The organism is Streptomyces sp. NPDC001373, assembly GCF_042895815.1.
Classification (GTDB): domain Bacteria; phylum Actinomycetota; class Actinomycetes; order Streptomycetales; family Streptomycetaceae; genus Streptomyces.
In genome coordinates this window covers 1-56,060 of the sequence record NZ_JBIAWQ010000020.1, presented here as the reverse complement: position 1 = coordinate 56,060, position 56,060 = coordinate 1, and the positions used below count along the sequence as shown (strand labels likewise).

The following is a 56,060-nucleotide window of genomic DNA, read 5'->3' as shown; positions in this document are numbered from 1 at the left end:
AGTCGCCGTTGCCGTAGGACTCGCAGTTCTTGTAGAGCCCGTGGTCGCTGGCGAAGGTCAGGAAGCCGTACTCGTCGTTCCAGCGGGTCAGTACGTCGTCGATGGCGAAGCCGTCGGCCGCGAGCACGTACAGGGAGTTGAAGGTGGTGCGCTGCGCGGTGAAGTTGCGGAAGTAGACGCCGTCGGACTTGTCGGCTCGGATGGCGTTCAGCTTCTGGTACTTGGCGTCGATGACGACGTCCGTGCGGGCGGCCCCGGTCCCCTCGATCTGGAGGTCCTTCTTGCCGAGGATCGCGACGAGGTTCTGGTTGTGGCGGCACTGCTCCTGCTGCTCGTACGACAGGATCTGGTAGCCGAGCGCGGAGTTGGGGGCCTTGAGGTGCGCACACTCCCCCGCGGGCTTGGGGAGCGAGGGCTCCTCCTCGTAGAGGCCGGGGAGGATCGCGATGTTCATCCCGGGCCGGTCGACGGCGTCCACGGCCTCCTGGAGGTGGCGGTACCCGCTCGTCGCGCAGCGCTCGTAGAGGGTGAGGTTGCGCTGTCTGAGCTGTTCGGGGAAACCCGCGACGCGGCGTTCGAAGTCGGCCCGGTCGGTCTTGCAGACCAGCAGGTCGGGCTCGGCGGCGCGGTAGCGCGGTACGGATCCGGAGCCGTCGGGGAGGGCGACGGGGCGCTCCTCGTGCGCGCGGGCTGCGGGCGCGGCGGCGAGGAGGGACAGGAAAGCGAGGAGGGCGGCGAGGAGCGCCGCCGGCACGGCAGGGAACCTGCGGGTCCACGACATGCGCGAGAGAGTAGAGCAATGTTCATCTTTTCGGATCCCCCCGTGCGCGATCCCGGCGGGCGGTGACCGGATCGTTGCGCGGCGGCCCCCCCACGCCGCGCCCCACACGGCCGCGGCCGGCGCCGCACACCACCCCGCGCACGGCCGCGGCCCGCCCCCCGCACGACCCCGCACGCGACCGCCATCAGCCCCCGGCCTGCCCCTGGCCGGAAAGACGGCGTTGACGTGCGGCGCGCGGAATCCTACTGTCTACCACAGGATTCCTTCGACGGAGCGGGAGCAGCCCATGAGTGAGCAGGCCAGGAAGACGGCGCAGGCGCTGGAGTACCTCACCGGCTTCGGCAACGAGCACAGCTCGGAGGCCGTGCCCGGCGCCCTCCCGCACGGCCGCAACTCCCCCCAGCGCGCCCCCCTCGGCCTCTACGCCGAGCAGCTCAGCGGCAGCGCCTTCACCGAGCCGCGCCGCCACAACCGCCGCTCCTGGCTCTACCGCATCCGCCCCTCCGCCGCGCACCCGGCCTTCACCCGCGTCGACAACGGCGCCCTGCGCACCGGGCCCTTCACCGAGACCGTCGCCGACCCCAACCGGCTGCGCTGGAACCCGCTGCCCGACCCGGCCCCCGGCACCGACTTCCTGGCCGGCCTGTGGACCCTCGGCGGCAACGGCGACGCCACCCAGCGCACCGGCATGGCCGTCCACCTCTATTCCGCCAACGCCGACATGACCGACCGGGTGTTCAGCGACTCGGACGGCGAGCTGCTGATCGTCCCCGAGCGCGGCGGCCTGCTGCTGCGCACCGAGCTGGGCCTGTTGAGCGCCGGGCCCGGCGAGGTGGCGCTGATCCCGCGCGGCGTCCGCTTCCGCGTCGAGCTGCCGGACGGCGACGCCCGCGGCTACGTCTGTGAGAACTACGGCCGGCCCTTCGAACTTCCGGACCTGGGGCCGATCGGCGCCAACGGCCTGGCCGCCGCCCGCGACTTCCGGGCGCCGGTGGCCGCGTACGAGGACAGCGAGCGCCCGACCGAGGTGGTCAACAAGTTCTGCGGCAACCTCTGGGCCGCGACCTACGACCACTCCCCGCTCGACGTGGTCGCCTGGCACGGCACGCACGTCCCGTACGTCTACGACCTGCGGAAGTTCAACGTCATCGGGTCCATCAGCCACGACCACCCCGACCCGTCCATCTTCACGGTCCTGACCTCGCCCTCCGACACCCCGGGCCTGGCGGGCGTGGACTTCGTGGTGTTCGCCCCGCGCTGGCTGGTCGGCGAGGACACCTTCCGCCCGCCGTACTTCCACCGGAACGTGATGAGCGAGTACATGGGCCTGATCGAGGGGGCCTACGACGCCAAGGCCGAGGGCTTCGTCCCCGGCGGCGGCTCGCTGCACAACATGATGTCCGCGCACGGACCCGACCGGGAGACCTTCGACCGGGCCAGCGCCGCCGAACTCAAGCCGCAGAAGATCGACGACGGCCTGGCCTTCATGTTCGAGACCCGCTGGCCGATCACCGCCACCGCCCAGGCGGCCGGCGCGGACCACCTCCAGCGGGGATACGACGACGTCTGGGAGGGTCTGGAGCGCCACTTCCGCGCCTAGTATTCGCCCTGCCCCCGCACCGCTCCGCCAGCCGCCCCGACTGCGGAGCCAGCCCGTACGGAGAACCACCCGTGACCGCGTTCGCCCCCGACTCCCTGGTACTGAACCGGAAGCTGCCGCTCTGGTACCAGGTGTCACAGTCGCTGCGCGCCTCGATACTCGGCCGCACCCCGGACGCCTCGCTGCGCCTGCCGACCGAGGAACAGCTCGCCGAGCACTACGGGGTGAGCGTGCTGACGATGCGCCAGGCGCTCAAGGAGCTGGAGGGCGAGGGCCTCATCAGCCGGCACCGGCGGCGCGGCACCTTCATCGAGCCCGGCGCGCGCCGCAGCGCCCCGGTGCGGCTGCTCGGCTCGGTCGACGCGATCGTGGCCCAGCAGTCGGGTGAGCGGACGACGGTTCTCGGCCGTGGGCGGACGCCGGTGTCCGGGGAGCTGCTGGAGCACTTCCCGGACCTGGCGGAGGTGGTCACGTACCGCCGCCTGCGGCGCGACGGCCGGAGCGGGGAGCCCACGAACTGGGCGGAGAACGCGGTGCGCCCCGAGCTCGCCGAGGCGGTGGACCTCGCCGACCTGGAGCGCTGGCCGATGACCAAGGTGCTGCGCGACGTCGTCGGCGTGCGGATCAGCCGGATCACGGACACCGTCGAGGCCCGCCTCGCCGACCCCGAGACGGCCGAACTGCTCCAGGTGCCGCTGCTGAGCCCGATCCTGCACTACACGGGCGTGACGTACGGGGAGGACGGGCGGGTGGTCGACGTGGCCCGGATCCGCTACCGGGGCGACCGGTTCTCCTTCACGGTCACCGTCGACGCGCCCTGAGCACGGCCGCGCCGGCGCGCGCTACTTCCGCTGCTCGTTCTCCTCGGTGAGGCGCTCTCCCTCGGCCTGCGAGGGGGTGGTGCGCATCGTCTGGGGGTGGTGGCGCTGCGCCCTCTGCTTCTCGTCCATGTCCTCGTCGAGCCGCTCGCCCTCGGCCTGCGAGGGGGTCGAATACTCGTCGTACTGACTCATGGCCGCTTCCTCCATCGGTACGGATGCGTACGTACGTGACGGACGCGTACACAAGGAGCGTAACCCTTCGGCCAAGACACGGCCCGGCCCCGGCGGCCCGTCGCTACCATCGGCCGGGTGAGCGACGACGTACCGCTGCTGGACGATCTGATGCCCTGGTCCGTGAGCGGCCTGCGCCTGGGCCGCGCCTGGATCGCGGCCCCCGATCCGGCGACGCTGCGCGCCCGCTGGACGGCCCTGACCGGGGCCGAAGGGCCGGAGCGCGAGGCGCTGTTCCGCCCGAGCCGGATCCGTACGCCCGACGCCGGCGCGGCCGCCCTGCCGGGGCAGCGCTCGGCCACGGCCCGCTTCGCGGACGACCCCGGCCCCTTCCCGGACCCCGTACGGGTGCTCCGCGCACCCTTCGACGAACAATGGCTGCTGCCCGACCAGCGGCTGATCGACGCGGCCCGCCCCGAGCTGTGGCGGGTCCTGGACGGCCAGCAGCTGTTCCTGCTGGAGGCCCCCGGCCCGCTGGTCACCGCCCATCTCCCGGTCGGCCGGCTCGGCCGGATCCGCCCGCTGCACCGGCGCCCGGGCGGCGCCGAACCGAACCTCGCACCGGGCCTGCCGGCCCTGCTGGGCTCTCGCCACGGCGGCTGGGCCGCCCCGGAGGACGTGCTGTGCTGGATCCTCGCCGCCGGGCGCCCCGGGCCCCGGGGGTACGAGGTCCCGCTCCCCGCCGACCGCGGGCGCTGGCGGGCCGGGCTGGAACTGGGCCACCGGCTGCTCACCGTCCAGCTGCGCGGGGCGCGCGGCGGGGAGCCGCCCCGGCTGCCGGGCGGGCGCCGCCCGTACGTCCGGGCGGCGGTGACGGCCTGGCCGCGCGAGCTCGCCTACGACGCGGAGACCGAGACCCTGTCGGTCGGGGACGGGGCCGTCTCCCCCGTCCCGGCGGGGGCCTGGGAGTACGAGGCGCAGGGCGTGCGGGTGCTGGACTCCTGGTTCGCCGCCCGCAGCGCGCACCGGGACCCGGGGGTGCGGGGCCTGGAAGGATTCGGGCCGGCCGAGTGGCCGCAGGCCTGGACGTCGGAGCTGCTCGCGCTCGTGACGACCCTGGCGCTGCTGGCCGATCTGGCTCCGGAGCGGGCGGCGTTCACGCCCGGCCCGCTGCTCCCGGCCGCCGAGCTGGCGGCCGCCGGGGTGCTGCCGCCGCCGCGCTGGTCCCGCCGCCCGGCGTCGGTCCTGGACCACCAGGAGGAGGGCCCGGGAGGCCAGTTCGCCCTCCTCTGACCCCGCCCCCCGGGCCCCGGCACCGGCGCCTGCGCGGACGGGGCCTACGCCCCCCACGCCCCCAGCAGCCGGGACACCGCGCGGTCGAAGGCGACGGCCATGTCCAGGCCCGTTCCCGGGACCTGGTCGCCGGCGGTGAGGGCCGCCGTGAGGCGGGGGTACTCCCCCGTCGCCAGCCGGGAGCCGATCCAGGCCGCGCGGACGCCCTGTTCGGCGGCCTCGCTCCAGGGCAGTGAACGGGCCCGTTCCGCCATGGCCAGCTCCCCCGCCACGAAGGTGGCCACCGTGCCGTTGACCGCGGCGACCAGCTCCAGTTTCTCGCCCCCGGACACCTCCAGCGGCTCCAGGCAGGCCAGGCTGTGCTCCAGGTACCGCAGGGCGTGCGGGCTGAAGCCGTAGACCGGGCTCAGCAGACGGGGCAGCCAGGGGTGGCGGTGCATGAGGGCCCGGGTCTGGCGGGCCAGGGCGAGCAGGTCGGCGCGCCAGTCGCCGGTCGGCGGGGTGAACTCGTACTCGGCGCTGACGGCGTCGACCATCAGCTCGTACAGGTCCTCCTTGCGGGGGACGTAGTTGTACAGGGACATCGTCCCGGCCCCGATGCCGGCGGCCACGCGCCGCATGGAGACCCCCTCGACCCCCTCCGCGTCGGCGATCCGGACCGCCTCGGCCGCGATCGAGTCCCGGCTGTGCGCGGGCCTGGGCCCGCGGCCGGCCCGCTGCGGGCGGGCCCAGATCACTTCGGGTTCAGCGGGACGCCCGCCGGCTGCCATCGGTCACATCACCTCTTCGTCTCGCGACCCTCGACACCATCTTAGTTACGTACGGCGTACGGAGTGAGGTAGGGTGCGGCGCATGACGACTACGTACGCCGTACTTAGTGAAGGCCTCGAGAAGTCCTACGGCGAGGTCCGGGCCCTGAGCGGGCTGGACCTGGCCGTCCCGGAGGGCACCGTCTGCGGACTGCTGGGCCCCAACGGCGCGGGCAAGACCACCTCCGTGCGGATCCTCACCACGCTCACCCCGCCCACCGCCGGGCACGCCCGGGTCGCGGGCCACGACGTCGCCCGCGACCCGGCCGCCGTGCGCCGCCGCATCGGGGTCACCGGCCAGTACGCCTCCGTCGACGGGGACCTGACGGGCCGGGAGAACCTCCGGCTCTTCGCCCGCCTCGCCGGACTGCGCGGGCGCGCCGGGCGCGAGCGCGCCGACGGGCTGCTGGAGCGCTTCGGGCTCGCCGAGGCCGCCGACCGGGTCGCCTCGGCCTGGTCGGGCGGAATGCGCCGGCGCCTGGACCTGGCCGCCGGGCTGATCACCCGCCCCCGCGTGCTGTTCCTCGACGAGCCCACCACCGGCCTGGATCCGGCGGCCCGCGAGCAGATCTGGACGGCGGTGCGGGCCCTGGCCGACGAGGGCACCACCGTGCTGCTCACCACCCAGTACCTGGAGGAGGCCGACCGGCTCGCGGACGACATCGTGCTCGTCGACCGGGGGCGGGCCGTCGCCACCGGCACGCCCGCCGTCCTCAAGTCCCGGATCGGTGCCCGCGCCGAGGTCACCGTCGCCGGGCCGCCCGCCCTCGCCGGCGCGGCCGCGGTCCTCGACCGGCTCACCCGCGGCCGGCCCGCGCTCGACGAAGAGCGCCTGACCGTCGGCGTGACCGTCCTGGACCCCGCGCTCACCCTGCCCCGGATCATCCGCGAGCTCGACGCCGCCGGGATCCCGGTGACCGACGCGAGCCTGCGCCCGCCCACCCTCGACGAGGTGTTCCTGCGCCTGACCCGGATCCCCTCCGCCGCCCCCGCGGCCGACAAGGAGAACGCGGCATGACCACCCTGCTCCCGGACGGCGGCGCCGTCCTCGCCCGCCAGTTGCAGAAGGCCCGGCACGCCCCGGCCCTGCTGATCCTGACGCAGACCATTCCGGTGACGATGCTGCTGTTCTTCGGCTACGTCTTCGGCAGCGCGCTCGCCATGCCCGGCGCCGAGTACCGGGAGTTCCTCGTGCCCGGGCTGCTCGCCGCCACCGCCGCGAACGGCCTGATGACGGGGATGTTCACCGCCGCGCAGGACGCCCACCGCGGGGTGATGGACCGTTTCCGCACCCTGCCGATGAGCCGGAGCGCCGTCCCGCTGGGACAGACGGCCGCCGACCTGCTCACCACGGCGGTGTCGATGGTCCCCCTGATGCTGGTGGGACTGGCGATGGGCTGGCGGGTGGAGAACGGGCTGCCCGGCGCACTGGGGGCGCTCGGCGTCCTGCTGCTGTTCCGCTTCGCGTCCGCCTGGGCGGGCACGTACCTCGGGCTGGTGAGCCGCAGCGAGGAGGCCGCCGGCCAGCTGGGCAGCGCCACGTTCGTGCTGCCGATGCTGTCCAGCGCCTACCTGCCGACGGCGGGCCTGCCCGGCCGGCTGAGGACGGTCGCGGAGTGGAACCCGGTCAGCTCCGTCGCCACCGCCGTGCGGGCGCTGTGCGGGAACGCGGGCGGCACGGCCGCGCCGGGCGCGGCCTGGCCGGCGGCGCACCCCGTGGCGGGGGCGGTGCTGTGGTCGCTGCTGCTCCTGGCCGTGTTCGCGCCGCTCGCCACGCGCCGGTTCGCGCGCGGCCAGGGCTGAGCGCGCGTACGGGAGGGCCCTCGGGAAGTACGGGAGGCCGCCGCGGGAAGGGGGTGACAGACCCCGCCCCCACCCGGTAGGCAGGGGCCATGGCTACCGAACCCCTCCCCCTGGCCGGCCTCACCGTCGTCGCCGTCGAACAGGCCGTCTCCGCCCCCTTCGCCACCCGCCAGCTCGCCGATCTCGGAGCCAGGGTGATCAAGGTGGAGCGGCCCGACGGCGGCGACTTCGCGCGCGGCTACGACACCGCCGCCCGCGGTATGGCCTCGCACTTCGTCTGGGCCAACCGGGGCAAGGAGTCCCTCTGCCTGGACCTGAAGGACCCGCGCGGTCGGGAGGTGCTGCACGCCCTGCTGGAGGACGCCGACGTGTTCGTCCAGAACCTGGCGCAGGGGGCCGCCGCCCGCCTCGGGATCGACGCCGCCGCGCTCTGCGCCCGCTACCCGCGGCTGGTCGCCGTGGACATCTCCGGCTACGGCTGCGGGGGGCCGTACGCCCACAAGCGCGCCTACGACATGCTCGTGCAGTGCGAGGCGGGGCTGGTCTCGGTGACCGGGACACCCGAGCGGCCCGTGAAGGCGGGCATCCCGGCCGCCGACATCGCGGCCGCCATGTACGCGTTCTCCGGGGTGCTCGCGGCCCTGCTGCGGCGCGGGACCACCGGGCGCGGCGGGCCGGTGGAGATCTCGATGCTGGAGTCGCTCGCCGAGTGGATGGGGCATCCCCTGCACCACACGATGCACGGCGGGGAGCAGCCCGTACGGACAGGCCTGGCGCACGCCGTGATCGCGCCGTACGACGCCTACGCGACGGCGGACGGGGACCGGGTCCTGCTGTCGGTGCAGAACGACCGCGAGTGGCGGCGGCTCGCCCGCGAGGTACTGGAGCGGCCGGAGCTGGCGGAGGACCCGCGGTACGCGACCAACGCGGCCCGCACCCGGGGGCGGGAGGACACCGACGCGGTGGTGGCCGGGGTGCTGGGCAAGCTGCCGGCCGGGGAGGCCGTGGAGCGGCTGGAGGCGGCCGGGATCGCCTGCGCGCGGCTCAACTCGGTGGCGCAGCTGGCCGGTCACCCGCAGCTGGCCGCGCGGGACCGCTGGCGGGAGGTGGATTCACCGGCGGGCCCGCTGCGGGCGTTGCTGCCGCCGATCGGGCTGCCGGGGGGCGCGGAGGCGCGGATGGGAGCGGTGCCCGCGCTCGGCGAGCACACCGACGCCCTGTTGCGCGCCCTGGGGATGACGGAGGCGCGCATCGCGGAACTGCGCGGGGACGGTGTGGTCGCCTGAGGCCTGGGCACCGGGGGATCCGGCGCGGTGCGCGCCGGAGGACGCCGGGTGAAGGGGACGGGGCCGGGGCCGGGTGCAGCCGGACGGGCCGGCTGCGCTACGGGGACGGTCGCTGGGAACGGTTACGCGCGACGGCTGCCCAGGAGGGTGCGCCGCAGTCTGCGCAGCGGCGCGAACAGCGCGACGCGCGCGCTCCGGCTCCGCTGGACGTGGGTGTGGTCGCGCGAGGTGAGCTCGCGCATCAGCAGGGTCGCCTCGGCCACTTCGTGGCGCGGGGCGGCGGGTCCGCCCAGTACCGCGAGATGGCGGTCGAGGCGCGAGCTGACCGCGCTGCTCCCGCAGGTGATGGCAGGCACGCGGGGCGGCCTGCTGCGCATTGCTATCTGTTCCATGTCTCTCCCCACCCGTACGAGGGCACCCGGCCCGGGCAGGGTAACCCTATCGCCTGCGCAATGTCCTCGGGTATCCCGGTGGTGTGAATTACCCCTGTGAGTACGGGTAGTTGACGATTACTCAACGGAGTCGACCGTCACTCTCCGTGCGAAACGCGGCACTTGGGAACACGCTCCGTGAGGGCCGCAAGGAGTGCCGTCATGACGGGGGCCGCCGGAGGCCTGCTGCGCTAACTTGGAGTGATCACCCGGTGACACAGGGGGGAATCGCGTGCGTGCGAACGAAAGCGGGGAGTCCGGGCGTGTCATCGCCGGCCGGTACCGGCTGCTCGGCCCACTGGGCCGCGGCGGCATGGGCGTCGTGTGGCGCGCCCGGGACGAGGTGCTGGCCCGGGAGGTCGCGGTCAAGGAGGTCCGGGCGCCCGCCGGGCTGGACCCGGCCGAGGTCGCCCGGCTGTACCGGCGGCTCGAGCGGGAGGCCTGGGCCGCGGCCCGGGTCGCACACCGCGGGGTCGTGACGGTCTACGACGTGGCCACTGAGGAGGGCCGGCCCTGGATCGTGATGGAGCTGGTGCGCGGGCTCTCCCTCGCGGAGGTACTGGAGGGCGAGGGCCCGATGACCCCGCAGCGGACCGCGCACCTCGGCGAGCAGGTGCTCGCGGCGCTGCGCTCGGCGCACGGGGCGGGGGTGCTGCACCGGGACGTGAAGCCCGCCAACGTGCTGGTCGCCAATGACGGGCGGGTGGTGCTGAGCGACTTCGGGATCGCGAGCCTGTCGGGCTCCTCGCCGATCACGATGACCGGCGAGGTGGTCGGCTCCCCCGAGTACCTGTCCCCGGAAAGGGCGTTGGGGCGCGAGCCCGGCCCGGAGTCGGACCTGTGGTCGCTCGGGGTGATGCTGTACGCGGTCGTGGAGGGGGTCTCCCCCTTCCTGCGGGACAGCCCGGTGGCCACGCTGGAGGCCGTGGTGGAGGGGGAGTTGCCCCCGCCGCGGCGGGCCGGCCCGCTCGCGCCGGTACTGGAGGGTCTGCTGCGCAAGGACCCGGCCGCGCGACTGCCCGCGGCGGAGGCGGCCCGGATGCTGCGGATCGTCGGCGCGGGCGGCGCCGTCCGGGACCCGGGCGGGCCGGTGTGGGACCCCGGGGCGCCGACCGTGGTGGCGGCGCCGCGCGAGGGGGCGTACGAGGGGGCCGTGGCCCCCTCTGCTCCCGCTCCCGCCGCTGCCGCTCCCGCCCTCGCGCAGCCGTCGGGGCACGGCGGGGCCGGGGCGGTGCTGGCCGTCGGGGTGGTGGTGCTGCTGGGGGTACTGGTCCTGCTGGTGTGGCTGCTGGTGCGCGACACCGGGGGCGGCAGCGGTGCGGACGGGCCGGCCGGAAGTCCGGCGGCCCCGGAGCGGCCCTCGGCGTCCGCTCCGGCTTCCGCGTCCCCGTCGCCGCCCCCGCCGGAGACCACGGGGCCCGCGCAGAACGTCACTCTGTATGTGCACACCCTGCGCGCCGCCTATGCCGGGAGCTGCCCGCCGCCGGCGACGGGCGTGCCCGCGTTCACCGCCACCATCGAGGTGGCCGTGACGCCCGCCGTGGTGGAGTACCGCTGGGCCCGGCTCGACGGGTCGACGTCCGCGACGCCGTGGCAGAGCATCACATACGAGGCGGGCGGGGCGCGGACCCGTCAGATCAACCACGACGAGCCCGTGGGCCGGGCGGGCGAGAACGTGCAGGACGCGGTACGGCTGGAGGTGCGCGCCCCGCAGCTGAAGACCTCGGACTGGCTGGAGTTCTCCGTGGCCTGCGAGAAGGAGGCCCCGACGGGCGGGGCCTCCTCGCCCGCTCCCGCGAGCCCCTCGGGCCCCACCGCCGGGACGCCGGCGCCGGCCTCCGGGTCGGCGCCGGCGGGGAGCCCGGCGGCCGGCCCTCAGACCGCGCCGCTGAACACCGGGAGGTAGCCGCCGGACTGTCCGGTGGCGGTGGGGTGGTACGACTCGCCGATGTTGGTCCAGTTGACGCTGTGCAGCCACGCGTCCCCGGAGCAGATCTCGTGGCCGGTGAAGGCCCCGACGACCGAGGCGAAGGTGAACCCGTGGTCGGCGGCGCGCTTGGCGATGGCGGCGTTGAGGTAGTCGGACGCCCCGTTGATGGCGGAGCGCTCGCCCTCGGTGAGTCCGGCGATGCAGCTGCCGTTCAGCTTGTAGAACCGGGGATAGCCGAGCACGACCACCCTGGCGGAGGGCGCGCGGCCGCGGATGGCGTCGTAGACCTGGTCGAGCCGGCCGGGGAGGGTGGAGTCGACGTACGCCTTGGCCTGGTTGACGCGGTTGACACAGGTGGACTCGGACTGGAGGACACAGGTCGTCATGACGTCCGAGAACCCTGCGTCGTTGCCGCCGATGGTGATGCTGACCAGGTCGGTGCCAGAGTTGAGCGGGCCGAGCTGGCCGGAGAGGACGTCACCCGTCCGGGCACCCGAACAGGCGGTGAAGGAGAAGGTCTGCGGGGAGTGGGCGGCGGCCCACAGGGCCGGGTAGGCGCGGGTGGTGCGCTTGCAGTCGCCGCTGGCGCTGTCGTAGTTCCCGGCGCCGACGCCGGAGGAGTACGAGTCGCCGAGGGCGACGTAGCCGAAGTCGGCCTGGGCGGAGGCCTGTCCGGCGCCGAACAGGGCGGCGCCCGCGGCGAGTAGGAGGGAGGAGGTGAGGGCGGCGAGGCGCGACATTCTCATGCTCATGTGTGCGGCTCCTTGTGGGGGTTACTCCTCAGTCGTTGGTACAAGCAGCCGGGCATGGCCGGAAGTGTTCATGCCAAGAATTTTCGGGGCGGGGTTGGCGTCGGAATCTTCACGTCCGATGTGTTTGAAGGGGGAACCCGGCCACCCGATCCGGCGAAACACGGGTGCGGGAGCACAGTTCGTGCCGGATCATGGGCGCCATGCCAGCAGACCCGCATGACGCGCTGCCGATTCGCCTCCACGTGGACGACAGTGACTCGCCGTCGGACGTCGTCGACGCGCTCTTCCTCGGCCGGTTCGCGACCGGCGAGCAGCCGTACGCGCACAGCGTCACCCTCGAGCGGGTGAAGGCGGAGGCCACACTGCTGCCCCCGCGGGCCACCGTGCTCCGCTCGGCGCGCGACACCGACCGCAGCGCCACGCTCGCCGAGGGCGAGGGCTGGACGGTGCTGGTCTCCCGCTGGAGCCGGGGCGCCGACGTGACCGTCACCGCCGTCAGCGACGAACTCGCGCAGCGGGTGCTCGGCGAGGCCACGGACGGGGCCCAGGACGAGCCCGAACCGCAGCCGGACAACGTCACGATGGGCTTCTGGTACGTCTCCCCGCGCCGGGGTCCCTACCGGACGACCCGGCAGATCTCCGCCGGCACCTGGGCGGAGGTCCGGCCCAACTACACGGCGCCGGTGGCGGCGGCGATGGACCGCCTGATGAAGGTCACCCCGGACGACATCGCGGGACGGCTGCTGCTGCTGCACGGGCCGCCGGGGACCGGGAAGACCTCGGCGCTGCGGACGCTCGCGCGGTCGTGGCGGGACTGGTGCCAGGTCGACTGCGTCCTGGACCCGGAACGGCTGTTCAACGACGTCGGCTACCTGATGGACATCGCGATCGGCGAGGACGAGGGCACCGCGAAGGGGCGGTGGCGGCTGCTGCTGCTGGAGGACTGCGACGAGCTGATCCGCGGGGAGGCCCGGCACACGGCGGGACAGGCGCTGTCACGGCTGCTGAACCTGACGGACGGGCTGCTGGGGCAGGGCCGGAACGTGCTGGTCGGGGTCACGACCAACGAGGACCTGGAGCGGCTGCACCCGGCGGTGGTCCGTCCGGGGCGGTGCCTGGCCCGCATCGAGGTCGGGCGGCTGACGCACCGGGAGGCGGTGGAGTGGCTCGGGACGGACGAGGGGGTGTCCCGGGAAGGCGCCTCACTGGCGGAACTGTTCGCCCTGCGGCGCGGGACGGGGCCGGCGGCGGTCCTGCCGGCGCAGCCGCAGTCCGAGGCGGGGCTCTATCTCTGACGCGCCGCTCGCGCGGCTCGTCGCCGGGGCGTCTCCCCGGCTTCGCGGCGCTGCGCCGGACTCCGTCCGGCGGGCGGCCGGGCGGGGCCCTGGTCTCGGTCCGGCCTTCGGGTGCGGGTCGTTGCCGCTGCGCGGGGCCGGTCCCCTACCCGCCCTTCCGCCGTTCGGACATTCCGCTGCGTGAAATCCAGCCCCGCCGGCGTTTGAGGCGCGGGGGGCCGGGGGCGGAGCCCCCGGGAAACGGCGCCGCGCAGCGGAGCTAACGGGCGGCGTAGCGGGCCCGGAGTGCGGCCGTCGCCGCCGCCACCGCCTCCGCCTCCGTGAGGCCCAGGCGGTGCGCGCGGTCCGCGAACGCCTGCGCGGCGAGGGCGGCCTCCCGCGAGGAGCCCTCCGCCGCCGCGACGAACGTCCCGTTGCGGCCCCGCGTCTCGATCACCCCGTCGGCCTCCAGCGCCCGGTACGCCTTCGCGACCGTGTTCGCCGCCAGGCCCAGCTCCTCCGCCAGCCCCCGTACCGTCGGCAGTTTGAAGCCCGCCGGAAGCCGGCCCGACCGGGCCTGGTCCGCGATCTGCGCGCGCAGCTGTTCGTACGGGGCCGCCGAGCCGGCCGCGCCGTCGATCCTGATCCTGAGGGGGTTGGTCGAGGTCACGCGCCGATTGTAATTCGCAGGCGCCCAGGGCGGATCCACCCGTAACGTCGGCCGCATGACCCTCCCCACCGTGCACGTGCGCGACCTGCGTCCCGACGACCCCGCCGACACCGAGGCCGTCGTACGGGTGCGCCGCGCCGCCCTGCCCTTCATCGTCACCACCGTCGACGGGGTGGCCTTCGCGCTCGACTCCGCGCATCCCGACGCCCGCTTCCGCCTCCTGGTCGCCGAGACCGCGGACGGCCGTGTCGTCGGCACCGCCCACGTGGGCCTCGCCCACGACAGCCCCCGGCCGGGCCAGTCGTACGTCAACGCCTGCGTCGACCCCGCCGCCCGGGCCTGCGGCGCCGGCACCGCCCTGCTGCGCGCGGCGGAGGAGCACCTCGCCGAGCACGGGGCCGTGGACGCGTACGCATGGGTGCTCGCCGAGCCCGCGAACCGGTCCTTCGCCGAGCGGCACGGCTACCGCCCCAGCCGATCCTCGAAGTTCCTGCGCCTGAACCTGGTGGAAGCAGCCCTGCCGCCGCTCCCCCGCGAGCTGCCCGCCGGGGTGGAAGTGCGCCCGGCGTCCGCCTTCGCCGCCGACCCGCGGCCGCTCTTCGAGGCCGACGCCGAGGCGACGGCCGACGAGCCGAGCGACGTCCCGGCCTCGCTCGACGACTACCAGAGGTGGCTGGACGGCGTCTGGCACGACCCGACCCTCGACCACGAGCTGACCTCGGTCGTCCTCGTCGACGGGGCCGTGGCCGCCTTCTCCGCCGCCCGCACCGACGGCCGCACCCGCTACTCCTCGGCGATGACCGGTACCCGGCGCGCCTTCCGCGGCCGCGGTCTGGCCAAGCTCGCCAAGACGGACTCGCTCCGCCGGGCCCGCGCGGCCGGCTACACCGACGCCTTCACCGGCAACGACGCCGGGAACGGACCGATGCTCGCCATCAACGAGTGGTTCGGATACGAGATCTGTGCGACCGAAACGCGCTACACGAAGAAGCTCGGAGGAACCTCAGGATGACCACCACCTGGACCATCACCCTCACCAAGGGCGGCCGGACCAAGATCGGCTACCCGGCGGTGCAGCTCGCCGACGACGGGGACCGGATCTCGGTGCGGGCCCCCTGGGCGGCCGAGGGCGTACGGGACTTCGGGTTCGTCCGCTTCGAGCCGGGCGACGTGTTCGTCGAGCACTTCTGGCGGACGCGCTGGTACGCGGTCAAGGAGGTCCGGAGCGGCGAGGGCGTCCTCAAGGGCTGGTACTGCGACGTCACGCGCCCGGCCGTCGTCCGCGAGGGCGGGATCCTCGTCGAGGACCTGGACCTGGACCTGTGGGTGTCGGCGGACGGGAAGACCGTCCTGCGGCTGGACGAGGACGAGTTCGCCGAGAGCGGGCTGGCCGTGAGCGACCCCGAGGCAGCGGCCCGAGCCGTACGGGCGCTGGACGCGCTGGAGGAGCAGGCCCGTTCGTCGGACGGACTGGCCGCCCTGCTGGGGCAGCCGGGCGGGCTTGTCTGTGGGGGTGCTTAGGGGTTCCTTAAGCGGACCCTAAGAATCCCTTCCCGGGGCGTGAAGGCGGCCGAACGGGCTTTCCCCCGGGCTAACTTGGCCGGGCCAGGGAGGCCGCGGGAGGCGCCGGGCCCCGACAGGGGCGGCGCCGAAGCGGCCGGTTCCGCTGGCGCACCCCTGCCCCGCGCCCGAAGGAGATCCGCCCATGCCCGCACGCCGCCGCACCGCCGCCCGTATCGCCGCCGTCGGCCTCGCCCCGCTCGCGGTGGCCGCGTACGCGGCCGTCCCGGCGGCGGCCCACGGGTCGATGACGGACCCGGTCAGCCGGGTCGCCGCGTGCTACGCGGAGGGGCCGGAGGCGCCGAAGTCGCCGGCCTGCAAGGCGGCCGTCGCGGCGGGCGGGACGCAGCCGCTCTACGACTGGAACGCGGTGAACATCGCGAACGCCGCCGGAAAGAGCAGGTCCCTGATCCCGGACGGGCAGCTGTGCTCGGCGGGCAACGCCAAGTACAAGGGGCTCGACCTGGCCCGCGCCGACTGGCCGGCCACCCCGATGACGGCCGGGGCGCACACCTTCCGGTACAAGGGGACCGCCCCGCACAAGGGCTCCTTCGAGCTGTACGTGACGAAGGACGGGTACGACCCGTCGAAGCCGCTGAAGTGGTCCGACCTGGAGCCCGCGCCCTTCGCGAAGGCCACCGACCCCCGCATGCAGAACGGGGACTACGTGTTCGGCGGGGTGCTGCCGAAGAAGACCGGACGCCACCTCATCTACAGCATCTGGCAGCGCTCGGACAGCCCCGAGGCCTTCTACACCTGCTCGGACGTGGTCTTCGGCAAGGACGGCGGAAGCGGTGCCGGGACCGGGGCCACCCCGGGCACGGGCACGCCGGGCGCGTCCGCGCAGCCCTCGCGGCCCGCGTCCGCCGAGCCGCCCAAGGCGCCGACGGACCAGCAGATCTCCGACGGCGCGGGGAAGTCCACCGTGGAGCACGGGGGTCACGGCGACAACGACCCGAAGACGAACGGCCGGAGCGCCGCCTCCCCGATCGCCGCAGCACCGGTCTCCGCCCCGGTCCCCTCCCCCGCCGGCGGCAAGGAGGGCGGGAACCTCGCGGAGACCGGCGGGAACGGCGTCACCCCGGCGCTCGCGATCGCCGGCGCCGGGGTGGTGGCCGTCGGTGCGGCCGTGCTGTTCGCCGTGGCCCGCCGCCGGGCTGCCGGGGCGGGCCGGAGCGTGCGGTAGGGGTCAGTCGAAGACCGAGGCGCACGTGGTCCGTTCCGCGTGCGCCGGGTCGAGGGCGTTGACCGCCTCGTGCCAGGCGATCCGGTCGGTCAGGCCGATGGCCACGTGCTCCGAGAGGTCCAGGGCGCACAGGTCCTGGAGGACGATGTTGCGGACGGATCCCCCGTCGAGGAAGGCGCTCCGGTACGGGGTGACCACCTCGTCGTACTTGGTCGCGATGACGGTGTAGGAGACGCCGGGGACGGTGTCCCCGCCCGCGTTCAGCTTCTGCTGGAAGGCGGATCCGGCGATCTGGTCGGCCAGCCCCGGGGTCGCCGTACTGATCAGGTCGGCGGCTCCGGGGAAGTACGGGAGCAGCTGGGTGAGTCCGGACAGGGTGGTGCCGTGGTTGTCGGGGGCGAGGCCGACGAGGGCGTTGACCTTGGCGGCGCCGCCCAGGAACTTCAGGTAGTAGCGCGGCATCATGCCGCCCTGGGAGTGACCGACGAGGTCGGCCTTGGGGGCTCCGGTGGAGGCCAGCACCTTGTCGACGAACGCGTCGAGCTGGCCGGCCGACCGGTCGATGGGGCCGAGCCCGTTGAAGAGGGGCACGCCGGGCAGCTGGCCGTAGTCGAGGGAGTAGACGCAGTAGCCGCGGTGGACCAGGTACGGGGCGAACCCGAGCCAGTTGTCGACGGAGTTGCCGAAGGTGCCGTGGACGAGGACGACGGGGCGCGGGTGTGCGGCGGACGGCTTGCAGGACCAGTTGTTCCAGCCGCTGCTGGGGGCGGACGCCGCCTGCGCGGCGCCGGTGGGGGCGACGAGCGCGGCGGCGGCCAGGGTGAGGACGGCCAGCGGGCGGAGCAGGCGTCTCCAGGGCAGCATCGTGTGATCTCCTCGCGGTCAAGGGGAATGGCGTGGGGGTTCCGTCCCGTGATCCGGATCACAAGGGGGCTGCTGCCGCTAAATTACGGGCGAGTAGCAAGACTGGGAAGTTACGCGGCGGTAAAAACTCGCGTGTCCAGCGTGCCTCCAGCACCGCCCGGGAAGGATGGACGCGTCCGGACCCCCACCCCGAGGTGATCGCCGTCATGCACGAGGCCCCTGGAGCCGGCACCGCCCTGGCCACCCCTCCCGAGCTGGCGGCCGACCCGCTGGTGGCCGCCGTGACGGAGACGGCCGTGCGGGTGCTGCGGCCGGAGGCGGAACGGACCGCGGTCGAGGGGGTGCCCCGTACGCACCTGGACGCGCTCGGCGCCTGCGGCGCGTACGGGCTGATCGGATACGAACCGGAGCCCTCTTCCGGCCTCACGCCCCGTCAGGTGGCCCGGGAGGTGCACGAGGTGCTGGCGGCGGTGGACCCGTCGGCCTGGTTCGTGTGGACCCAGCACGTCCCGCTGGCCAAGGCCCTCGTCCAGGCCGCCGGCCCGGTGGCCGCCGCCCTGCGCGAAAGCTGGCTGCCCGCCCTCGTACGGGGTGGGCGGCGCCCGACGGCGGGCTTCGCCTTCCTGCGCCGTCCGCGTCCGCCCGTCACGGCGGAGCGGGTCCCCGGGGGGTGGCGGCTGACCGGCCTGATGCCGTGGGTCACGGGCTGGGGGGTGGCCGACTCCCTGTACGCCGGCGCCGTCAACGGCTCCGACGAGGCGGTCCTCGCCCTGGTCGACTGCGCCCCCGGCGGCCGGGGGGCGGAGGGGCTGAGCGCCGTCGACGGGGCCCCGCTGTGGGCGATGGGCGGGACGCACACGGCCTCCGTCGGACTGCGCGGGGTCTTCGTACCCGACGCCCGGGTGCTCGGCGTGGTGCCCCGGGCCGACTGGATCCGGGCCTACGACCTGGAGAACGCCGACGCCCAGCCGGCCGTCTTCGGCCAGCTGCGCGCCACGGCCGACTTCCTGCTCCGCTCGGACCCGTACGGGGAACTCGGCCTGCGCCTGGCGGAGAAGACGGCCCGGCTGCGAGCCGAGGCCTACGCCCTGCGCGACGAACTGCCGGCCGGCGAGGGCGTCGCGGACCGGCTCTCCCTGCGGGCCGCCGCCCTGGACCTGGCCGTACGGGCGGCCGCCGCCTGCGTGGCCGTCGCCGGCGGCCGTGCGGTCCAGTACGGGCACACCGCGGGCCGGCTCTCCCGCGAGGCCCAGTTCCACCTGATCCAGGCCCAGACCACTGCGCTGCGCACGGAGACGGCCCGGCTGATGCTGGGTGACCTCTGACGGGCCCGGTGCCTGCGGCCCGGACGGCTTCCGGCCCGCCGCGAAGCCGGCGCGGCCGGGGCCGGGAGCACGGCTTCAGCGCCCCGGAGGCGAACCGAGCCCCAGAAGAGCGGCAGGACGGACCGTGCCCGGGCCGAAGCGGGCGTTGGCGCGGTCGATGGCGGCTTCCACCGTCAGGCGGGCCTCGCGGACCGGGTCCAGGGAGAGCTGCCGGGTCACGCCCTCCGCGGCCGCGAGGTCCTCGGCGCGCAGCACCATGCCGGTCAGCCGGGCCCGTTGCAGGCCCGCCGCGTCCATGAGGCGGTACGCGAGGGTGCGGAGGTCCTCGTCGTGGGCGGAGGGCTCGGCGAGCCGCCGGGAGCGCTCCCACCGGGTGCCTCCGGCGAACTGGAGGGTCAGGCACAGGGACCGGGCGGTCTGGCGGCGTCCGCGCAGCTGTGCGCCGAGCCGGACCACCAGGCCGAGCAGGGCGGCCCGTGCGTGCGGGCCGTCCAGCTCCTGGCGGGTGAAGCCGGTCCGGACGGCGGCGGAGGAGGGCAGGTCGCGGGGGGTGACGGGGCGGGGGTCGACCCCTCGGGCGCGTTCCGCGACGAGGCGGCCGGTCCGCTTGCCGAGGATCCGCTCCAGGACCCCGGGCGGGACCCGGGTGAGCGCTCCGACGGTGTGCAGCCCGTATCCGCGCAGTGCCTCGGCCTGGCGGGGGCCGAGGCCGTGCAGGGCCTCCACGGGCAGGGGTGCGAGGAAGGCGGCCGTGTGCCCGGCGGGCACGGCGAGGACCCCGCCGGGTCCCTGTACGCGGGCGGAGGCCATGGCCGCCACCGCCCAGGTGTCCGCGACCCCGATCCGTACGTCCGTGCCCAGCCGGGCCACGGCGCGCAGCCGGACCACTTCGGCGATGCGGGCGGCGTCGGCGCCGAAGTAGCGGCGGGCGCCGCGCACCTGGACCAGTGCGGCCCGCGGCGGCAGGGCCTGGACCAGCGGGGAGAACTCGCGCAGCAGCTCGAGTACCTCGCGGTAGCCCTCGCCGGGCAGGGCGGGGGCGCAGCGGACGTGCAGGACGCCGCTCCTGCCGGGGTCCGCGCCGGGAGCGGCCGGGGCGGCGCCCGCCGTGCCCGGCCGGGGCCGGATGCTCCGGGCCGTCGTCATCCCGCGCTCCCCGGACTGGAGTGCCACAGCTTGCGGCCGGTGGCGGCGCGTTCGCCGGGCGGCTGGAGGTCGGCCCACGGGTTCATCGCGTAACCGGTGGGCAGGTGGATGCGGCGGCCGGTGTCCCCGGGGCCTTCGGGCAGTGGCTGCGCCAGGCGCGCCGTGACCGCCTCCAGGCCCTCGTCCTCGCGCAGCCGCGCCAGTGCGGCGAGGTCCCAGGCGGCCGCTCCGACCACGCTCAGGCTCTGCGGGCCGCGGCGCTGGACGACGCCCCGTACCAGCAGCAGGAAGGAGTGGAAGACGGTGTGCGCGCAGGCCTCCTGGCTGTCGTCGAAGAAGGCCAGGTCGACGAGGCCGGTGCCGTCGTCCAGGGTGGTGAAGACGACCCGTTTCCCGGAGCGGATCGGCGGGGTCTGGGTGGCCGCCTTGGCGCCCGCGACGAGCACGGTCCGCCCGTGCGCGGTCTCCCGCAGGCGGCGCGCCGGGACCACGCCCAGCTCGGCGAGGAAGGCGTGGTGGTCGTCCATCAGGTGGCGGGAGGTGTCCATGCCGAGGACGCCGAGTTCGGTGCTGAGCCGTTCGGCCTCGGTCAGGTCGGGCAGGCCGACGGGGGCGGTGGACCGGCCTCCGTCGAGGGGCAGTTGGGATCCGCCCCGCGCCCCGGCGGCGCGCTGGGCGCCGTGCAGTTCCGTCAGGTGCAGCAGCAGGTCGCGGCGGTTCGCGCCGAAGGCGTCCAGTGCGCCGACCTGTGCGAGCCGTTCGGCCACGGGGCGGCCCGGGTGGGCCCGGCTCCAGAAGTCGCGCAGGGAGGTGTACGGCTGTCCGGCCTCGATGCGCTGCGCCTCGGCCTCGCTGATGCCGTGGACGTCGGCCAGCGCGAGCCGCAGCCCCCACCGGTCCGGCCCCCGCCGGCCCGGGTCGTCGGGCACCGGTTCGATGCGGTGGGTGACCGCCGAGCGGTTCACGTCCAGCGGCAGCACCGGCACGCCCCGCCGGCGCGCGTCCGCCAGCAGCAGCCGCTTGGGGTACATGCCCGGGTCGTGGGTGAGCAGCCCGGCGTAGAAGGCCGCCGGGTGGTGGGCCTTGAGCCAGGCCGACTGGTACGTGGGTACGGCGAAGGCCACCGCGTGCGCCTTGCAGAAGCCGTAGCTGCCGAAGGCCTCGACGATCTCCCAGGTCCGGGCGACCACCTCCGCCGGGTAGCCGCGTCCGGTGGCCGTGGCCGCGAACCAGGCCTTGATCCGGCCCTGGGACTGCGGGTCGGAGAGTCCGCGCCGCACCCGGTCGGCCTCGTCGCGGCCGCAGCCGGTCATGACGTGCACGATCTCGATGATCTGTTCGTGGAAGACCATCACCCCGTAGGTCTCGCGCAGCGCGTCGGCCAGGTCGGGGTGCGGGAAGCGGACCGGGGCGCGCCCGTGCCGGGCCTCGATGAAGGGCCGCACCATGTCGGCGGCGACCGGGCCGGGCCGGAAGAGGGAGATGTCGACGACCAGGTCGTGGAAGGCGGCCGGCTGGAGCCGTCCGACCAGGTCGCGCTGGCCGGGGGACTCGATCTGGAAGCAGCCCAGCGTCTCGGCCGAGCGGATCAGCTCGTACGTCGCCGGGTCGCCCGGCGGGACCTGGGCGGGGTCGTCGAGGTCGAGCTCCTCCCCCGTGGCGCGGCGCAGCTCGGCGACGGCGTACGCCATCGCGGACTGCATCCGTACGCCCAGCACGTCGAGTTTGAGCAGCCCGAGGTCCTCCACGTCCTCCTTGTCGAACTGGGACATGGGGAAGCCCTCGCCGCTGGTGGGGACCACGGGGGTGCGCTCCAGCAGGGTGGCGTCGGAGAGCAGCACCCCGCACGGGTGCATGGCAGTCCCGCGCGGCAGCGCGTCCAGGGCCTCGACGAGGTCCCACAGCCGGACGTACTCCTCTCCCCGCACGTCGTCGCGCACGCCGCGCAGTTCGGGCAGTTCGGCCAGGGCGGCGCGGGCGTCGCGGGCCCGGATGTGCGGGAAGGCCTTGGCGAGCCGGTCGACGGCGGCCGGGTCCATGGACAGGGCGGCGCCGGCGTCGCGGATGGCGTGGCGGACCCGGTAGGTCTCGGGCATGGCGACGGTGGCGACGCGCTCGGCTCCGAAGCGGGCGATGATCCGGCGGTAGACCTCCAGGCGGCGGGCGGACTCCACGTCGATGTCGATGTCGGGCAGGACGCGGCGGCGCCGGGACAGGAAGCGCTCCATGAGCAGGCCGTTGGCGACGGGGTCGGCGTGCGCGATGCCGAGGAGGTGGTTGACGAGGGAGCCGGCACCGGAGCCACGGGCGGCCACCCGGATGCCCATCTCCCTTACGTCGTCAACGACCTGGGCGACCGTCAGGAAGTACGAGGCGTAGCCGTGGTAGGCGATGACGTCGAGTTCCTCGTGCATCCGCTCCCAGTACGCGCGGTCGCCGGCGTGGCCGCGCAGCACCATGCCCGCGCAGGCGCGGGAGGTGAGCACCCGCTGGGCGGTGCGGTGGGCGGCGCCGACGAGGCGGGCCTCGGGGAAGTGCACGGAGCCGAGGCCGAGGTCGTCCTCGGGGTCCACGGCGCAGGCCTCGGCGGTCTCGCGGGTGCGCGCGAGCAGCAGGCGGGCGTCGGCGGGGCGCAGTCCGGCCGCCCGGGTGATCCGGTCGGCGGCCCCGGCCATGGCGGCGGGGTCCTTGAGCCACCGCTCGCCGCTGTCGAGGGGGCCCCTGGGGTCGACGGGGACGAGGCGGCGCGCGGCGTCGAGGACGTCGGCGACGGGGCCCTGGCCGGGGTCGGCGTAGCGGACGGCGTTGGTCAGCACGGCGGGGACGCCCTGTTCGGCGGCGAAGCCGACGGTGCGGGCGGCCAGGCGCAGCGAGCCGGGGCCGGTGCCGGGGCAGCCGTGGTGGACGGCCTCCAGGCGCAGGGCGTCCCCGTAGACCTCCCGCCAGGGCGCGAGCAGCCGCGCGGCCCGGTCGGGCCGTCCGGCGGCCAGCGCCCGCCCCACCTCGGACCCGGGCCCGAGCAGGACGAACACCCCGTCCCCGCCGAGCGCCCCGAAGGGCACCAGCGGCTGCCCGGAGCCTCCGGCGGGGTGCGGGAACCCGCCCGCGCCGTCCACGGCGGGCCGGCCGGACCCGCCGACGGCGGCCCGCCCCGCGAGCGCGGCCGCGTCACCGCCGACGCCTTCCGGCGCGAACCCGCCGGGCCCCGCCCCCCGCCCGCCCGGGTCAGGAGCGTGCGCGGCGGTGATCAGGCGGCAGAGCTCCGCCCAGCCGGAGGCGCCGTCGCGGGCCAGGAAGACCGCGCGCGGGGCGGACTCGTCGACGAAGGCCCCGCCCCTGACGGGCACGCGCCGGCGGTACGAGGCCTCGGCCCCGGCCGCCCGGCCGGCGCCGCCGGGCAGGCCGGACCCATCGAGCGGCCCCGCAGGGGAAACGGCCAGGTCCACGCCGAACAGCGGCCGGATCCCGGCCGCCGCGGCCGCCTTCGCGAAGCGGACCGCGCCCGCGAGGGTGTCGCGGTCGGTCAGGGCGAGGGCGTCCATGCCCCGCTCGGCGGCGCGTTCCGCCAGCCGCTGCGGGTGCGAGGCGCCGTAGCGCACGGAGAACCCCGAAACGGTGTGCAGATGCGTGAACCCGGGCACCCGCGGCCCTCCTGCTTCCCTCGACCTTCTTGCCTCCCCCCTTCGTCCACCATAGAGCAATTCGAATATCCGTGCGAAACATGTGTTCGATCATCCATTCGGTCCGCCCCTGCTGCGCCGGGTCCCCGGCGCGCCGAGCGTGGGGGCATGACCCAGCCCACCCGGCCCACCGGGCCCACCGACACCGATCCGGGCCCGTCCGGCGGATTCCTCGCCGAGGTCAAGGACGCCGTGACCGTCCGGGCCGCCGTGCTGGTCCTGGGAGTACTGGCCCTCCAGCTGGCCTTCGTCACCTCGTACATCGGGGCCTTCCACCACCCGAAGCCCAGCGAGATCCCCTTCGCGGTGGCCGCCCCCGCGGAGCCGGTCGCCGCACAGGTCGCGCAGCGGCTCGGCGCCCTGCCCGGAAAGCCGCTCGACCCGCGGCCGGTCGCGGACGAGGCGACGGCGCTCGCGCAGGTCGGGAACCGGGACGTGGACGGCGCGCTGATCGTCGACCCGGCCCGCCCGAACGACCGGCTGCTGGTCGCGAGCGGCGCCGGGGCCTCCCTCTCCCAGGCCCTGGAGCAGATCGTGGGCCTGGCCGAGAAGTCCCGGGGCCGCGGGGTCGTCGTCGTCGACGTGGCCCCCGCCGGCCAGGGCGACAGCCGAGGCCTGAGCTCCTTCTACCTGGTCATCGGCTGGTGCGTGGGCGGCTACCTGTGCGCCGCGATCCTCGCCATCAGCGCCGGCGCCCGGCCCGCGAACTCCGCCCGCGCCGTGATCCGGCTCGGCGTGCTGCTCCTGTACTCGATCGCCGCCGGACTGCTCGGCACGGTCGTCGCGGGCCCGGTGCTGGGCGCGCTGCCGGGCCCGGTCATGGCCCTGTGGGGGCTCGGCACGCTGGTGGTCTTCGCGGTCGGCGCGCTCACGCTGGCCCTCCAGGGGCTGGCGGGCGTGGTCGGCATCGGCCTGGCCATCCTGCTGGTCGTGGTACTCGGCAACCCGAGCGCGGGCGGCGCCTACCCGTACCCGCTGCTGCCGCCGTTCTGGCGGGCGATCGGTCCGGCCCTGCCGCCGGGCGCCGGTACGTACGCCGCCCGCTCCCTCACGTACTTCCGGGGCAACGGCGCGGCCGGCCCGATGCTGGTGCTGGCCGCCTGGGCGGTGGCCGGCGCCGCGGTCACGCTGGTCTGCGGGGCCGCCCGCCACGGCAGGCCGGGGGCGGCGGTGGGCAGCGGCCTGCCCGACGAGCCCGACGGGACGCCCGGCGCCGCGTCCGCCCCTTCCGGCCCCTGAAGGCCCCCTTCGCGCCCTATCGCATCGCCCGCCCCGGGAGCACAATCACCCTGACTGCTCGCGCCTGACGTGAGGGAGGGAGCGCGTGCGCGAAGAAGTGCGCACCGCTGACGGACGCGTCCTGATGGCGGAACACTGGGGCGACCCGGAGGGCAAGCCGGTCTTCCTGCTCCACGGCATGCCCGGCAGCAGGCTCGGCCCGGCCCCGCGGGGCATGGTCCTCTACCAGCGGCGGGTACGGCTCATCGCCTACGACCGGCCCGGCTACGGCGGCTCCGACCGGCATCCGGGGCGCACCGTGGCCGACGTGGCCCAGGACGTGGCCACGGTCGCCGACGCCCTCGGCGTGGACACCTTCGCCGTGGCCGGCCGCTCCGGTGGCGGCCCCGGGGCCCTGGCCTGCGCCGCGCTGCTGCCGGAGCGGGTGACGCGGACGGCGGCCCTGGTGCCCCTCGCGCCCCGGGACGCGGAGGACCTGGACTGGTTCGCGGGGATGGCCGCCTCGAACGTGCGGGAGTACACCACCGCCGCCGTCGACCCCGAGGAGCTCACGGCCCGACTGATCCCGCGCGCCAGCGGCATCGCCCGGGACCCCGGGCGGCTGCTGGACGAGCTGCGCCGGGAGCTGACCGCCAGCGACCGGATGATCGTCTCGGACGCGGGCCTGCGGTCGATGCTCCTGCGCAACTACCGTGAAGGGGTGCGCACTTCGGCGTTCGGATGGATCGACGACATGCTCGCCGCCAGCAGCCCCTGGGGGTTCGACCCCGCCGACATCCGCTGCCCCGTGCTGATCTGGCACGGGGAGCTCGACGTGTTCTCCCCCGTGGGCCACGCGCGCTGGCTGGGCCGGCGCATCCCGGGCGCCACCACCACCATCGACCCGGACGCCGCGCACTTCGCGGCCCTGCGCGCGCTGCCCGACGTCCTCACCTGGCTGCTGCGCGAGCTCCCCGACCCCTCCCTGGGCGAGCAGCAGCCCGCCTAGACCGCCGACCCCTCCCCCGCCGCACCGGCGAGCAGGGCCAGGACCTCGGCGAGGCGTGCACGGACGGCGGGGTCGGCGATCGTCCCGTCGGCGCCCACCGTGCCGCGGTCCACCGGGATCCGTACGCAGGCGGCGTCGACGACGGCGGCGCCCGTGTAGCCGAGCACCGTCCGCAGCGTGGCCTCGGCGCCCCCGCCGCGGCCCGGGGCGGCCGCGTTCACCCAGGCCACGGGCTTGTCGGAGATCTCGGTACCGCCCACCGTCCAGTCCAGCAGGTTCTTGAACGAGCCCGGCAGGGTGCCCGCGTACTCCGGAGCGCAGACCAGCAGCGCCGCCGCCCCGGCGATCGCCTCCCGCAGCGCGGCCACCGGGGCCGGGAGCGGGTCGGTGTCCTCGTCGGGGTTGAAGTGCGGGAGCTGCGCGAGGCCTTCGTAGCGGACGGCGGCCACCGGCGCGGGGGCCCCGGCGGCCGCGGACGCGGCGGCGACGGCCTCGGCGGTGCGCAGCACGGCCTCGTTGACGGAGCCGGCGCGCAGGCTTCCGGACAGGAGCAGGATCACGGGGAGTGCGTCTGACGTGGGCATCCGTCCACGCTACCGACGGGCAGGGGACACCCGTCGGCCACCCCCGGGGAACGGGGCCCTTCCGGGCGGCGAACGGCCGCGTGCGGCATCTCGAGTATTCCCCCACTCTTTCTATAGAACGCTTGACCAGGCGTCATGTCTCGGTTGCCAATGGGGTGCAGGCGAGTAAAGTCCCAGCCAGATGCCGGCGGCGCGCCGGCATCATTCCTCCCCGTTTCATCTGACCTCCCCGAGGACGGTGCCATGAACACTTCCGCAACCCCGCCGACCAGTGCGGTCAAGGACCGCCGGGTCCCCCTCGACAAGATCGACATTCGCAGCGCGCGGGTGGCCGCGGCCCTCGGCCGGGTACTGCCGTCGGAATCCGGCCGTCACGCGCAGGCACCGATCTTCAACTCCGCGCTCTGACGGCGGAGTAACCGCTCTAGACTGGTGGAATGACCGGCCTGATCGCATTTCGCGAGATCGTCCTGAAAGTCCACAGCAGATGCGATCTCGCCTGTGATCATTGCTATGTCTACGAACACGCTGATCAGAGCTGGCGAGCCCGGCCGAAAGTGATCTCCCCCGGGGTCATTTCCCAGACCGCGTCGCGGCTCGCCGAACATGCCCGTGACCATGCACTCCCCTCCGTCACGGTGATCCTCCACGGAGGGGAACCCCTGCTGGCGGGCCCGGACCGACTCCGCCTGGTGTGCGAGGAGTTCACCCGCGCGCTCGCCGGGACGGCCGAGCTCGACCTGCGCGTCCACACCAACGGGCTCCAGCTCGGGCCCCGTTACCTGGACCTCTTCGCCGAGTACGGCGTCCGGGTCGGCGTCTCCCTGGACGGGGACCGTGCGGCGAACGACCGCCACCGGCGCTTCGCGGACGGCCGCTCCAGCCACCCGCTGGTCCTGCGGGCCGTCGGCCTGCTCCGCTCGGAGCCCTACCGCCACCTGTACCAGGGCCTGTTGTGCACCGTGGACGTGGCCAACGACCCGGTCGCCGTCCTGGACGCCCTGGTCGCGCTGGAGCCGCCGCGGGTGGACTTCCTGCTCCCCCACGCCACCTGGCAGACCCCGCCGGAGCGGCCCGGCGGCGCGCCCGACGCGTACGCCCGCTGGCTGCTGCGGGTCTTCGACCACTGGGAGCGGCTGGGACGGCCGGTGCCCGTGCGGCTCTTCGAGTCGCTGCTGTCCACGCTGCGCGGCGGGCCCAGCCTGACGGAGTCCCTGGGGCTGGCCCCGACCGACCTGGTCGTCGTCGAGACCGACGGGACGCTGGAGCAGGTCGACTCCCTCAAGAGCGCCTTCGAAGGGGCGGCCGCCACCGGGTTCAACGTCTTCGACCACGCCTTCGACCGGGTGGCGGCCCACCCCGGGGTGCGGGCCCGGCAGCTGGGGCTGGCGGGCGTCAGCGCGACGTGCCGCCGCTGCCCTGTCGTACGTTCGTGCGGCGGCGGGCTCTACACCCACCGCTACCGGGAGGACGGCCCGGACGGCCCGGGCTTCGACAACCCCTCCGTCTACTGCTCCGACCTGCGGGAACTGGTGGAGGGGGTCGAGGGGCGGACGGCCGCCCGGGAGACCGCCCCGCAGCTGGCCGACCCCTCCGAACTCGCCCGCTCCCAGGAGGAGCTGACCCGCGCCCTGCTGGCCCGGCTGAACGGCGAGCTCGCCGCCGATCCGGAGTGGGCGCGGGCCTGGGAGGTGCTGACCGGGGCCGAGGAGGCCGCCCCGGAGGCGCTGGACGCCGTACTGGACCACCCGTTCACCCGGACCTGGGTGCTGGAGGCCCTCGACACGGCCCGCGAGGGGCGCCTGGACGCCCCGGCCGCCGCCCGCAGGCTGGCCGCGCTCGCGGCGGCCGCCGTGCTGCGCGGCGGGCTGGAGCCGGCGGCCGAGGTGACCTACCGGGACGGCGAGGTCTACCTGCCGACCCTGGGGCTGCTGCGGCTCGGGGAGCCGGGTACAGAGGGCCGCGCCGCCCTGCACGCCACCGGCGAGGAGTACGCGGTCGTCCGGGCGGGCCGCACCGAGCACCGCTTCGGCCCGGCGGCGGGCGACGCGCGCTGGCTGCCCGTACGGACCTGGCGGCCCGGGCCGGGGCAGCCCCCGGTGGCCCTGGAGGACCTGGACCCGTACCGCAACTGCTTCGCCCGCCCGCCCCGGCTGCGGCTCGGCGCCGGGGAGGCCGACGCGTGGCGGCGCCGCCTCGACGCGGCCTGGGCCCTGCTGCACCGCACCGTCCCCGAGCTCGCGCGGGCGGCCGCCGCCGGGCTGAGCACCCTGACCCCGCTGGCCGGCGGCCCGCGGGCCCAGGGCTGGGGCGAGGCCGGGCGGCACGGGCCGGGCGCGCTCGGGGTGCCGTACGCGGCCGGGGTGCGGGAGACCGCGCTGGCGCTGCTGACCGGGCGGCGTCGGGCCCGGCTGCGGGCGCTGACCGAGGTGGCCGACCTGTACGCGCTGGACGGCGCCTGGCAGCACCCCTCGCCCTGGCGGACCCGGCCGGTGCCGGTGTCGCGGCTGCTGGCCGACGTGCACGAGCGGGTCGCGGTGGAGGCCTACCGGCGGGCCACGACCACACAGGAACCGGGCGGCGCGGACCGGCTCCACCGGGCCCTGGACCGGCTGTCGGAGGCGGCCGAGCTGACGGTGACCGGCAAGCGGCTGGTGGAGGAGCTGCGCTGGGAGCTGAAGGCGGTGGACACGTGACCGGCCCCCTCGCCCTGGCGGTCCAGCTGCGGCTGCTCGGCGTGCGCCCGCGCCGGCGTCTGCTGGTCCACGCCGCGCTCGGCGGCACCGGCCTGCACCCCGGGACGCTGCGCGAGGCCCTCACCGGGGTGCTGGGGCCGCAGGGCACCCTGGTGGTCCCGGCCTTCACCGCGGAGAACTCCCTCACCTCCTCCGCCCACCTGGCCCGGATCGCCGGCCTCGACGAGGACGCGGTGGCGGCCTTCCGCGCCCGGATGCCCGCCTTCGACCCGGAGCGCACCCCCAGCCAGGGCGTGGGCGCCTTCGCCGAGGCGGTCCGCACCGCGCCGGGCGCGGCCCGCAGCGGCCATCCGCAGACCTCCTTCGCCGCGCTCGGGGCGGACGCGCGGCGGATCTGCGCGGAACACCGGCTGGAATGCCATCTGGGCGAGGACTCGCCCCTGGGAAAACTGTGCTGGGAGGGAGGACAGGTACTCATGATCAATGTGGGATTTTCGGCGTGCACCGCCTTCCATCTCGCGGAGTACCGAATTCCGAAGCCCCCCTTGCGCATGTACGACTGTGTGGTGAAGGTGAACCTTCCGGACGGGCGGCGGGGGCACGGGGACGAGGGGGAGTGGACCAGGTACGAGGACGTCGCCCTGGACGACAGCGATTTCGCGGAGATCGGCCGGGCGTTCCCGGATTCGCTCCTGCGCAGGGGGAAGGTGGGCGGGGCACCCGCCGTTCTGTTCTCGATCGCGGACGCCGTCGATCACGCCCAGGCCTGGATGACCGAAAACAGATGCTGATTGACTGAACGAGGAGGGGATGTGACGGAAGAGCTCCGGAATGATGTTCCTTCGCTCGCATCTTCGGGACGGGGGTCGTGTGCCCGCATCAGTGCAGCCGTACTTTTTTCTCAGTTATGCGCATACGCCGAGGTTCGGGCCCGGAGGACCCGACCCGGACATGTGGGTGGAGCGGCTCTTCCGTGATCTCTGCAACCACATCATGGCGCTCACCAGCCTGCCCGCCGGCTCCGAGGTCGGCTTCATGGACCGCGAGATACGCAACGGCGAGGGCTGGTCGGAACGGCTCGGGGCGGCCCTCGCCACCTGCCGGGTCTTCGTCCCCCTGTTCTCGCCGCGCTACTTCGCCAGCCAGATGTGCGGGAAGGAGTGGTTCGCCTTCGCCCAGCGCGCCATCCAGGTGGGCGCCACCAGCAACGAGAAGACCGAGGCCATCGTCCCCGCCCTGTGGGTGCCGGTACCGCCCTCCCAACTTCCGCTCCCGGCCGAGCGGTTGCAGTTCAACCACAGCACCTTCGGCGAGCGCTACGTCACCGACGGGCTGTACGGCCTGATCAAACTGCGCGGCTACGCCGAGCAGTACGAGCACGCCGTGTACGAACTGGCCCGCCACATCGTCGGGGTGGCCGAGAACGTGCGCCTGAAGCCCGTCCGCCCGCTGGACTACCGGGTGGTGCCCAGCGCCTTCGGCCCGGCCGGCGCCCGCCCCGGCGGGCCGTCCGCCCGCACCCTCCACGTCACCGTGGCCGCCGCTTCCCGGCACGAACTGCCGGAGGGCCGCAGCCCCGAGTACTACGGGGAGAGCGCCCTGGAGTGGAACCCGTACCACCCGACCTCCCAGCGGCCCGTCGCGTACGTGGCCGAGGAGCTGGTCAAGAACCTCAACTACCAGACCACGCTGTCCTCCTTCGACGACGAGGCCGGCCACTTCGACAGCAAGCAGCCCCCGACCCGGCCGGAGATCCTCATCGTCGACCGCTGGGCGGTGGAGGACGAGCACCGCCGCCAGCGCCTGGCCGCCTTCGACCAGGAGCACCGCCCGTGGATCAACGTGGTGGTGCCGTGGAACCGGTACGACCACCAGAGCCGGGCCAGGGAGGACGAGCTGGCGCGCCGGCTGGAGGAGACCCTCCCGGTCAAGATGGGCCAGGGCCGGGCCGCCTGCCGGGCCGCCGCCAACGGCGTGGCCAGCCTGGAGACCCTCGGGCAGATCCTCCCCCAGGTGGTCGAGGCCGCCGCCCAGCAATTCCTCAGACACGCCCAGGCGTACCCGCCGGCCGGGCACACCCCCACCGAACGCCGGCGCCTGGTCGGGCCGATGGGGATGGGCGACCCGCCACCGGCCCCCTTCCCGCCCACCGCGCACCGGCTCGGGCGGGACCGAAGCGACGCAGCCGACGACAGCACCGAGACCGACCGGGGGGACGCGGATGACAGCCAGTCGTGACAGCCGAGACGGACGCATCGTCACCTTCTACTCGTACAAGGGCGGGACCGGCCGCACGATGGCGCTGGCCAACACCGCCTGGATCCTCGCCTCCAACGGCAAGCGGGTCCTCGCCGTGGACTGGGACCTGGAGGCCCCGGGCCTGCACCGGTTCTTCCACCCCTTCCTGGACCCCTCCACGCTCGGGGCCACCACCGGGGTCATCGACCTGATCAGCGAGTACGCCTGGGCCGCCACCAGCCCGGTGCAGCGCGCCGCCGACTGGCACAAGGACTACGCGCGGATACAGCCGCACGCCGTCTCGCTCAACCCCGAGACCCTCGGCTGGGACTTCCCCGACGGGGGCACCCTCGACTTCGTCTCGGCGGGCCGGCAGAACCGCGAGTACTCGGCGACCGTGTCCACCTTCGACTGGGACAACTTCTACGACCGGCTCGGCGGCGGGCTCTTCTTCGACGCCCTGCGGACGGACATGAAGCGGAACTACGACTACGTCCTGATCGACAGCCGCACCGGCCTCTCCGACATCGCCGACATCTGCACCGTCCACCTCCCCGACGTCCTGGTCGACTGCTTCACCCTGTCCGACCAGTCCATCGACGGTGCCGCCTCCGTCGCCCGGCAGATCGACGAGCGGTTCGGCGACCGCGGCATCACCATCTACCCGGTGCCGATGCGCATCGACGAGGGCGAGAAGGAAAAGGCCGACGCGGGACGGGCGCTGGCCCGGATCAAGTTCGACCGGTTCCCCGGCGGACTCGTCGGGGACGAGCTGACCGCCTACTGGGGCGCGGTGGAGATCCCGTACCGCCCCTACTACGCCTACGAGGAGACCCTCGCCACCTTCGGCGACGAGGCCGGGCTCACCAACTCGCTGCTCTCCGCCTTCGAGCGGCTGACGGCGGTGGTGACCGCGGGCGAGGTCACCTCCATGCCGGTGATCACCGAGGAGGTGCGGCTGCGGATCCGGGACGCCTTCACCCGGCGCCGTCCGGCCCTGCCCGCCGACCTCTTCCTCTCCTACGTCGCCGAGAACCGGATGTGGGCCGACTGGATCGAGTCGGTGCTCACCCGGGCCGGCTTCCGGGTCGTGCCCAAGGACGTCTCCGCGGAGCGCCCGCCCGCCGCCGAGGGCGCCGGCGACACCCTGGGCGGCGGGACGGGCATCGGCGTCGACACCGCCGCCCGGACGGTGGTGCTGCTCTCCAGCGCCTACCTCAAGTCGGCCCGGGCCGTGGAGGTGTGGAACCGGGCCGCCGCCGAGGACCCCACCGGGGGCCGGCGCCACCTGATACCGCTGCGGGTGGGCGACGTGCGCCTGGCCACGCCCTACATCGACCGCAACCCGGTGGACCTGTTCCGGCTCGACGAGGTGCACGCGACCGCCGCCCTGCTGCGGGCGGTGGAGCGGCCGATGGCCCTCGCGGACACCGTCGCCGGCACCTCCCAGCCCGGCCCGCGCTTCCCGGGGACGGTCCCGAAGATCTGGAACGCGCCGCCCCGCAACCCCGGGTTCACCGGCCGCAGCATCGTCCTGGAGCGGATGCGCGACCAGCTGGGCGGCGGCATGGCCGTGGTCCTGCCGCAGCCGCAGACCCTGTACGGGCTGGGCGGCGTCGGCAAGACGCAGGTGGCGCTGGAGTACGTGCACCGGTTCATGGCCGACTACGACCTGGTGTGGTGGATCTCCTCGGAGCAGACCGACGACGTGGTCGCGGCCCTCGCGGAGCTCGCCGTACGCCTGGGGGCGCAGACCGGCGAGAACATGGCGGCCGCCTCCCAGGAGGCGATCGACCTGCTGCGCCGGGGGGTGCCGTCCTCGCGCTGGCTGCTGGTCTTCGACAACGCCGACGATCCCGAGACGCTCAAGCGGTTCTTCCCGCCGGGCGGCCCGGGGCACGTGCTGGTGACCTCCCGCAACCAGTCCTGGTCCCAGTACGGGGACGCGCTGCCGGTGGACGTGTTCCTGCGCGAGGAGTCCGTCGAGCACCTTCAGCGCCGCGCGCCGGGGCTCACCAAGGACGACGCCGAGCAGGTGGCCGTCGCGGTGGGCGACCTGCCGCTGGCGGTCGAGCAGGCCGGGGCGTGGATCGCGGAGACGGCGACGCCCGTGTCCGCGTACCTGGAGCAGCTCGCCGAGCAGACCGCGCGCGTGCTGGGCCTGAACCAGCCGGCCGGGTACCCGCAGCCGGTGGCCGCGACCTGGAATGTGTCGATCGAGCGGCTCCAGTCCCGCTCCCCCGCCGCCGTGCGGCTGCTCCAGCTGTGCGCCTTCTTCGCGCCCGAGCCGATCTCGGCGAACCTCCTGTACAGCAAGGAGATGATCGACGCGCTCAAGCCGTACGACGCCTCGCTCCAGGAGAAGCTGGTGCTGGGCCGGGTGATCCGGGAGATCGGCCGGTTCGCGATGGCCAAGGTCGACCAGGTCAGCAACAGCATCCAGGTGCACCGGCTGGTGCAGGCCGTGATCCGGGCGCAGCTGTCGGAGGAGGAGCAGCGCGAGGCCCGGCACGCGGTGCACCGGATCCTGGCGGGGGCCCGCCCGGACGACGACGAGCCGATAGACAACCCGGCGACGTGGCCGAGGTTCAACACGATCTGGCCGCACCTGAACCCGTCCGAGGCACGGTTCTGCAAGGAGCCGGAGACCCGCCGGCTGCTGATCGACCGGGTCCGCTACCTGTGGAAGCGCGGTGACTTCAAGGCCGCGTACACCCTCGGCGAGGAGCTGCGCGAGTCGTGGCGGGAGATGCTCGGCAGCGACGACCTCCAGTACCTGTACCTGCGCTTCCACCTGTCGAACATCCTGCGCTCACAGGGCCGGTTCGTGGAGGCGAAGGAGCTGGACGAGGTCACGCTGGAGCGGCAGCGGGCGGCGCTGGGCCCCTCGCACCCGCACACGTACATGACCACCAGCGGTCTGGCGATGGACCTGGGCGCGCTCGGCCGGTACGGCGAGGCGATGGAGCTGGCGACGGCGGCGCACGAGGGCTTCGGGCAGATCTTCCACGAGGCGCACCCGCGCACCCTGGCGGCGGCGAACAACCTGGCACTGAACCTGCGCATGGTCGGGCAGTACGCGCGGGCCAGGGAGATCGACCAGGAGGTCTTCGACCGGCGCACGGAGGTGCTGGGCCCGGACCACCCGTACACGCTGTCCTCGGCGCAGAACCTGGCCCGGGACCTGCGCGAGGTGGGCCGGTACGACGACTCGGTGCAGCTGCTGAGCCGGGCGTACGACATCTACAAGCGGACGCTGGGCCGGGCCTTCCCGGGCACGCTGTCGGCGGCGAAGAACCTGGCGGTGTCGCTGCGCCGGGCCGGGGAGCTGGAGGACGCCCTGCGGCTGACGACGGCGACCCGCAACCGGTACCGGGCCAAGTACACCTCGGTCAACCCCGACCTGCTGGCCTGCGAGCTGAACCTGGCCTCGGACCTGTTCGCGACCGGTGATCCGGGCGCGGCGCGGGACCTGGCGCAGGAGGTGGTGGACGAGTACATGAAGGTGCCGGGCGAGAAGCACCCGTACACCCTGGCCGCGCTCAACAACCTGGCGGTGTTCCACTGGGGCGCGGGCTCGGCGGAGACGGCGGAGCAGCTGCTGCGGCAGACGATCCGCAGCATGCGGGAGGTGCTGGGCGACAACCACCCGCACACCGTCTTCGCGCACCTGAACCTGGCCAACGCACGGGCGGACCTGGGCGATCCGGAGGGTGCCCTGGAGCTGGAGCGGGAGGCGGTGGTGCGGCTGCGCGAGGCGCTCGGGGCGCACCACCCGGAGACCCTGGCGAGCTCGTCGAACATGGCGGTGAGCCTGGACATGATGGGCCGCAAGGAGGAGGCGGCGAGGGTGCGGGCGGAGGCGGTGTCCGAGCTGGCGCGGCTGCTCGGGGAGGACCACGGTCTGACCCGGTACGCCCGGGACGAGCGGCGGGTCCACCGGGACCTGGAGCCGCTCGCGGTGTGATCCGACGGAGGGCGGCGGGGCTTCGCGGTCCCGCCGCCCGGGAACGAGCGCAGGGGGCGCCGTGACCGACAGCATGACGTTTCGCAACGAGGACCTGCCGGCCCTCTTCCACCACACCGATCAGGCGGCGGTCTCCCGGCAGCGGGAGTCCACGCAGGCCACGCGGGCGCAGCTGGTGCTGCTGGTCGTCGCGGCGGGGGCGGCGGCCCTCCCGTCGGGGCCCGGGGTCGGCGGGCTGCACGTGTTCGCAGCACTGGGCGCGCTGGCGTACGCGGGGGTGCTGGCCGTGGGCGTACGGGCGACGCGGCGGCGGGCCCGTCCGCAGTGGCAGCTCAACCGGAGCGCGGCCGAGTTCATCAAGTCGCTGGCGTGGCGGTACGCCGTGCACGGGGCGCCCTTCGGCAGTGAGGTGGCCGGGCCGGAGGAGGTGTACCGGGCGCGGCTGGAGAAGGGGCTGGACGAGCTGCGCAAGATGGGCTGGCAGGATCCGCGGACGGCGGGCCTGCTGCCGGAGGGAGCGGAGATCACGGGGGCGATGCAGCGGCTGCGCGGGCTGGAGTACCAGGTGCGCCGGGAGACGTACGTCCGGGACCGGCTGATCGAGCAGCGCACCTGGTACCAGCGCCGGGCGGAGGGCTCGCGGCGTGCGACGGCGCTGTGGTCGTGGACGATCGTGCTGCTGACCTGCCTGGGGCTGCTGTTCGCGCTGTTCGGGGCGTTCGGCTCGGGTCCGGGGGCGTCGGCCGCGGCGGGGCTGACGAGCGCGGCCGCGGCGGCGGCGATCGCCTGGAACGAGGTGCGCCGCCACCATCCGCTGATCGAGGCGCACACGCTGATCGAGCAGGACCTGTCGGCGATGATGGTCGTGATGCAGACGACGATCACGGAGTCGCAGTGGCCGTCGGCGGTGTACGAGACGGAGCGGTACGTGTCGCCGCAGCACACGGACTGGCTTGCGCGGCACAGCAGTTGACCGCTGGGTCCGGGCCCGCGCGGTCCGGGCGGCGCGGGCGGGGGCGTGGTTCAGTCGCGGGCCACGCCCTCGGGCCAGATGACGGTGACGGGTTTGCCCAGTGCTCGGGCGTAGGCGACGATCTCGCCGGTGCCGCCGTGCCCGCGGGCCGGCAGGCCGTCCCAGACGGCGACGAGCCGGTCGCAGGTCTCGGCGATGTAGGTGCCGGCGGCGTAGTAGGCCTCGTCGGTCGAACGGGGGAAGGCCATCACCACCTCCTGGGTGGCGCGGTCCTTGAGCCGCCGGTACGCGGCGAGGGCGTGCGGGTCGCGGAAGGTCTCCTCGTAGTCCCCGCTGGGGATGACGACGGTGAGCTCGGCGCCGTGTTCCAGGGCGATGGCGGCGAAGAGCTGGTCGGCTCCGTCCGCGAGGCTGGAGAAGGCCTCCAGCGGCCCCGGCTGGCCGCCGAGCACGTTCCGCAGGCCTTCCTCGACGTGGGCGAGGCCCGCCTCGGGAATCGACCGGTGCCCGGTCACGCCGATCCGCTGCATACGAGCTTCCTCCCCCGTGGACGCCCTGGACATCCTCCCAGAAGGCGGGAGGACGTCCAGGGGGCCTGCGCCGGGGCCGGCCGTCAGTAGACGCTGACGCCGTAGGCGCTCAGGGCCTCGGTGACGGGCTGGAAGAAGGTGGTGCCGCCCGAGGAACAGTTTCCGCTGCCGCCGGAGGTGAGGCCGACCGCGCGGCTGCCGGAGTAGAGCGGGCCGCCGCTGTCGCCGGGTTCGGCGCAGACGTTGGTCTTGATCATGCCGTAGACCACGTCCCCGTTTCCGTAGTTCACGGTGGCGTTGAGGCCGGTCACGGAGCCGCTGTGGATGCCGGTGGTGGAGCCGCGCCGGGTGACGGCCATGCCGTTGGTGGCGTCGACGGCGCTGGTGATGTCCTGGCTTCCGACGGTGCCGGGCGGGACCGGGCTGTTGCTGGCGTACTTGATGAGCCCGTAGTCGTTGGTGGGGAAGCTGGAGCCGACGGTGCTGCCGATGGTGGTGGTGTGGGATGCGCTGGTCCACCAGGTGCCCGCGCCCTTGGTGCAGTGGCCGGCCGTCAGGACGTAGTAGTTGGCGCCGCTGCGGACGTTGAAGCCGAGTGAGCAGCGCCAGCTGCTGGCGTAGATGGCGTCGCCGCCGGAGAGCAGCTTGGTGATCCTGCCCGGGGTGCGCTCGATGCGCAGCGCGGCGGCGTCGGGCCCGGCCTCCTGGCGGATTCTGGCCAGGTCGGACTCGGTGACGGTGGAGTCGGCGGTGACCACGAGGGTCCCGGTGGCGGGGTCGGTGTGCCAGGCGGTGCCGGCGACGTCGGCCCGCAGGACGGAGGCGCCGGCGGCGGCGAGCCGGGCGGCGCTGAAGCCGGTGTCCGCGGGGTCGGCGCTGGCGGCGGTGGGGGCGGCGATCGCGGCCGCGGCGGCGAGGCCGGTGGCCGCGGCGAGCAGCCGCAGTCGGGTGGTGCTCTTGATCCTCACTTCACGTCCTCCCGGAGGGGGTCTGGGGCCCGGCGGTCGTGGGGGTGCCGGAGCCCTTGGGCGGCGGGGGGAGGGCGCGGCGGGCGCACGGCCGTCGGCCGAACGTTTCGCCGTGCCCCTGACAAGTCCGCCGGATGACGCTGAACCGGAGTGTCATGGCGTCAGTTACCGGCGGCAAGGGCGCCTTTCAGCCGTCGCTCTCCAGCGGCGGCCGCGAACGGCAGGGTGTTCCCGGGCGGCGGGAACGGGCAGATGAAGTGGTCGGCGAACGCGCAGGGCGGCAGCAGGGCGCGGTTGAGGTCGACGGTGACGCCCCCGTCGGGATCCGGGACGCCAGGCCGCAGGAAGCGGAACCGGTAGCTGGATCCGCCGCTGGTGGCGTCGGCGAAGACGGCCCAGAGGCTGCCGTCGTCCCCGTCGACGGCCACCTGGAGGGCATGGCGGGCTCCGCCGTGCTCGAAGAGCAGCTCACCGCCCAGACCGAGGCCGCGGGTGCGGCCGTCGGCGTTCTCGACCTGGACGGTCCGGTCCTCCCCGTACGGGCGGAACCGGCCCGGCAGGGCGAAGGCGGGGTCGTAGGGAGTGGCCTCGATGCCCCGGAAGGAGCGCCGGGCCGCGGAACCGGGGTCGTAGGTGCGCACGGCCCACTCCCCCTCGCGCCGGATCACCACCAGGCGTACGCCGTCCGCGGCGAGGCGGGAGCCGGCCGGCGGGCCCTTGTCGGCGCCCAGGCACACCTCCCCGGCCAGGGGCCCGCCGTCGAGCCGGAGGCCGTCCTCCGCGGCGGCGCTCACCACCACGCCGTCGGCGGTGGCGCTCCAGCGCCCCGGAACGGCCGGAATTCGACCTTCCAAGTCCTCCGGCACCCTGGGGGAGATCCAGTGGGTGCCGGTCAGCGCAAGGGGTCCGTAGGGGGCGGAGACGGTGGCCGTGCGCTGCTCGTGCCACCGCTGCCAGGCTGTGGTCGCTTCGTCGTCATCCATGCCGCACAACCCTTCCACGCGGGCCCGGACGGGAATCCCCCCGTACGCCGTCCGGGCCTGTGGAAGCGGTGGACTGACACGGCCTCAGCCGTCCGCCCGGTGCGGGGCGGACGCCGTGTCAGCTGCAGCCGCAGTCGCAGTCGCAGCCGTCACAGCAGCAGCCGTCACAGTTGCAGCAGTCACAGCCGTCGCAGTTGCAGCAGTCGCAGTCACAGTCGTCGCACCAGGCGTCGCGCTTCTTGCGGGACCAGGGGCCCTCGTAGTCGGTGCAGCAGATCTGGCAGGTGCAGAACAGTCCGATGGCCACCGCGCAGCCGTGCAGCAGCCCCCGGCGCGGCTTCTGCGGGGGCAGCCCGCCGAAGCCGCCGCCCCCGCCCCCGCCGCCGCCCGGGCCGCCGGGGCCCATCGGGGGCGGTGTGCCGGGGCCGCCCGGGGCGTACCGGGGTGCGCCGCCGTAGGGGTTCTGGCCGTACGGCGCACCGCCGTACGGGCCGCCCTGCCCGTGGCCGCCGGGGGCGTACGGGTCGTGGCCCTGCGGCGGGTAGCCCTGCGGGGGCTGCCCGTAGCCCTGCCCCGCGGAGTTCGCGGCGGCGTGGCCGTGCCCGCAGGAGGTCGTGCCGAAGGCCCGGTCCACCGAGGTGCGCAGCTCGTGCACCAGCAGCCGGTGGGCGAGCCCCGCGTCCGCGAACTCCACCTCGCGCATCGCCAGCTTGATCCCGTGCAGCGCGTCGTCGCACAGCCGGCGGGCCTCGGCGCGGGAGGTCCCGGTCGCGGTGAGGGGGTTCCAGGCGCCCGCGGCGGCGTCGGCGGCCTGGTCCTCGACGGCGTCCAGCAGGTGCGCCAGCCGCCCGAAGTAGCGTCCGGCCTCGGCCAGCGGCGCGGCGTTGCCTGGCCGTCCCGCCAGGACCGCGGTATGCGCGAAGGCGGCCGCGGTCGCGGTCTCCGTAGGCTCGGTGACCACCAGGACGGGCGTGCCGGGGCCGGCCAGGGTCTCGATGCCGCCCTGGCGGTCCACGGCGTCGACGAGCACCGCCGTGTCGAAGCCGAGCGCGGCCCCGGTGCGGGCGCCGGCCCGGTCCCAGCCCCGGGCCACCCGGCGGGCGGCGGCGGCGATCGGGGCACGGGCCAACAGGCCGTCCCGGTCCGCCACGTGGTCGCGGACCTTCGCCGAGGCGAGCACCAGCGAGACGGCGGCGGCGAGCCGGGCGCCCTCGCCGTTGGCGACGGGGGCCGTGCGCATACCGCGCAGCGGGCAGGGTCCGGCGGTGCGGCGCGCACCGGGCGTCGGACCCGACTGAGCCTCCGTCAGAACGGAGACCAGCAGCCCGTCGTAGTTCGTGACGATCCTCGCGAACTGGCCGTGGTCACCGCGAAGTGCCAGGCACAGACCGCAGAGATGGGCCATCCACTCCGTCTTGAACCGGTCGCCGAGCCGGTGCGTGCAAGGTCTGACGATGCCGAACAATCCGCTTCCCCCGTGTGTCATCCGCGTGTTTCGGGGCATCGTATCCAGCCAACTCGTTCACCCGTACGCCCGAGCTCCTCACCCGGACGGCGGCGGCGGTCGTATTTTCACTCAGTCAGCAGCGGCGGGGGCCGGGAACCTCACCGGTGCAACGGATGTTCTGCACCAGTCCCGTCACGAAACCCCTGCGCGGCGGCTATCCACTTGGCGCGTTGTCAGCATCATGGACGACCATAGGGGCAACGGAGCAGAAGACAGACTGGCCACGGTGAAAGGAGGCGTCCATGGGTTCGGTACGCAAGGCGAGCGCCTGGTTGGGTCTCGTGGAGGACAACGACGACGAGCGGTACTACGACGACGACTACGCGGAGCCGGTGGACCGCCGGCAGGGCTCGGTCTCCGGGCCCGGCGACCAGTGGGTCACCGACCCCCGGGTGCGGGTGGCCTCGGAGTCCGCGGTCGAGCGGGGCCGGCGGATCGCGACGGTGACCCCGGACGGGTTCCGGGACGCGCGCGGCATCGGCGAGCTCTTCCGCGAGGGCGTCCCGGTGATCGTGAACCTGTCGTCCATGGACCCGACCGACGCCAAGCGCGTCGTCGACTTCGCGGCCGGACTGACCTTCGGGCTGCGCGGCTCGATCGAGCGGGTGGCGACCAGGGTCTTCCTCCTGACCCCGGCCGACACCCAGATCGTCAGCGGTGAGGCGGGCGGCCGCTCCCGCGACTTCTTCAACCAGAGCTGAGCAAGGACTCGCCGGCCTAGCGGAAAGCGTCCAGCCCGGTGAGCGCCTTGCCCAGCACCAGCTGGTGCATCTCCACGGTGCCCTCATAGGTGAGCACCGACTCCAGGTTGGTGGCGTGCCGCATGACGGGGTACTCCAGGGAGATCCCGTTGGCCCCGAGGACGGTCCGCGCGGTACGGCAGATGTCGATGGCCTCGCGGACGTTGTTGAGCTTGCCGAAGCTGATCTGCTCGGGCCGCAGGGTCCCCGCGTCCATACGCCGGCCCAGGTGGTGGGCGAGCAGGATGCCCTTGTGGAGCTCCAGCGCCATGTCGGCCAGCTTGGCCTGGGTGAGCTGGAAGCCGCCGATGGGCCTGCCGAACTGCTCGCGCGTCCGCGCGTAGTCGAGCGCGGCCTCGAAACTGGCGCGCGCCGCGCCCATGGCCCCCCAGACGATCCCGTACCGCGCGTGGCTGAGGCAGCCCAGCGGACCCTTGAGCCCGGTGACGCCCGGCAGCACCGCGTCCGCGGGCAGCCGCACGTCGTCGAGCACCAGCTCGCTCGTCACCGACGCGCGCAGCGACCACTTGTGCTTGATCTCGGGGGCGGAGAAGCCCGCGCTGTCGGTGGGGACGGCGAAGCCGCGGATCCCCTCGTCCGTCTGCGCCCAGACGACGGCCACGGAGGCCACCGAGCCGTTGGTGATCCACATCTTGCGGCCGTTCAGGATCCAGTCGGAGCCCTCCCGCTTGGCGTGGGTGCGCATCGCGGCCGGGTCGGAGCCGACGTCCGGCTCGGTCAGCGCGAAGCAGCCGATCAGCTCGCCGGCGGCCATCCCCGGCAGCCAGCGCCGCTTCTGCTCCTCGGAGCCGTACTTCCAGATCGCGTACATGGCGAGGGAGCCCTGGACGGAGACCAGCGAGCGGATCCCGGAGTCGGCGGCCTCCAGCTCCAGGCAGGCCAGGCCGTACTGGACGGCGCTCGCGCCCGCGCATCCGTAGCCGGTCAGGGACATGCCCAGGGCACCGAGGGAGCCGAGCTCACGGGCCAGCTCGCGGATGCCGGGGAGCTCGCCGGCCTCGTACCACTGGGCGATGTGCGGCAGGACCCGGTCGGCGGCCCAGGCGCGGACGGTGTCACGGACGGCGAGGTCCTCGGGGCTGAGCAGTTCGTCCAGACCGAGCGGATCGGTGGGGACGAAGGGGGTCTTCGGCACGGACGACGCGGACAAGAGGGGCCTCCCGGCAGGCGCGTGGGGCGAAACCTAGCGGTGCAAGTTTGTCGCCGACCCCGCCCCGGGTCCACCCCCGACCGGAGCGGCGGGCCCCGCGGCCTGGGCGGGGAGGCGTACGGACGCCCCCGCGTCGGCGGCGGGGGCCGGAGCCTGCGCGACCGGGCCGCAGGCGGCCGGCTCGGCGCCGTCCATGGTGCGCGGCAGCCTCAGCGCCATCACCGCGCCCGCCAGCAGCAGGCCGGCGCTGACCACCAGGGTCACGTGCAGCCCGTGCACGAAGGAGTGCCGGGCGGCGGCGGCCAGGGACTGCCCCGCCGTGCCGCCGAGGTGGGCGGCGATCTGGTAGGCCTCGCCGAGGGAGTTCGCGGCGCCCGCCGAGTCCTCGGCCGGCACCCCCGGAACACCGAGCAGGCCGGGCCGGTAGGCGGCGTTCATCACGCTGCCGAGCAGGGCGATGCCCATGCCCGCGCCCAGCTGGTACGAGGTCTCGCCTATGGAGGCGGCTCCGCCGGCGGCCTCCACCGGGGCCTCGCTGAGCATCGACTCGTACGCCGCGAACAGGGTGGTCTGGAGGCCGAAGCCCAGCAGGACGAACCCGGCGGTCAGCAGCACGGGCCGGTCGTGCTGGCCCATCAGCGTCAGCAGCAGCACCGCGCCGGCGGTCAGCACGAAGCCCAGCGAGACCATCGTCCGCGGGCCGACCCGCTGGAGGGTGTACGAGCCGGTGGCCCCGGCGGCCATCGCGGCGAAGGTCAGCGGCAGCAGCCGCAGGCCGGTCTCCAGCGGGCTCAGGCGCAGCACCAGCTGGAGGTACTGGACCGCGATCAGCTCCAGGCCGACCAGGGCCAGCATGGCGAGCACGATGCAGCCGACGGAGGTGGAGAAGGCGGCCCGGGAGAACATCCGCATGTCGATCAGCGGGTGCTCGCGCCGCTTCTGGCGGCGCACGAAGAGGACCAGCAGCACCGCGCCGAGGACCAGCGGGACCAGCGCCTGGAGGTCGGCGAGCTGGCGTTCGGCGCCGATCCGCTTGACGCCCAGGACGACGCCGAGCACACCGGCGGCGGCCATCAGCGCGCCCAGCACGTCCCACGGACCGTCGGCCGCGCCCCGGGACTCGGGCAGCAGCCAGCGGCCGAGGGGCAGGATCAGCGCCATGAGGGGGATGTTGATGAGGAAGACGGAGCCCCACCAGAAGTGCTGGACGAGGAACCCGCCCAGGACCGGTCCGCTCGCCGCGCCGATCGCGGCGACGGCGGTCCAGATGCCGATGGCCAGGGCCCTCTCCCGCCGGTCGGGGAAGACCTGGCGCAGGATCGACAGCGTGGCGGGCATGATCATCGCCCCGCCGACGCCGAGCAGGGCCCGGGCGCCGATCAGCACCTGGGCGTTGTCGGCGAGGGCCGCGATCGCGGAGGCCGCGCCGAAGAGCGTGTAGCCGAGGAGCAGGATCCGGCGGCGGCCGACACGGTCGCCGAGGGTGCCGAAGAGGATCAGCAGCGAGGCGCACACCAGCGGGTAGGCGTCCACGATCCACAGCAGCTCCTGCGATCCGGGACGCAGGTCCTCGGTGACGGCGGGGACGGCGACGTGCAGGATCGTCGCGTCGAGCGCGACGAGCACCAGGCTGACGCAGAGGACCGCCAGGACGACCCAGCGGTTGGCGCCGCCGGAGGCCTCGGTGATCCGCTGTCTCAGGGGGGGCTTCCTGTCGCCGGCCGTGTTCGTCCCCGACATCCATGTACCTCCCAGGTGATCCCTCGCACTCGGCGGACCAGCGTCGTGTGGCGCCGCGGGGTGGTGCCCTGTGCGGCGTCCTACGGGGTCCGGCATCGACACGCGAGTGAAGGGTCAGCGTACGCGAGTTCGTGTGCCCGGCACGTGGCCAAGCTCTCATCCCGGCGAAGGCCCCCCTGTGGTGTGCGCCACTCGCCCCGTTCCCCCCTCCCCCGGTGTACACGCCCGGTCACGGCCCGTGGTTCTGTTTCCGTCCCCGGTGGCGGCGCCGTCGATACTCGTCCACGTGACAACTGTGCCCGCCTCCGACGCTCCCCCCAAGGATCCCGGCCCCGGCCCGCGCCGGGCCGCGCCCGCGCTCGCCGCCTTCGCCGCGGTGCGGCTGCTGGGGCTGGCCGTGCTCGCGGTGTGGTGCGCCGCGGCCGGCAGCAGCCCGCACACGCTGCTGTCGGCACGCTGGGACTCCCTCTGGTACGCCCGCATCGCCGCGCAGGGGTACGGGTACGAGGTGGTCCTGCCGAGCGGGGCCGTCCATTCCAGCCTGGCGTTCTTCCCGCTGCTGCCGTGGCTGGAGCGGCTGGTGGCGGCGCCCACGGGGCTCTCCTACGGTTCCGCCGGCCTGGTGGTGTCCGCGGTCGCGGGGCTCGCCGCCGCGTGGGGGGTCTTCGCCGTCGCGGACCTCCTGTACGGGCGGCGCGCCGGGGTGCTGGCGGTGGCGCTGTGGGCGGCGCTGCCGGTGGGGATCGTCCAGTCGATGGCGTACAGCGAGTCGCTGTTCACCGCCCTGGCCGCCTGGGCCCTGTACGGGGCGCTGCGCGGGCGCTGGCTCACGGCCGGCCTGCTCGCCGCGGGGGCGGGGCTGACCCGTCCGGTCGGGGCGGCGGTGGTCGCGGCGGTGTGGGTGGCGGCCGCACTGGCGTGGCGGCGCGGGGAGCGCTCGTGGCGGATGGCGGCCGGGGCGGTGCTGGCCCCGCTGGGGGCGGGGGCGTACGCGCTGTGGGTCGGGGTCCGGACCGGCGGTGGCCTGACGGGCTACCTGGACGTGCAGGCGGGCTGGGGCAACGGCTTCGACGGGGGCTGGGCGTTCGCCCGGTTCATCGGAGCGCGGCTGGACTCGTCCGCCGCCCTCGCCGGGGTGGGCCTGATCGCGGGCGTGCTGCTGGTGCTGTGGCTGTACGCGCTGTGCGTGCGCCGCCGCCAGCCGGCCGTGCTCCTCGTCTACTGCGGGATCGTGGTGGCACTGGCGCTGTGCGCCTCGGGGTACTTCGGCTCCAAGCCCCGCCTGCTGCTGCCGGCGTTCCCCCTGGTGCTGCCGCCGGCGGTGGCGCTGGCCCGGGGGCGGCCCGGGCGGGCGGCGGGCGTCGTCGGGGGGCTCGCCCTCACCTCGGCGGTCTACGGGGCGTTCTGGCTCAACGGCTCGGGCCCGCCGTGACCCCCGTCCGCCACCTGCGCATGATCACGGAACGGAACATTCCAATCCATGATTGCGCAAAGGAATTGAGCTGCACGATAAACCTGCCGTAAGCGTGCGGACAATTGGCCGCGCAGCACTCCGGGAGGTGTTTCCGGGGAGTTCCAACGGGGGGCGAAATAACGGGAATTAAGGCCCGCGTGAGACGCACTCCACATCACATGGTCATCACAAAGCGCGCGATTCGCACGGGCCGTGCTTCGCCGCGCGGTAACGTCGATTGAGTGCGTACCGATCAATTGCTGACCCGTCTGGAGCCGGCGTTCGCCCGGCTGGACCGGGAACCAGAGCGACCGGCTCATCTGCAGACTCCGCAGATGAGCCGGCACCGCGTCGTGCTCCTCTCCGCGACCTTCGCCTTCTACGTGGCGATCGTCGTGGCCGTGCTGACGACATCCTGGCTCGTCCGCCTGGACTGGCAGATCATGTTCTTCCGGCCCTACGAGCAGTGGCCGCAGATCCACGCCTTCCTCGACTACCTGGTCGTCCTCGGCCAGCGCGGCCCCACCGCGGTGATGGTCGCGGCCTGGCTCGGCTGGCGCTCCTGGCGGCAGCACACCCTCCGCCCGCTGATCGCCCTCGGCGTGGCCCTGCTGCTGCTGAACATCACCGTGGGCTCCGTGAAGCTCGGCCTCGGCCGGCTCGGTCCGCACTACGCCACCCAGATCGGCTCGGCCGAGCTCTTCGCGGGCGGCGATATATTCCCTTCCGGCCACACCGCCAACGCCGTCGTGACCTGGGGGATCCTGGCCTACCTGGCCTCCACCACGGTCACCCGGCGGGTGCTGTCGATCCTCTCCGGCGTGCTCTCGCTCAGCGTCGGCGCGACCACCGTCTACCTCGGCACCCACTGGGTGAGCGACGTCCTGCTCGGCTGGACCGCCGGCCTGCTGATCATGCTGGCGCTGCCCTGGTTCGAGCCGCTGATCGCCCGCTCCGAGGCGTACGTCTTCGAACTGCGCGAGCAGTGGCGCCGCCGACTGGAGGACGGCCGGGTCTCCGAGCCCGTCGCCGCCGCGCTCACCCCGCTGCTCTCGGCCGGCGGCAAGTGGCAGCCCCGGCGGGCCGACGCGGCCGAGGCGGCGCCCGTCGCCGCCCCGACGGCCGCCGGCGGGCACTCCCCCGCGCTGCGGCCCGGCCCGCACGCCCACCCGGTGTCACGGCCCCACCTGATCCGCTCCGAGCGCACCCCGGTCACCCCGGCCGGCAGCCGCCGCCCGGCACACACCGAGCGGGCCGCCGCCCGCAGCGCCCGCCCGGCCACGGGCGGCTGACGGCCCCCGCGGGGCGGTACGCACACCCCACCCCGCACCACGACGGCGGCCCGGTTCGACGAACCGGGCCGCCGTTCATATGTCCGGCCCGTCAGCAACGCGCCCGGACGTTCCTCCGTACCGGGTCACGCTTGTGTCACGGGTTGTCGACAGCCGCAACCGCCGAATCACCCATTCCCGCGACGGAATTCAAATCCCCCCGAACCGAATTCCCCTTCTCTCCCGCGCTCTCCAGCGCACGGCCGAGAAGGTCCCGCAGCGCCCGGATCCGATCGCCCAGCTCCGAGGGCTCCACCACCTCGAACTCACACCCGAGCAGCATGATGTGAATCACCAGAACATCGAGGTTCACCGCCCCCGTGCGCAGCAGGCAGGCGTCCGCGCCGAGCGGCTCCAGCACCCCGTCCGCGGGGCCGACGACCCGGGCCGCCACCTCGGCCGGAACCTTCAGCCGCACCACCGCCCGGGCGGCGTACGCGCGCCGCGAGATCCCCTCGGAGACGTACGCGGCGAGGTCCTCGGCCGGGGCCGGACGCGGGGTGAAGCGCGGGCCGTGCGGCGGGCGGGGCTCGATCCGGTCGGCGCGGAAGGTCCGCCAGTCCTCGCGGTCGAGGTCCCAGGCGACGAGGTACCAGCGGCGCTCGGTGCACACGAGCCGGTGCGGCTCGACCGTCCGGCGGCTGACCGCCCCGCCGTGGTCCCGGTACCCGAAGCGCAGCCGCTCGCCGTCCCGGCACACGGCGGCGAGCTCGGTGAGCACGGCGGGGTCGACGCTGTCACGGCCGGGCCCGCGGAGCATGGGCACGGTGAACTCGTTGAGCGCGGAGACCCGTCCGCGCAGCCGGCCCGGCAGCACCTGCTCCAGCTTGGCGAGCGCCCGCACCGAGGCCTCCCCGATCCCCTCGACCCCGTTCCCGGCGGCGGTGCGCAGCCCGACGGCGACGGCGACGGCCTCGTCGTCGTCGAGCAGCAGCGGCGGCAGCTCGGCGCCCGCGCCGAGCTGGTAGCCGCCGCCGGTGCCGGGGCTGGCGTTGACGGGGTACCCGAGCTCCCGCAGCCGGTCGACGTCCCGCCGGACGGTCCGGGGCGTGACCCCGAGCCGCTCGGCCAGGTCGGCGCCGGTCCACTCGCGGTGGGCCTGGAGGAGGGAGAGGAGGCGCAGCAGCCGTGCGGAGGTCCCGAGCATCGGCCCAGTGTGCCCTGCCTCCTCGACGCGGCGCTCGCACCGCTCGGCTCTGGCGGGCCTCCCGGGCTTCGCGCCGCTGCGACGGACTCCGTCCGCCGGGGGTCGGGCGGGGTCCCTCCCCCGGCCGGGGCTGTTCATAGCCCCGCCGGCGCTTGAGGCGCGGGCGCGGAGCGCCGTGCCGCGCGGCGCGCACGACCGAAGCCCCTCCGAAGGCGACGGGCGCGGGAGCGCACGTGCGGGGTCCGGGGCGGAGCCCCTGGGAACGGTGGAAGGGCGGGTAGGGGACTGCTCCGCGCAGCGGCCCCACCCCCGCGGGGCTCAGGGCACCCGGACCGACCCCGGCCCGGACGGGGACGGGGACCGGCCCGGCCCCGCCGTCGGCCGACCGGCCGGAACCGGGACCGCCGGTCGCGGGGGCGCCAGGGTCGGGCCCGCCGGAGCCGGACTCGTCGAGGGCCGAGGAGCCTGCGCCGCCGGAGGCGGGGGCACGGGGGCCGGGGCCGCCGGGGCCGGGGTCGGGGTCGGACCTGTGGGTGGGGTCGTCGGGGTCGGGTCCGTGGGTGGGGTCGTCGGGGTCGGGTCCGTGGGTGCGGGCAGGGTGAGGAGGAGGCCGAGGCGCAGGGCGGACGGGTCCGGGCCGATCACGGTGCGGTTCGCCTCGTACAGGGCCCGCCAGCCCCCCGCGACGCGGTACCGCCGCGCGATCCCCTCCAGCGTGTCCCCGCCCCGCACCACGTGCATCCGCCCGGCCAGCCCGTACCGTTTCGCGCACACCGGCCACGCCTCCCACCCCTGCGACCCGAGAACGTCCTCCGCGACGCGGATCTGCTGCTCCCGCGTCGCCAGGTCGGCCCGCGCCGCGTACGCGAGCCCCCCGTGCTCCACCCACGTCGGCTGCCAGAACTGCAGGCCCCCGTAGAAGCCGTTGCCCGTGTTCACCGACCAGCGCCCGCTGCTCTCGCAGTCGGCGACACAGTCCCACGGCCACTCCCCGCCCGGCCCGCAGTCCCCCGGACCGTGCCCGATGACGCCCGGCGAACCGGGATGCGCGGCCCCCGCCGGCCCGGGGGCGGGCGGGGGCGGCGCCGCGACCGCGCCGGCGCCCCACGGGAGTACGAGCACCAGCGCGGCGCAGACCGCGAGCGCGGCCCGCCGGAGACGGACATCGGGCACCGCGCCACGCTACGCAGCCCCCGCCCTCCGTCCGGCCCGCCACGCGGCGGACCCCCGCGCCCCACCCGGACGGCCGACCGCCGCACCCCGCCCAAACAGCCAGCACCGGCCATCAACTGCACACAACCAAGCAACAGTTGCCACAAAAACGAAGCCACCTGCGAGCGGTTCACTCGTTCGGGTGATCGGTTCGATTCCGTTCCCTCGGACGGCGTGACCCCGGCCGAGCCTCGGGCGTTGATCCCGGCGAGCCGGGAACCCCCCGGCCTCCGCACGAATGAGGAGCCACCCCGTGCCGCGCATGCTCGACGTCAGTCTTGAGGTACGTGCCGAGATCGGTGACGAAGAAGCCGACAGGCTGCTCACCGGCGACGACGCCCCGGGCAGTTACGACTGCACCTCCTGCCGCACCCCCGGCGACCCCGAGACCGACCCGACGAGCACCGTGCTTTTCGTGGGCGAGGAGACGGCCGTCCTCGCCTTCGCCCACGCCGGCTGCATCCCCTCCCAGGTGGTCACGGTCTCCGAGGCCGAGCTCCAGGGCGCGGTCCGCAGCATCACCGGTGACAGTCCCGCCCCGGAGCAGGCGGCCCCCGCCGGCGAGGTCCCGCAGAGCGTCCCCGGCGGCCAGGCCGTCCTCGGCATCACCAGCGGCCTGATCCTGATCAACGGCGAACTCCACCCCGCGCTGGTCGTCGAGCCGACCGCGCCGATCGCCCGCCCCGGCACCACCGGCCCCGGCGACGACTTCCTGCCGCTCCTCATCGAGCAGGGCTTCATCCCCGTCACCGACACCAACCAGGTGCCGTCCGCCCTGGAGGGCTGGTCGGTCCTGCTCGCCGGCGGCCAGCTGCACGCCGTGCTCCAGCCCGGCGCGGGCGGCGGCCCCCAGGCCTCCTGGTGGCAGGCGCACCAGGCGCTGTCCGTCACCGACGGCTGGCGGGCCGCGGTCAACAAGACGCAGCGGGTCCTGGTCTACGCCGCCCCGGTCGGCTCCATCGGCCAGCAGCCGCGCGAGGACCTGCTCCGCGACGCCCTGGACAAGGCCGCGAGCAACGGCAAGCTCGTCGCGGCCTCCATGCCCCTCGCGGGTGCCCCCGGCGCCTGAGCCCGCCCTCTCCCTTCTCCTCTCCTCCCCGCCGGAAACGGCCGCCCGTCCTCCCCGCGAAAGGGACCGGGTGGCATGCGCCGGGGGTGCGCGGTCCGTCCCGCGCACCCCCGGCGATCTGCGTTTTACGCCCCGTCACCCCGCATCCGCAGGGCCACGGTTTCGTTGGCTGATACGTGCATGCATACGACCCCTCCCGCGCCCCGTCCCACCCGAGCAGCGTCCCCCCGATGCGCCCCGCACTGGACCGGGACCACGCTCCGGCCGCCTCGCACACCCCGATCTTCGACGCCCTGTACTCGGAGTACCTGCGCTCCTTCCGGGCCCTGCCGGGCGACCGGTCCGGCGAGGAGGACCTCGGCTTCACCGCCTTCTCGTACGGGTCCTCCCACGGGTACGCGTACGGCGGCTCCTACACCGGTTCCTCCGGCGTCTCCTACGGCAGCGGCCCGTACACCGCCGGGTGGAACGGTTCCGCATGGCAGCGGGCCGACCCCTGGCAGCCCGCGTACCCCCATGCGCCGGTCGTCACCCAGCCGCTGTACGCCCACGCCGGCGCCACCGCGTCCGGCACCGCGACCGGACCCGGATACGGCGACGGGCGGCAGCACCACACCGGGATGCAGCACATCCCGGCGGCCCTGCCGCCCGCTCCGCGCCGGGGCTACTGACCCCGGCGCGCTGCCGCTACTTCTTCTTCTTGTACTGGGCGCCGCGCTTCTCGCGCACCCGCACCGAGATGTGCAGCGGGGTGCCCTCGAAGCCGAACTCCTCGCGCAGGCGGCGCTCGATGAAGCGCCGGTAGCCGTGCTCCAGGAAGCCGGAGGCGAAGAGGACGAACCGCGGCGGCTTGCTGCCCGCCTGGGTACCGAACAGGATGCGGGGCTGCTTGCCGCCGCGGATCGGGTGCGGGTGCGCGGCGACGATCTCGCCGAGGAAGGCGTTGAGGCGGCCCGTCGGGACGCGCGTCTCCCAGCCCGCGAGGGCGGTCTCGATCGCCGGGACCAGCTTCTCCATGTGGCGGCCGGTCTTCGCGGAGACGTTGACCCGGGGCGCCCAGGAGACCTGCTGCATCTCGGTCTCGATCTCGCGCTCGAGGTAGTAGCGGCGCTCCTCGTCCAGCTCGTCCCACTTGTTGTACGCGATCACGATCGCGCGGCCGGCCTCGACGGCCATGGTGATGATGCGCTGGTCCTGGACGCTGATGCTCTCGGTGGTGTCGATCAGGATGACCGCCACCTCCGCCTTCTCGACGGCGGCGGCCGTGCGCAGCGAGGCGTAGTAGTCGGCGCCCTGCTGGAGGTGGACCTTCTTGCGGATGCCCGCCGTGTCGACGAACTTCCAGGTGACCCCGCCGAGCTCGATCAGCTCGTCGACCGGGTCGCGGGTGGTGCCGGCCAGCTCGTTGACGACGACGCGGTCCTCGCGGGCGACCTTGTTCAGCAGCGAGGACTTGCCGACGTTCGGGCGGCCGATCAGGGCGATGCGGCGCGGGCCGCCGATCGGGGCGCCGCCGAAGGTCTGCTCGGGGGCCTCCGGCAGGACCTCCAGGACGGCGTCGAGCATGTCGCCCGTGCCGCGGCCGTGCAGCGAGGAGACCGGGTACGGCTGGCCCAGGCCGAGGGACCACAGGTAGGCCGCGTCGGCCTCGCCGCTCTGGCCGTCGACCTTGTTGGCGCACAGCACGACGGGCTTGCCGGCCCGGCGCAGCAGCTTGACGACGGCCTCGTCGCTGTCGGTGGCGCCGACCTTGGCGTCCACGACGAACACGACGGCGTCGGCGGTCTCGATGGCGTACTCGGCCTGGGCGGCGACGGACGCGTCGATACCGAGGACGTCCTGCTCCCAGCCGCCGGTGTCGACGACCTTGAAGCGGCGGCCCGCCCACTCGGCCTCGTAGGTGACGCGGTCGCGGGTGACGCCGGGCTTGTCCTCGACAACGGCCTCGCGGCGGCCGATGATGCGGTTGACCAGGGTCGACTTGCCGACGTTCGGGCGGCCGACGACCGCGAGTACGGGGAGCGGTCCGTGGCCGGCCTCGCCGATGGCGTCCTCGACCTCGTCCAGGTCGAAGCCTTCCTCCGCGGCGAGCTCCATGAACTCCGCGTACTCGGCGTCGCCAAGTGCTCCGTGGTCGTGCTGGTCGTTCATGAAGTCCGTTCCTCGTCGTTCGTGGTGATCGGTGGTACCCGCGCGGCGGGCGCCACTACTGGGTTCAAGTCTCGCTCAGCGGCCGGTGAGGCGCTTGGCGTCGGCCAGGTGGGCGGTCAGCCGGTCCTGGATGCGTACGGTGGCCGCGTCCAGCGCGGTCCGGGTGCGGCGGCCCGTGCCGTCCCCGGCCTCGAAGGCGGAGCCGAAGACGACGTCGACACGGCTGCGCAGCGGCGGCAGGCCCTTGACGAGCCGGCCCTTGGCGTCGGTGCTGCCCAGGACGGCGACCGGCACGATGGGCGCGCCGCCGCGGACCGCGAAGTAGGCGAGCCCGGCACGCAGGGACGCGAAGTCTCCGTCGCCGCGGGTGCCCTCGGGGAATATCCCCAGGGCGCCGCCTTCGCCGAGGACGTCCAGGGCGCGGCTGACGGCGGTCCGGTCGGTGCCGGCACGGTCCACCTTCACCTGCCCGATCCCCTCCAGGAAGGGACCGAGGGGCCCGACGAACGCCTCCTTCTTGATCAGGAAGTGCAGCGGCCGGGGCGCGGTGCCCATGACCAGCGGGCCGTCGAGGTTGTGGGAGTGGTTCACGGCCAGGATGACGGGGCCGGTGGCGGGTACCTTCCAGGCACCCAGCACGCGCGGCTTCCAGAGCCCGTACATGAGCCCGATCCCGATGCGTCTGCCGACCGCCGCACCCTTGAGGGAGGGCGTATCGCTCACCTGCTCCGCCGCTCTTCCACCAGGGTCACGACGCACTCGATGACCTGGTCGAGGGTGAGGTCGGTGGTGTCCACCTCGACGGCGTCGCCGGCCTTGGCCAGCGGGGAGGTCTTGCGGCCGGAGTCGGCGGCGTCCCGCTTGATCAGGGCTTCCTTGGTCGCGGCAAGGTCGGTGGCCTCCTTGCCGCGCAGTTCGCCGCTGCGGCGGGCGGCGCGGGCCTCGGCGGAGGCCGTCAGGAAGACCTTGAGGTCGGCGTCGGGCAGGACGGTGGTGCCGATGTCCCGGCCCTCGACCACGATCCCGTCGGCCTGCGCGGCCGCCTCGGCGGCGATGGAGCGCTGGAGGTCGGTGATCAGGGTGCGCACCTCGGGGACGGCGCTGACGGCGCTGACCTTGGAGGTGACCTCCTGGGTGCGGATCGGGCCGGAGGCGTCCAGGCCGTCCACGGTGATGGTGGGCGCGGAGGGGTCCGTCCCGGAGACGATGGCCGGCTTTCCGGCGGCGAGCGCGATCGCCTGCGGGTCGTCGGTGTCGATGCCGTTGGTGATCATCCACCAGGTGATGGCCCGGTACTGGGCACCGGTGTCCAGGTAGCGCAGCCCGAGCTTGGCGGCCACGGCCTTGGAGGTGCTGGACTTGCCCGTGCCGGAGGGACCGTCGATGGCGACGATCACGGCGGACGGAGCTACGGATTCCACGGTGCGGGCACCTTCCTGGTTGCGCGGACGAGTCCGGGCGCGCCAATAGCGCCCCTCCCCAGGTTACCGGCCCCGCGCACCCGCCGGTCCCGGGCGGTCGGCGGGGGCCGCACAGCCGGGCTCCGGCCCGGGCCGCCGCGGGCGTCCGCAGGGCCCGCGGAGGCCGGGCGGCGGCCCGACGGGGCGTCCACGGGCGCCGGGTGCCGGGCCCACGGAGGCGGGGCGGCGGCCCGACGGGGCCAGGCCGCGGGGGCCGGGTGCCGGGCCCCGCGCAGGCGGGGACCCCGGCGCGAGGGGCCGCGTCCCCGCCCGGGCTCCTACTGCTGGCGCAGGGCCCAGCCGCGTTCGCGGAGCTCGGTGGTCAGGGCGGCGACGGCCCGCGGCTCGACCATGAGCTGGACCAGGCCCGCCTGCTGGCCGGTCGCGTGCTCGATCCGCACGTCCTCGATGTTGACCCCGGCCCGGCCGGCGTCGGCGAAGATCCGTGCCAGCTCGCCGGGCTTGTCGCTGATGAACACCCCGACCGTCTCGTAGGCGGTGGGCGCCGCGCCGTGCTTGCCGGGGACCCGCACCCGTCCGGCGTTGCCCCGCTTGAGGACGTCCTCGATGCCGGCGGCCCCGCCCCGGCGCTTGGCCTCGTCGGCGGACTGGAGGCCGCGCAGCGCCTCCACCGTCTCCTCCAGGTCGGCGGCGATGCCGGCCAGGACGTCGGCGACCGGACCCGGGTTGGCGGAGAGGATCTCCACCCACATCCGGGGGTCGGAGGCCGCGATCCGGGTCACGTCGCGAATCCCCTGCCCGCACAGCCGGACCGCCGTCTCGTCCGCCTCCTCCAGACGGGCGGCGACCATGCTGGAGACGAGCTGCGGGGTGTGGGAGACGAGCGCGACCGCCCGGTCGTGGGCGTCGGCGTCCATCACCACGGGGACGGCCCGGCACAGGGCGACGAGCTCCAGCGCCAGGTTCAGCACCTCGTGGTCGGTGTCGCGGGTCGGGGTCAGCACCCAGGGGCGGCCCTCGAACAGGTCGGCCGTCGCGGCCAGGGGGCCGGAGCGCTCCTTGCCGGCCATGGGGTGGGTGCCGATGTAGGCGGAGGTGTCGGCGCCCAGGGCGGCGAGCTCGCGGCGCGGTCCGCCCTTGACGCTGGCCACGTCCACGTAGGCCCGGGCCAGCCCGCGCCCGATGGCGTCGGCCAGCGCGGCGGCCACGTGGGCGGGCGGCACGGCCACGATCGCGAGGTCGACCTGGCCCTCGGGGGCGTCGTCGGTGCCTGCGCCGAGGGCGGCGGCGGTCCGGGCCTGCGCCGGGTCGTGGTCGATGAGGTGGACGGCGATCCCGCGGGCGGTCAGGGCGAGCGCCGCGGAGGTGCCGATCAGTCCGGTTCCGATGACGGCGGCGGTTCTCACGGGTCGCTCCAAGGTGATCGCTGACGGCTGGTCCTGACTCAGGGTAGCCAGCGGACACGCCCCCGGTCCCCCGCGGTCCGCCCTGTGGACGGCGGGGCCGACACGACCCGCCGCCCGGTGCGCCTGCGGGGCCCGCCTCCGGTAGAACGACCGCATGATCTTCCACATCGTCCCGCTCGCGGACTGGAACGCCGCCCCCGGGCTCCCCTACGCCCCGCCCTCGCTCGCCTCCGAGGGGTTCGTCCACTGCTCGGCGGACCGCCCGACCGTCCTGGCCGTCGTGGGGTCCCACTACCGGGAGGTGCCCGGCCCCCTGCTCGCCGTGGAGCTCGACGAGGCGGCCCTGACGTCGGAGGTCCGCCGCACGGGCGGCCCGCAGGACCCGTACCCGCACGTCCACGGGCCGTTGAACCGGGACGCCGTGCTGCGCGTGTGGGAGGTCGTACGCACGCCCGGCGGCGGCCCGGCGGAGCTGACCCCCTGGCGCCGGGGCGGGTGAACCGGAGTGGCGGGCTTCTGCCGGAGTCCGTCGCGCGCCAGGATGCTGCTCGCCGCCCCCGCCACCGACCGAACCACGGAGCTCCCATGACTGAGTCACAGACCGCCCGGCGCACGGTACTCGCGGCCGGAGCGGCCGCTCTGGCCGGCGGCACGCTCGCCGCCTGCGGAGGCGGGGCGGAGAAGTCCGCCACCGAACCGGCGGGCCCGTCCGCGCCGCCCGCCCAGCCCTCGGCCGCCGCGTCGGCGGCCTCCTCGCCGGCGGCGTCCGCCCCGCCGCAGGCCGCGAAGGCTCTCGTGGAGGCCTCGAAGGTGCCGGTGGGCGGCGGCACGGTGCTCAAGGAGGCGAAGCTGGTGGTGACCCAGCCGACGGCCGGGTCCTTCCGCTGTTTCACCGCGGTGTGCCCGCACCAGGGGTGCCTGGTGAACAAGGTCGCGGACGGCACGATCGACTGCCCGTGCCACGGCAGCAGGTTCCGGGTCGGGGACGGTGCGGTGGCCCACGGTCCGGCGACGCGCGGCCTGGAGGAGAAGAAGATCACGGTGGCCCCGGACGGCGAAATCTCGCTCGCCTAAGGACTGTCCCGTAAATGATCTTCGAGTCGGTGTGGACGTGGCCGTTCGCTGTGCGGCCCGCTCGCCTATCCGGCGAGGGCGAGGTTGTGC

Annotated in this window: 49 protein-coding genes (1 of these 49 running past the window's edge); 27 read left to right on the top strand and 22 right to left on the bottom strand. The window is 74.5% G+C overall.

The window, feature by feature from the left end:
- On the bottom strand, positions 1-781 hold the 5' portion of the coding sequence (locus ACFY15_RS30975; RefSeq protein WP_390826468.1) for a right-handed parallel beta-helix repeat-containing protein. It extends 1,358 nt beyond the left edge of the window; the window shows 781 of its 2,139 coding nt (coding positions 1-781); it begins with the start codon at positions 779-781; the stop codon falls past the left edge of the window.
- 286 nt (positions 782-1,067) lie between these two features.
- Between ACFY15_RS30975 and hmgA the strand changes: the two genes are divergently transcribed.
- A complete protein-coding gene (hmgA, locus tag ACFY15_RS30970; protein ID WP_390826467.1) occupies positions 1,068-2,381 on the top strand; it encodes a homogentisate 1,2-dioxygenase in 1,314 nt (437 codons plus the stop codon).
- A 71-nt stretch (positions 2,382-2,452) separates the two neighbouring features.
- Positions 2,453-3,202, top strand: coding sequence for a GntR family transcriptional regulator (locus ACFY15_RS30965; RefSeq protein WP_390689952.1), 750 nt, complete (start codon positions 2,453-2,455; stop codon positions 3,200-3,202).
- A 21-nt stretch (positions 3,203-3,223) separates the two neighbouring features.
- Here ACFY15_RS30965 and ACFY15_RS30960 read toward each other — a convergent pair whose 3' ends face one another.
- Positions 3,224-3,394, bottom strand: coding sequence for a hypothetical protein (locus tag ACFY15_RS30960; protein ID WP_390689951.1), 171 nt, complete (start codon positions 3,392-3,394; stop codon positions 3,224-3,226).
- A gap of 150 nt (positions 3,395-3,544) precedes the next feature.
- On the opposite strand from ACFY15_RS30960, the gene ACFY15_RS30955 reads away from it, so the two are divergent.
- On the top strand, positions 3,545-4,666 hold the full coding sequence (locus tag ACFY15_RS30955; protein WP_390826492.1) for a type ISP restriction/modification enzyme: 1,122 nt from the start codon (positions 3,545-3,547) through the stop codon (positions 4,664-4,666).
- Positions 4,667-4,710: 44 nt separating this feature from the next.
- Here ACFY15_RS30955 and ACFY15_RS30950 read toward each other — a convergent pair whose 3' ends face one another.
- The gene (locus ACFY15_RS30950) at positions 4,711-5,436 is read right to left on the bottom strand and encodes a TetR/AcrR family transcriptional regulator (RefSeq protein WP_390689950.1); all 726 of its coding nucleotides are present in this window, start codon (positions 5,434-5,436) and stop codon (positions 4,711-4,713) included.
- Positions 5,437-5,518: 82 nt separating this feature from the next.
- Between ACFY15_RS30950 and ACFY15_RS30945 the strand changes: the two genes are divergently transcribed.
- The 3 genes from ACFY15_RS30945 (at position 5,519) to ACFY15_RS30935 (ending at position 8,564) form a co-directional block, all read left to right on the top strand.
- Positions 5,519-6,493 (top strand): ATP-binding cassette domain-containing protein, encoded by a 975-nt coding sequence (locus tag ACFY15_RS30945; RefSeq protein WP_390826466.1) that lies wholly within the window; start codon positions 5,519-5,521, stop codon positions 6,491-6,493.
- The gene (locus tag ACFY15_RS30940) at positions 6,490-7,278 is read left to right on the top strand and encodes an ABC transporter permease (RefSeq protein ID WP_390689948.1); all 789 of its coding nucleotides are present in this window, start codon (positions 6,490-6,492) and stop codon (positions 7,276-7,278) included. Before ACFY15_RS30945 ends, ACFY15_RS30940 begins: the two co-directional genes overlap by 4 nt.
- A gap of 89 nt (positions 7,279-7,367) precedes the next feature.
- Positions 7,368-8,564, top strand: coding sequence for a CaiB/BaiF CoA transferase family protein (locus ACFY15_RS30935; RefSeq protein WP_390826465.1), 1,197 nt, complete (start codon positions 7,368-7,370; stop codon positions 8,562-8,564).
- Between the two features lie 122 nt (positions 8,565-8,686).
- Here the strand turns inward: ACFY15_RS30935 and ACFY15_RS30930 are convergent, their stop codons facing one another.
- Positions 8,687-8,956, bottom strand: a complete 270-nt coding sequence (locus ACFY15_RS30930; protein ID WP_390689946.1) for a hypothetical protein — start codon at positions 8,954-8,956, stop codon at positions 8,687-8,689.
- A 271-nt stretch (positions 8,957-9,227) separates the two neighbouring features.
- Here ACFY15_RS30930 and ACFY15_RS30925 point away from each other — a divergent pair, with 271 nt between their 5' ends.
- On the top strand, positions 9,228-10,901 hold the full coding sequence (locus tag ACFY15_RS30925) for a serine/threonine-protein kinase (RefSeq protein WP_390826464.1): 1,674 nt from the start codon (positions 9,228-9,230) through the stop codon (positions 10,899-10,901).
- Here ACFY15_RS30925 and ACFY15_RS30920 read toward each other — a convergent pair.
- Entirely contained in the window at positions 10,871-11,671 is an 801-nt protein-coding gene (locus ACFY15_RS30920; RefSeq protein WP_390690004.1) for an SGNH/GDSL hydrolase family protein, read from the bottom strand. The two genes, ACFY15_RS30925 and ACFY15_RS30920, sit on opposite strands and share 31 nt — an antisense overlap.
- Positions 11,672-11,877: 206 nt before the next feature.
- Here ACFY15_RS30920 and ACFY15_RS30915 point away from each other — a divergent pair, with 206 nt between their 5' ends.
- Entirely contained in the window at positions 11,878-12,972 is a 1,095-nt protein-coding gene (locus ACFY15_RS30915) for a DUF5925 domain-containing protein (protein WP_390826463.1), read from the top strand.
- 259 nt (positions 12,973-13,231) lie between these two features.
- Here ACFY15_RS30915 and ACFY15_RS30910 read toward each other — a convergent pair whose 3' ends face one another.
- Positions 13,232-13,621 carry a GntR family transcriptional regulator gene (locus ACFY15_RS30910; protein ID WP_390689943.1) on the bottom strand — a complete coding sequence of 130 codons (390 nt, stop codon included), beginning with the start codon at positions 13,619-13,621 and terminating at the stop codon, positions 13,232-13,234.
- Positions 13,622-13,676: 55 nt separating this feature from the next.
- On the opposite strand from ACFY15_RS30910, the gene ACFY15_RS30905 reads away from it, so the two are divergent.
- The 3 genes from ACFY15_RS30905 to ACFY15_RS30895 all read left to right on the top strand — a co-directional run bounded on the left by ACFY15_RS30905 (position 13,677) and on the right by ACFY15_RS30895 (position 16,367).
- The gene (locus ACFY15_RS30905) at positions 13,677-14,633 is read left to right on the top strand and encodes a GNAT family N-acetyltransferase (RefSeq protein ID WP_390826462.1); all 957 of its coding nucleotides are present in this window, start codon (positions 13,677-13,679) and stop codon (positions 14,631-14,633) included.
- Entirely contained in the window at positions 14,630-15,142 is a 513-nt protein-coding gene (locus ACFY15_RS30900) for a DUF402 domain-containing protein (protein ID WP_390689941.1), read from the top strand. Before ACFY15_RS30905 ends, ACFY15_RS30900 begins: the two co-directional genes overlap by 4 nt.
- Before the next feature lie 184 nt (positions 15,143-15,326).
- Entirely contained in the window at positions 15,327-16,367 is a 1,041-nt protein-coding gene (locus ACFY15_RS30895) for a lytic polysaccharide monooxygenase (protein ID WP_390826461.1), read from the top strand.
- A 3-nt stretch (positions 16,368-16,370) separates the two neighbouring features.
- Here the strand turns inward: ACFY15_RS30895 and ACFY15_RS30890 are convergent, their stop codons facing one another.
- Positions 16,371-17,231, bottom strand: a complete 861-nt coding sequence (locus ACFY15_RS30890; protein WP_390826460.1) for an esterase/lipase family protein — start codon at positions 17,229-17,231, stop codon at positions 16,371-16,373.
- Positions 17,232-17,437: 206 nt separating this feature from the next.
- On the opposite strand from ACFY15_RS30890, the gene ACFY15_RS30885 reads away from it, so the two are divergent.
- On the top strand, positions 17,438-18,556 hold the full coding sequence (locus ACFY15_RS30885) for a hypothetical protein (protein WP_390826459.1): 1,119 nt from the start codon (positions 17,438-17,440) through the stop codon (positions 18,554-18,556).
- 75 nt (positions 18,557-18,631) lie between these two features.
- Here the strand turns inward: ACFY15_RS30885 and ACFY15_RS30880 are convergent, their stop codons facing one another.
- On the bottom strand, positions 18,632-19,702 hold the full coding sequence (locus tag ACFY15_RS30880) for a hypothetical protein (protein ID WP_390826458.1): 1,071 nt from the start codon (positions 19,700-19,702) through the stop codon (positions 18,632-18,634).
- Positions 19,699-23,343 (bottom strand): DNA polymerase III subunit alpha, encoded by a 3,645-nt coding sequence (locus ACFY15_RS30875; protein WP_390826457.1) that lies wholly within the window; start codon positions 23,341-23,343, stop codon positions 19,699-19,701. The genes ACFY15_RS30880 and ACFY15_RS30875 overlap by 4 nt, the downstream gene beginning before the upstream one ends.
- A gap of 147 nt (positions 23,344-23,490) precedes the next feature.
- Here ACFY15_RS30875 and ACFY15_RS30870 point away from each other — a divergent pair, with 147 nt between their 5' ends.
- Both ACFY15_RS30870 and ACFY15_RS30865 read left to right on the top strand, forming a co-directional pair.
- Positions 23,491-24,621 (top strand): DUF3533 domain-containing protein, encoded by a 1,131-nt coding sequence (locus ACFY15_RS30870; protein WP_390689935.1) that lies wholly within the window; start codon positions 23,491-23,493, stop codon positions 24,619-24,621.
- 85 nt (positions 24,622-24,706) lie between these two features.
- A complete protein-coding gene (locus tag ACFY15_RS30865) occupies positions 24,707-25,609 on the top strand; it encodes an alpha/beta fold hydrolase (RefSeq protein WP_390689934.1) in 903 nt (300 codons plus the stop codon).
- On the opposite strand, the gene ACFY15_RS30860 is transcribed toward ACFY15_RS30865, so the two are convergent.
- Positions 25,606-26,193, bottom strand: a complete 588-nt coding sequence (locus tag ACFY15_RS30860) for an NADPH-dependent FMN reductase (protein ID WP_390689933.1) — start codon at positions 26,191-26,193, stop codon at positions 25,606-25,608. The two genes, ACFY15_RS30865 and ACFY15_RS30860, sit on opposite strands and share 4 nt — an antisense overlap.
- Positions 26,194-26,436: 243 nt before the next feature.
- Here ACFY15_RS30860 and fxsA point away from each other — a divergent pair, with 243 nt between their 5' ends.
- The 6 genes from fxsA (at position 26,437) to ACFY15_RS30830 (ending at position 36,067) form a co-directional block, all read left to right on the top strand.
- Positions 26,437-26,601, top strand: coding sequence for an FxSxx-COOH cyclophane-containing RiPP peptide (fxsA, locus tag ACFY15_RS30855; RefSeq protein WP_390689932.1), 165 nt, complete (start codon positions 26,437-26,439; stop codon positions 26,599-26,601).
- 29 nt (positions 26,602-26,630) lie between these two features.
- On the top strand, positions 26,631-28,889 hold the full coding sequence (gene fxsBH, locus ACFY15_RS30850; RefSeq protein ID WP_390689931.1) for a radical SAM/SPASM protein FxsBH, inactivated beta-hydroxylase extension form: 2,259 nt from the start codon (positions 26,631-26,633) through the stop codon (positions 28,887-28,889).
- Positions 28,886-29,680, top strand: a complete 795-nt coding sequence (locus ACFY15_RS30845; RefSeq protein ID WP_390689930.1) for an aminoglycoside N(3)-acetyltransferase — start codon at positions 28,886-28,888, stop codon at positions 29,678-29,680. Before fxsBH ends, ACFY15_RS30845 begins: the two co-directional genes overlap by 4 nt.
- A gap of 40 nt (positions 29,681-29,720) precedes the next feature.
- A complete protein-coding gene (locus ACFY15_RS30840) occupies positions 29,721-31,127 on the top strand; it encodes a TIR-like protein FxsC (protein ID WP_390689929.1) in 1,407 nt (468 codons plus the stop codon).
- Positions 31,111-35,094, top strand: coding sequence for an FxSxx-COOH system tetratricopeptide repeat protein (gene fxsT, locus ACFY15_RS30835; protein ID WP_390689928.1), 3,984 nt, complete (start codon positions 31,111-31,113; stop codon positions 35,092-35,094). Before ACFY15_RS30840 ends, fxsT begins: the two co-directional genes overlap by 17 nt.
- 73 nt (positions 35,095-35,167) lie before the next feature.
- A complete protein-coding gene (locus tag ACFY15_RS30830; protein ID WP_390690003.1) occupies positions 35,168-36,067 on the top strand; it encodes a DUF4231 domain-containing protein in 900 nt (299 codons plus the stop codon).
- 50 nt (positions 36,068-36,117) lie between these two features.
- On the opposite strand, the gene ACFY15_RS30825 is transcribed toward ACFY15_RS30830, so the two are convergent.
- The 4 genes from ACFY15_RS30825 to ACFY15_RS30810 form a co-directional block, all read right to left on the bottom strand.
- Complete coding sequence (locus tag ACFY15_RS30825; protein ID WP_390689927.1) at positions 36,118-36,597, bottom strand: hypothetical protein; 480 nt, start codon at positions 36,595-36,597, stop codon at positions 36,118-36,120.
- A gap of 83 nt (positions 36,598-36,680) precedes the next feature.
- On the bottom strand, positions 36,681-37,565 hold the full coding sequence (locus ACFY15_RS30820; RefSeq protein ID WP_390689926.1) for a S1 family peptidase: 885 nt from the start codon (positions 37,563-37,565) through the stop codon (positions 36,681-36,683).
- A 161-nt stretch (positions 37,566-37,726) separates the two neighbouring features.
- Positions 37,727-38,548: a DUF1684 domain-containing protein gene (locus tag ACFY15_RS30815; protein ID WP_390689925.1), complete on the bottom strand. Its 822-nt coding sequence runs from the start codon at positions 38,546-38,548 to the stop codon at positions 37,727-37,729.
- A gap of 118 nt (positions 38,549-38,666) precedes the next feature.
- The gene (locus tag ACFY15_RS30810) at positions 38,667-40,013 is read right to left on the bottom strand and encodes a DUF5685 family protein (protein WP_390689924.1); all 1,347 of its coding nucleotides are present in this window, start codon (positions 40,011-40,013) and stop codon (positions 38,667-38,669) included.
- Between the two features lie 284 nt (positions 40,014-40,297).
- Between ACFY15_RS30810 and ACFY15_RS30805 the strand changes: the two genes are divergently transcribed.
- Positions 40,298-40,756, top strand: coding sequence for a cell division protein SepF (locus tag ACFY15_RS30805; RefSeq protein WP_042811153.1), 459 nt, complete (start codon positions 40,298-40,300; stop codon positions 40,754-40,756).
- A 16-nt stretch (positions 40,757-40,772) separates the two neighbouring features.
- Here the strand turns inward: ACFY15_RS30805 and ACFY15_RS30800 are convergent, their stop codons facing one another.
- Both ACFY15_RS30800 and ACFY15_RS30795 read right to left on the bottom strand, forming a co-directional pair.
- Positions 40,773-41,966 (bottom strand): acyl-CoA dehydrogenase family protein, encoded by a 1,194-nt coding sequence (locus tag ACFY15_RS30800; protein ID WP_390689923.1) that lies wholly within the window; start codon positions 41,964-41,966, stop codon positions 40,773-40,775.
- Between the two features lie 33 nt (positions 41,967-41,999).
- Complete coding sequence (locus ACFY15_RS30795; RefSeq protein WP_390826456.1) at positions 42,000-43,706, bottom strand: MFS transporter; 1,707 nt, start codon at positions 43,704-43,706, stop codon at positions 42,000-42,002.
- 295 nt (positions 43,707-44,001) lie between these two features.
- Between ACFY15_RS30795 and ACFY15_RS30790 the strand changes: the two genes are divergently transcribed.
- Together ACFY15_RS30790 and ACFY15_RS30785 are read left to right on the top strand one after the other, a co-directional pair.
- Complete coding sequence (locus tag ACFY15_RS30790) at positions 44,002-45,138, top strand: hypothetical protein (RefSeq protein ID WP_390826491.1); 1,137 nt, start codon at positions 44,002-44,004, stop codon at positions 45,136-45,138.
- A gap of 263 nt (positions 45,139-45,401) precedes the next feature.
- Positions 45,402-46,451, top strand: coding sequence for a phosphatase PAP2 family protein (locus ACFY15_RS30785; protein ID WP_390689920.1), 1,050 nt, complete (start codon positions 45,402-45,404; stop codon positions 46,449-46,451).
- Positions 46,452-46,587: 136 nt separating this feature from the next.
- On the opposite strand, the gene ACFY15_RS30780 is transcribed toward ACFY15_RS30785, so the two are convergent.
- Positions 46,588-47,637 carry a helix-turn-helix transcriptional regulator gene (locus tag ACFY15_RS30780; RefSeq protein WP_390689919.1) on the bottom strand — a complete coding sequence of 350 codons (1,050 nt, stop codon included), beginning with the start codon at positions 47,635-47,637 and terminating at the stop codon, positions 46,588-46,590.
- Between the two features lie 318 nt (positions 47,638-47,955).
- Entirely contained in the window at positions 47,956-48,810 is an 855-nt protein-coding gene (locus ACFY15_RS30775; RefSeq protein WP_390826455.1) for a transglycosylase family protein, read from the bottom strand.
- A gap of 292 nt (positions 48,811-49,102) precedes the next feature.
- Here ACFY15_RS30775 and ACFY15_RS30770 point away from each other — a divergent pair, with 292 nt between their 5' ends.
- Together ACFY15_RS30770 and ACFY15_RS30765 are read left to right on the top strand one after the other, a co-directional pair.
- Positions 49,103-49,918, top strand: a complete 816-nt coding sequence (locus tag ACFY15_RS30770) for a hypothetical protein (protein WP_390689917.1) — start codon at positions 49,103-49,105, stop codon at positions 49,916-49,918.
- A 230-nt stretch (positions 49,919-50,148) separates the two neighbouring features.
- Positions 50,149-50,589, top strand: a complete 441-nt coding sequence (locus tag ACFY15_RS30765) for a hypothetical protein (RefSeq protein WP_390689916.1) — start codon at positions 50,149-50,151, stop codon at positions 50,587-50,589.
- A 16-nt stretch (positions 50,590-50,605) separates the two neighbouring features.
- On the opposite strand, the gene der is transcribed toward ACFY15_RS30765, so the two are convergent.
- From der to ACFY15_RS30745, 4 genes are all read right to left on the bottom strand, one after another.
- Positions 50,606-52,069: a ribosome biogenesis GTPase Der gene (der, locus tag ACFY15_RS30760; RefSeq protein WP_390689915.1), complete on the bottom strand. Its 1,464-nt coding sequence runs from the start codon at positions 52,067-52,069 to the stop codon at positions 50,606-50,608.
- 75 nt (positions 52,070-52,144) lie between these two features.
- A complete protein-coding gene (locus tag ACFY15_RS30755) occupies positions 52,145-52,732 on the bottom strand; it encodes a lysophospholipid acyltransferase family protein (protein WP_390690002.1) in 588 nt (195 codons plus the stop codon).
- A 56-nt stretch (positions 52,733-52,788) separates the two neighbouring features.
- Positions 52,789-53,490 carry a (d)CMP kinase gene (gene cmk / locus ACFY15_RS30750; protein ID WP_390689914.1) on the bottom strand — a complete coding sequence of 234 codons (702 nt, stop codon included), beginning with the start codon at positions 53,488-53,490 and terminating at the stop codon, positions 52,789-52,791.
- 317 nt (positions 53,491-53,807) lie between these two features.
- On the bottom strand, positions 53,808-54,896 hold the full coding sequence (locus ACFY15_RS30745; protein ID WP_042817699.1) for a prephenate dehydrogenase: 1,089 nt from the start codon (positions 54,894-54,896) through the stop codon (positions 53,808-53,810).
- 154 nt (positions 54,897-55,050) lie between these two features.
- Between ACFY15_RS30745 and ACFY15_RS30740 the strand changes: the two genes are divergently transcribed.
- On the top strand, positions 55,051-55,395 hold the full coding sequence (locus tag ACFY15_RS30740) for a DUF952 domain-containing protein (RefSeq protein ID WP_390689913.1): 345 nt from the start codon (positions 55,051-55,053) through the stop codon (positions 55,393-55,395).
- Positions 55,396-55,481: 86 nt separating this feature from the next.
- Entirely contained in the window at positions 55,482-55,970 is a 489-nt protein-coding gene (locus tag ACFY15_RS30735) for a Rieske (2Fe-2S) protein (protein ID WP_390689912.1), read from the top strand.
- Positions 55,971-56,060 lie beyond the last annotated feature (90 nt).

What these genes read in the sequence shown, in the direction of transcription:
- der (WP_390689915.1), bottom strand. Translation starts at nt 52,069, where the DNA reads ATGAACGACCAGCACGACCACGGAGCACTTGGCGACGCCGAGTACGCG.
- ACFY15_RS30935 (WP_390826465.1), top strand. Translation starts at nt 7,368, where the DNA reads ATGGCTACCGAACCCCTCCCCCTGGCCGGCCTCACCGTCGTCGCCGTC.
- ACFY15_RS30805 (WP_042811153.1), top strand. Translation starts at nt 40,298, where the DNA reads ATGGGTTCGGTACGCAAGGCGAGCGCCTGGTTGGGTCTCGTGGAGGAC.
- ACFY15_RS30895 (WP_390826461.1), top strand. Translation starts at nt 15,327, where the DNA reads ATGCCCGCACGCCGCCGCACCGCCGCCCGTATCGCCGCCGTCGGCCTC.
- ACFY15_RS30930 (WP_390689946.1), bottom strand. Translation starts at nt 8,956, where the DNA reads ATGGAACAGATAGCAATGCGCAGCAGGCCGCCCCGCGTGCCTGCCATC.
- ACFY15_RS30955 (WP_390826492.1), top strand. Translation starts at nt 3,545, where the DNA reads ATGCCCTGGTCCGTGAGCGGCCTGCGCCTGGGCCGCGCCTGGATCGCG.
- ACFY15_RS30890 (WP_390826460.1), bottom strand. Translation starts at nt 17,231, where the DNA reads ATGCTGCCCTGGAGACGCCTGCTCCGCCCGCTGGCCGTCCTCACCCTG.
- ACFY15_RS30830 (WP_390690003.1), top strand. Translation starts at nt 35,168, where the DNA reads ATGACGTTTCGCAACGAGGACCTGCCGGCCCTCTTCCACCACACCGAT.
- ACFY15_RS30880 (WP_390826458.1), bottom strand. Translation starts at nt 19,702, where the DNA reads ATGACGACGGCCCGGAGCATCCGGCCCCGGCCGGGCACGGCGGGCGCC.
- ACFY15_RS30885 (WP_390826459.1), top strand. Translation starts at nt 17,438, where the DNA reads ATGCACGAGGCCCCTGGAGCCGGCACCGCCCTGGCCACCCCTCCCGAG.
- hmgA (WP_390826467.1), top strand. Translation starts at nt 1,068, where the DNA reads ATGAGTGAGCAGGCCAGGAAGACGGCGCAGGCGCTGGAGTACCTCACC.
- fxsA (WP_390689932.1), top strand. Translation starts at nt 26,437, where the DNA reads ATGAACACTTCCGCAACCCCGCCGACCAGTGCGGTCAAGGACCGCCGG.
- ACFY15_RS30915 (WP_390826463.1), top strand. Translation starts at nt 11,878, where the DNA reads ATGCCAGCAGACCCGCATGACGCGCTGCCGATTCGCCTCCACGTGGAC.
- ACFY15_RS30840 (WP_390689929.1), top strand. Translation starts at nt 29,721, where the DNA reads ATGATGTTCCTTCGCTCGCATCTTCGGGACGGGGGTCGTGTGCCCGCA.
- ACFY15_RS30740 (WP_390689913.1), top strand. Translation starts at nt 55,051, where the DNA reads ATGATCTTCCACATCGTCCCGCTCGCGGACTGGAACGCCGCCCCCGGG.
- ACFY15_RS30905 (WP_390826462.1), top strand. Translation starts at nt 13,677, where the DNA reads ATGACCCTCCCCACCGTGCACGTGCGCGACCTGCGTCCCGACGACCCC.
- ACFY15_RS30765 (WP_390689916.1), top strand. Translation starts at nt 50,149, where the DNA reads ATGCGCCCCGCACTGGACCGGGACCACGCTCCGGCCGCCTCGCACACC.
- ACFY15_RS30950 (WP_390689950.1), bottom strand. Translation starts at nt 5,436, where the DNA reads ATGGCAGCCGGCGGGCGTCCCGCTGAACCCGAAGTGATCTGGGCCCGC.
- ACFY15_RS30780 (WP_390689919.1), bottom strand. Translation starts at nt 47,637, where the DNA reads ATGCTCGGGACCTCCGCACGGCTGCTGCGCCTCCTCTCCCTCCTCCAG.
- fxsBH (WP_390689931.1), top strand. Translation starts at nt 26,631, where the DNA reads ATGACCGGCCTGATCGCATTTCGCGAGATCGTCCTGAAAGTCCACAGC.
- ACFY15_RS30860 (WP_390689933.1), bottom strand. Translation starts at nt 26,193, where the DNA reads ATGCCCACGTCAGACGCACTCCCCGTGATCCTGCTCCTGTCCGGAAGC.
- ACFY15_RS30940 (WP_390689948.1), top strand. Translation starts at nt 6,490, where the DNA reads ATGACCACCCTGCTCCCGGACGGCGGCGCCGTCCTCGCCCGCCAGTTG.
- ACFY15_RS30945 (WP_390826466.1), top strand. Translation starts at nt 5,519, where the DNA reads ATGACGACTACGTACGCCGTACTTAGTGAAGGCCTCGAGAAGTCCTAC.
- ACFY15_RS30735 (WP_390689912.1), top strand. Translation starts at nt 55,482, where the DNA reads ATGACTGAGTCACAGACCGCCCGGCGCACGGTACTCGCGGCCGGAGCG.
- fxsT (WP_390689928.1), top strand. Translation starts at nt 31,111, where the DNA reads ATGACAGCCAGTCGTGACAGCCGAGACGGACGCATCGTCACCTTCTAC.
- ACFY15_RS30870 (WP_390689935.1), top strand. Translation starts at nt 23,491, where the DNA reads ATGACCCAGCCCACCCGGCCCACCGGGCCCACCGACACCGATCCGGGC.
- ACFY15_RS30960 (WP_390689951.1), bottom strand. Translation starts at nt 3,394, where the DNA reads ATGAGTCAGTACGACGAGTATTCGACCCCCTCGCAGGCCGAGGGCGAG.
- ACFY15_RS30900 (WP_390689941.1), top strand. Translation starts at nt 14,630, where the DNA reads ATGACCACCACCTGGACCATCACCCTCACCAAGGGCGGCCGGACCAAG.
- ACFY15_RS30920 (WP_390690004.1), bottom strand. Translation starts at nt 11,671, where the DNA reads ATGAGAATGTCGCGCCTCGCCGCCCTCACCTCCTCCCTCCTACTCGCC.
- ACFY15_RS30795 (WP_390826456.1), bottom strand. Translation starts at nt 43,706, where the DNA reads ATGTCGGGGACGAACACGGCCGGCGACAGGAAGCCCCCCCTGAGACAG.
- ACFY15_RS30815 (WP_390689925.1), bottom strand. Translation starts at nt 38,548, where the DNA reads ATGGATGACGACGAAGCGACCACAGCCTGGCAGCGGTGGCACGAGCAG.
- ACFY15_RS30825 (WP_390689927.1), bottom strand. Translation starts at nt 36,597, where the DNA reads ATGCAGCGGATCGGCGTGACCGGGCACCGGTCGATTCCCGAGGCGGGC.
- ACFY15_RS30755 (WP_390690002.1), bottom strand. Translation starts at nt 52,732, where the DNA reads ATGTACGGGCTCTGGAAGCCGCGCGTGCTGGGTGCCTGGAAGGTACCC.